The organism is Methylobacterium sp. Leaf361 (assembly GCF_001424445.1).
Lineage (GTDB): Bacteria > Pseudomonadota > Alphaproteobacteria > Rhizobiales > Beijerinckiaceae > Methylobacterium.
Genome location: NZ_LMPY01000001.1, coordinates 447,686 through 503,121, shown reverse-complemented (window position 1 = coordinate 503,121; position 55,436 = coordinate 447,686). Strand labels below are relative to the sequence as shown.

Annotated in this window: 55 protein-coding genes and 2 tRNA genes (2 of these 57 running past the window's edge); 31 read left to right on the top strand and 26 right to left on the bottom strand. The window is 70.5% G+C overall.

Annotation, left to right across the window (positions count from 1 at the left end):
- Both ASG32_RS02385 and ASG32_RS02380 read left to right on the top strand, forming a co-directional pair.
- Positions 1-469, top strand: the 3' portion of a protein-coding gene (locus ASG32_RS02385) for a 4'-phosphopantetheinyl transferase superfamily protein (protein ID WP_056522077.1). Its footprint begins 248 nt before the window's first position; only the last 469 of its 717 coding nucleotides appear in the window; its start codon lies off the left edge, out of view; the stop codon is at positions 467-469.
- An 85-nt stretch (positions 470-554) separates the two neighbouring features.
- A tRNA-Pro gene (locus tag ASG32_RS02380) sits at positions 555-631 on the top strand.
- A gap of 783 nt (positions 632-1,414) precedes the next feature.
- On the opposite strand, the gene ASG32_RS02370 is transcribed toward ASG32_RS02380, so the two are convergent.
- A complete protein-coding gene (locus ASG32_RS02370; RefSeq protein WP_056522074.1) occupies positions 1,415-2,125 on the bottom strand; it encodes a restriction endonuclease in 711 nt (236 codons plus the stop codon).
- Between the two features lie 148 nt (positions 2,126-2,273).
- Complete coding sequence (locus ASG32_RS02365) at positions 2,274-3,026, bottom strand: methyltransferase domain-containing protein (RefSeq protein WP_056522071.1); 753 nt, start codon at positions 3,024-3,026, stop codon at positions 2,274-2,276.
- A gap of 211 nt (positions 3,027-3,237) precedes the next feature.
- Between ASG32_RS02365 and ASG32_RS02360 the strand changes: the two genes are divergently transcribed.
- Complete coding sequence (locus ASG32_RS02360; protein ID WP_056522068.1) at positions 3,238-4,281, top strand: hypothetical protein; 1,044 nt, start codon at positions 3,238-3,240, stop codon at positions 4,279-4,281.
- Between the two features lie 7 nt (positions 4,282-4,288).
- On the opposite strand, the gene tgt is transcribed toward ASG32_RS02360, so the two are convergent.
- Positions 4,289-5,425, bottom strand: a complete 1,137-nt coding sequence (tgt, locus tag ASG32_RS02355) for a tRNA guanosine(34) transglycosylase Tgt (RefSeq protein WP_056522066.1) — start codon at positions 5,423-5,425, stop codon at positions 4,289-4,291.
- On the bottom strand, positions 5,422-6,486 hold the full coding sequence (queA, locus tag ASG32_RS02350) for a tRNA preQ1(34) S-adenosylmethionine ribosyltransferase-isomerase QueA (protein WP_056522062.1): 1,065 nt from the start codon (positions 6,484-6,486) through the stop codon (positions 5,422-5,424). Before queA ends, tgt begins: the two co-directional genes overlap by 4 nt.
- 98 nt (positions 6,487-6,584) lie before the next feature.
- On the opposite strand from queA, the gene ASG32_RS02345 reads away from it, so the two are divergent.
- The 3 genes from ASG32_RS02345 (at position 6,585) to ASG32_RS02335 (ending at position 8,042) form a co-directional block, all read left to right on the top strand.
- Positions 6,585-6,842, top strand: coding sequence for a hypothetical protein (locus tag ASG32_RS02345; RefSeq protein WP_020091400.1), 258 nt, complete (start codon positions 6,585-6,587; stop codon positions 6,840-6,842).
- Positions 6,839-7,057: a hypothetical protein gene (locus ASG32_RS02340; protein WP_056522060.1), complete on the top strand. Its 219-nt coding sequence runs from the start codon at positions 6,839-6,841 to the stop codon at positions 7,055-7,057. The genes ASG32_RS02345 and ASG32_RS02340 overlap by 4 nt, the downstream gene beginning before the upstream one ends.
- 97 nt (positions 7,058-7,154) lie before the next feature.
- Positions 7,155-8,042: a cation diffusion facilitator family transporter gene (locus tag ASG32_RS02335; protein ID WP_056522056.1), complete on the top strand. Its 888-nt coding sequence runs from the start codon at positions 7,155-7,157 to the stop codon at positions 8,040-8,042.
- An 8-nt stretch (positions 8,043-8,050) separates the two neighbouring features.
- Here ASG32_RS02335 and ASG32_RS02330 read toward each other — a convergent pair whose 3' ends face one another.
- The 10 genes from ASG32_RS02330 to coxB all read right to left on the bottom strand — a co-directional run bounded on the left by ASG32_RS02330 (position 8,051) and on the right by coxB (position 17,452).
- A complete protein-coding gene (locus tag ASG32_RS02330; protein WP_056522053.1) occupies positions 8,051-9,307 on the bottom strand; it encodes an SfnB family sulfur acquisition oxidoreductase in 1,257 nt (418 codons plus the stop codon).
- A gap of 42 nt (positions 9,308-9,349) precedes the next feature.
- Positions 9,350-10,465 carry a dimethylsulfone monooxygenase SfnG gene (sfnG, locus tag ASG32_RS02325; RefSeq protein ID WP_056522050.1) on the bottom strand — a complete coding sequence of 372 codons (1,116 nt, stop codon included), beginning with the start codon at positions 10,463-10,465 and terminating at the stop codon, positions 9,350-9,352.
- Positions 10,466-10,677: 212 nt separating this feature from the next.
- Positions 10,678-11,442 carry an SURF1 family protein gene (locus ASG32_RS02320; RefSeq protein WP_056522047.1) on the bottom strand — a complete coding sequence of 255 codons (765 nt, stop codon included), beginning with the start codon at positions 11,440-11,442 and terminating at the stop codon, positions 10,678-10,680.
- A complete protein-coding gene (locus ASG32_RS02315; RefSeq protein ID WP_170855114.1) occupies positions 11,439-11,849 on the bottom strand; it encodes a DUF983 domain-containing protein in 411 nt (136 codons plus the stop codon). The genes ASG32_RS02320 and ASG32_RS02315 overlap by 4 nt, the downstream gene beginning before the upstream one ends.
- Before the next feature lie 115 nt (positions 11,850-11,964).
- Positions 11,965-12,828 carry a cytochrome c oxidase subunit 3 gene (locus ASG32_RS02310; RefSeq protein WP_056522043.1) on the bottom strand — a complete coding sequence of 288 codons (864 nt, stop codon included), beginning with the start codon at positions 12,826-12,828 and terminating at the stop codon, positions 11,965-11,967.
- Positions 12,829-12,975: 147 nt separating this feature from the next.
- Positions 12,976-13,587 (bottom strand): cytochrome c oxidase assembly protein, encoded by a 612-nt coding sequence (locus tag ASG32_RS02305; RefSeq protein ID WP_056522040.1) that lies wholly within the window; start codon positions 13,585-13,587, stop codon positions 12,976-12,978.
- Between the two features lie 10 nt (positions 13,588-13,597).
- The gene (locus tag ASG32_RS34325; RefSeq protein WP_056522038.1) at positions 13,598-13,762 is read right to left on the bottom strand and encodes a hypothetical protein; all 165 of its coding nucleotides are present in this window, start codon (positions 13,760-13,762) and stop codon (positions 13,598-13,600) included.
- A 5-nt stretch (positions 13,763-13,767) separates the two neighbouring features.
- Complete coding sequence (locus tag ASG32_RS02295) at positions 13,768-14,718, bottom strand: heme o synthase (protein ID WP_056522035.1); 951 nt, start codon at positions 14,716-14,718, stop codon at positions 13,768-13,770.
- A 215-nt stretch (positions 14,719-14,933) separates the two neighbouring features.
- Entirely contained in the window at positions 14,934-16,562 is a 1,629-nt protein-coding gene (gene ctaD / locus ASG32_RS02290) for a cytochrome c oxidase subunit I (protein WP_020091411.1), read from the bottom strand.
- 50 nt (positions 16,563-16,612) lie between these two features.
- Positions 16,613-17,452: a cytochrome c oxidase subunit II gene (gene coxB, locus ASG32_RS02285; RefSeq protein WP_056522032.1), complete on the bottom strand. Its 840-nt coding sequence runs from the start codon at positions 17,450-17,452 to the stop codon at positions 16,613-16,615.
- A gap of 370 nt (positions 17,453-17,822) precedes the next feature.
- On the opposite strand from coxB, the gene fdhD reads away from it, so the two are divergent.
- Positions 17,823-18,596, top strand: coding sequence for a formate dehydrogenase accessory sulfurtransferase FdhD (fdhD, locus tag ASG32_RS02280; protein ID WP_244491777.1), 774 nt, complete (start codon positions 17,823-17,825; stop codon positions 18,594-18,596).
- 23 nt (positions 18,597-18,619) lie between these two features.
- On the opposite strand, the gene ASG32_RS02275 is transcribed toward fdhD, so the two are convergent.
- Positions 18,620-19,399, bottom strand: coding sequence for a hypothetical protein (locus tag ASG32_RS02275; protein WP_244491768.1), 780 nt, complete (start codon positions 19,397-19,399; stop codon positions 18,620-18,622).
- 703 nt (positions 19,400-20,102) lie between these two features.
- On the opposite strand from ASG32_RS02275, the gene gltB reads away from it, so the two are divergent.
- Both gltB and ASG32_RS02265 read left to right on the top strand, forming a co-directional pair.
- Positions 20,103-24,746: a glutamate synthase large subunit gene (gltB, locus tag ASG32_RS02270; RefSeq protein ID WP_244491776.1), complete on the top strand. Its 4,644-nt coding sequence runs from the start codon at positions 20,103-20,105 to the stop codon at positions 24,744-24,746.
- Positions 24,747-24,848: 102 nt separating this feature from the next.
- Positions 24,849-26,282 (top strand): glutamate synthase subunit beta, encoded by a 1,434-nt coding sequence (locus ASG32_RS02265; protein ID WP_020091416.1) that lies wholly within the window; start codon positions 24,849-24,851, stop codon positions 26,280-26,282.
- 35 nt (positions 26,283-26,317) lie between these two features.
- Here ASG32_RS02265 and ASG32_RS02260 read toward each other — a convergent pair whose 3' ends face one another.
- The 3 genes from ASG32_RS02260 to galE form a co-directional block, all read right to left on the bottom strand.
- Positions 26,318-27,745 (bottom strand): SGNH family hydrolase, encoded by a 1,428-nt coding sequence (locus tag ASG32_RS02260; RefSeq protein WP_056522288.1) that lies wholly within the window; start codon positions 27,743-27,745, stop codon positions 26,318-26,320.
- Positions 27,746-27,838: 93 nt separating this feature from the next.
- Positions 27,839-29,026: a lytic murein transglycosylase gene (locus ASG32_RS02255; RefSeq protein ID WP_056522023.1), complete on the bottom strand. Its 1,188-nt coding sequence runs from the start codon at positions 29,024-29,026 to the stop codon at positions 27,839-27,841.
- A gap of 4 nt (positions 29,027-29,030) precedes the next feature.
- Positions 29,031-30,023: a UDP-glucose 4-epimerase GalE gene (gene galE / locus ASG32_RS02250; protein ID WP_020091419.1), complete on the bottom strand. Its 993-nt coding sequence runs from the start codon at positions 30,021-30,023 to the stop codon at positions 29,031-29,033.
- A gap of 171 nt (positions 30,024-30,194) precedes the next feature.
- On the opposite strand from galE, the gene galU reads away from it, so the two are divergent.
- Positions 30,195-31,058 (top strand): UTP--glucose-1-phosphate uridylyltransferase GalU, encoded by an 864-nt coding sequence (galU, locus tag ASG32_RS02245; RefSeq protein ID WP_056522020.1) that lies wholly within the window; start codon positions 30,195-30,197, stop codon positions 31,056-31,058.
- A 345-nt stretch (positions 31,059-31,403) separates the two neighbouring features.
- Here galU and ASG32_RS02240 read toward each other — a convergent pair whose 3' ends face one another.
- Positions 31,404-32,306, bottom strand: a complete 903-nt coding sequence (locus ASG32_RS02240) for an N-formylglutamate amidohydrolase (protein WP_056522017.1) — start codon at positions 32,304-32,306, stop codon at positions 31,404-31,406.
- A gap of 206 nt (positions 32,307-32,512) precedes the next feature.
- Here ASG32_RS02240 and ASG32_RS02235 point away from each other — a divergent pair, with 206 nt between their 5' ends.
- The 4 genes from ASG32_RS02235 to ASG32_RS02220 all read left to right on the top strand — a co-directional run bounded on the left by ASG32_RS02235 (position 32,513) and on the right by ASG32_RS02220 (position 34,578).
- Positions 32,513-32,869 (top strand): response regulator, encoded by a 357-nt coding sequence (locus ASG32_RS02235; protein ID WP_003603128.1) that lies wholly within the window; start codon positions 32,513-32,515, stop codon positions 32,867-32,869.
- A 116-nt stretch (positions 32,870-32,985) separates the two neighbouring features.
- Positions 32,986-33,255, top strand: a complete 270-nt coding sequence (gene grxC, locus ASG32_RS02230; RefSeq protein ID WP_056522015.1) for a glutaredoxin 3 — start codon at positions 32,986-32,988, stop codon at positions 33,253-33,255.
- Positions 33,248-34,105, top strand: coding sequence for a carbon-nitrogen hydrolase family protein (locus ASG32_RS02225; protein ID WP_056522012.1), 858 nt, complete (start codon positions 33,248-33,250; stop codon positions 34,103-34,105). The genes grxC and ASG32_RS02225 overlap by 8 nt, the downstream gene beginning before the upstream one ends.
- Positions 34,106-34,125: 20 nt before the next feature.
- Positions 34,126-34,578: a DUF1178 family protein gene (locus tag ASG32_RS02220; RefSeq protein ID WP_056522009.1), complete on the top strand. Its 453-nt coding sequence runs from the start codon at positions 34,126-34,128 to the stop codon at positions 34,576-34,578.
- 23 nt (positions 34,579-34,601) lie between these two features.
- Here the strand turns inward: ASG32_RS02220 and ASG32_RS02215 are convergent, their stop codons facing one another.
- A complete protein-coding gene (locus ASG32_RS02215; protein ID WP_056522006.1) occupies positions 34,602-35,090 on the bottom strand; it encodes a disulfide bond formation protein B in 489 nt (162 codons plus the stop codon).
- 2 nt (positions 35,091-35,092) lie between these two features.
- Positions 35,093-35,674: a YqaA family protein gene (locus ASG32_RS02210; RefSeq protein ID WP_056522002.1), complete on the bottom strand. Its 582-nt coding sequence runs from the start codon at positions 35,672-35,674 to the stop codon at positions 35,093-35,095.
- 124 nt (positions 35,675-35,798) lie between these two features.
- Here ASG32_RS02210 and ASG32_RS02205 point away from each other — a divergent pair.
- From ASG32_RS02205 to ASG32_RS02190, 5 genes are all read left to right on the top strand, one after another.
- Positions 35,799-35,883: transfer RNA gene (locus ASG32_RS02205), tRNA-Leu, on the top strand.
- 171 nt (positions 35,884-36,054) lie between these two features.
- Positions 36,055-36,996: an NAD(P)-binding protein gene (locus ASG32_RS02200; RefSeq protein ID WP_280141544.1), complete on the top strand. Its 942-nt coding sequence runs from the start codon at positions 36,055-36,057 to the stop codon at positions 36,994-36,996.
- Positions 36,996-37,913: a histone deacetylase gene (locus ASG32_RS02195; RefSeq protein ID WP_056522285.1), complete on the top strand. Its 918-nt coding sequence runs from the start codon at positions 36,996-36,998 to the stop codon at positions 37,911-37,913. The genes ASG32_RS02200 and ASG32_RS02195 overlap by 1 nt, the downstream gene beginning before the upstream one ends.
- Before the next feature lie 185 nt (positions 37,914-38,098).
- Entirely contained in the window at positions 38,099-38,272 is a 174-nt protein-coding gene (locus ASG32_RS34320) for a hypothetical protein (RefSeq protein WP_165923050.1), read from the top strand.
- A gap of 143 nt (positions 38,273-38,415) precedes the next feature.
- Positions 38,416-38,658: a hypothetical protein gene (locus ASG32_RS02190; protein ID WP_020091430.1), complete on the top strand. Its 243-nt coding sequence runs from the start codon at positions 38,416-38,418 to the stop codon at positions 38,656-38,658.
- A 210-nt stretch (positions 38,659-38,868) separates the two neighbouring features.
- On the opposite strand, the gene ASG32_RS02185 is transcribed toward ASG32_RS02190, so the two are convergent.
- Entirely contained in the window at positions 38,869-39,504 is a 636-nt protein-coding gene (locus ASG32_RS02185) for a 2-dehydro-3-deoxy-6-phosphogalactonate aldolase (protein ID WP_056521995.1), read from the bottom strand.
- The gene (locus tag ASG32_RS02180) at positions 39,501-40,379 is read right to left on the bottom strand and encodes a 2-dehydro-3-deoxygalactonokinase (protein ID WP_056521991.1); all 879 of its coding nucleotides are present in this window, start codon (positions 40,377-40,379) and stop codon (positions 39,501-39,503) included. Before ASG32_RS02180 ends, ASG32_RS02185 begins: the two co-directional genes overlap by 4 nt.
- Positions 40,380-40,590: 211 nt before the next feature.
- Here ASG32_RS02180 and ASG32_RS02175 point away from each other — a divergent pair, with 211 nt between their 5' ends.
- From ASG32_RS02175 to ASG32_RS02140, 8 genes are all read left to right on the top strand, one after another.
- Positions 40,591-41,349 carry an ABC transporter ATP-binding protein gene (locus ASG32_RS02175; RefSeq protein ID WP_056521988.1) on the top strand — a complete coding sequence of 253 codons (759 nt, stop codon included), beginning with the start codon at positions 40,591-40,593 and terminating at the stop codon, positions 41,347-41,349.
- Complete coding sequence (locus ASG32_RS02170; RefSeq protein WP_042674624.1) at positions 41,342-42,082, top strand: ABC transporter ATP-binding protein; 741 nt, start codon at positions 41,342-41,344, stop codon at positions 42,080-42,082. Before ASG32_RS02175 ends, ASG32_RS02170 begins: the two co-directional genes overlap by 8 nt.
- 94 nt (positions 42,083-42,176) lie before the next feature.
- A complete protein-coding gene (locus ASG32_RS02165; RefSeq protein WP_020091435.1) occupies positions 42,177-43,394 on the top strand; it encodes an ABC transporter substrate-binding protein in 1,218 nt (405 codons plus the stop codon).
- 28 nt (positions 43,395-43,422) lie between these two features.
- A complete protein-coding gene (locus ASG32_RS02160) occupies positions 43,423-44,310 on the top strand; it encodes a branched-chain amino acid ABC transporter permease (RefSeq protein WP_043380394.1) in 888 nt (295 codons plus the stop codon).
- Between the two features lie 20 nt (positions 44,311-44,330).
- Entirely contained in the window at positions 44,331-45,317 is a 987-nt protein-coding gene (locus ASG32_RS02155; protein ID WP_020091437.1) for a branched-chain amino acid ABC transporter permease, read from the top strand.
- Between the two features lie 144 nt (positions 45,318-45,461).
- On the top strand, positions 45,462-45,815 hold the full coding sequence (locus ASG32_RS02150; RefSeq protein ID WP_020091438.1) for a hypothetical protein: 354 nt from the start codon (positions 45,462-45,464) through the stop codon (positions 45,813-45,815).
- A 58-nt stretch (positions 45,816-45,873) separates the two neighbouring features.
- Positions 45,874-47,820 (top strand): DNA mismatch repair endonuclease MutL, encoded by a 1,947-nt coding sequence (gene mutL, locus ASG32_RS02145; protein WP_056521985.1) that lies wholly within the window; start codon positions 45,874-45,876, stop codon positions 47,818-47,820.
- 212 nt (positions 47,821-48,032) lie between these two features.
- Positions 48,033-48,800 carry a glucose 1-dehydrogenase gene (locus ASG32_RS02140; protein WP_056521982.1) on the top strand — a complete coding sequence of 256 codons (768 nt, stop codon included), beginning with the start codon at positions 48,033-48,035 and terminating at the stop codon, positions 48,798-48,800.
- Positions 48,801-48,840: 40 nt separating this feature from the next.
- On the opposite strand, the gene ASG32_RS02135 is transcribed toward ASG32_RS02140, so the two are convergent.
- Positions 48,841-50,493, bottom strand: a complete 1,653-nt coding sequence (locus tag ASG32_RS02135; RefSeq protein ID WP_056521979.1) for an AMP-binding protein — start codon at positions 50,491-50,493, stop codon at positions 48,841-48,843.
- Positions 50,494-50,713: 220 nt separating this feature from the next.
- Here ASG32_RS02135 and ASG32_RS02130 point away from each other — a divergent pair, with 220 nt between their 5' ends.
- From ASG32_RS02130 to ASG32_RS02115, 4 genes are all read left to right on the top strand, one after another.
- Positions 50,714-51,253 (top strand): phasin family protein, encoded by a 540-nt coding sequence (locus ASG32_RS02130; RefSeq protein ID WP_056521976.1) that lies wholly within the window; start codon positions 50,714-50,716, stop codon positions 51,251-51,253.
- Complete coding sequence (locus ASG32_RS02125; protein ID WP_056521972.1) at positions 51,250-52,188, top strand: alpha/beta hydrolase; 939 nt, start codon at positions 51,250-51,252, stop codon at positions 52,186-52,188. Before ASG32_RS02130 ends, ASG32_RS02125 begins: the two co-directional genes overlap by 4 nt.
- 397 nt (positions 52,189-52,585) lie before the next feature.
- On the top strand, positions 52,586-53,026 hold the full coding sequence (locus ASG32_RS02120) for a helix-turn-helix transcriptional regulator (protein WP_056521969.1): 441 nt from the start codon (positions 52,586-52,588) through the stop codon (positions 53,024-53,026).
- Positions 53,027-53,082: 56 nt separating this feature from the next.
- Positions 53,083-53,457, top strand: a complete 375-nt coding sequence (locus ASG32_RS02115) for a cupin domain-containing protein (protein ID WP_056521966.1) — start codon at positions 53,083-53,085, stop codon at positions 53,455-53,457.
- 7 nt (positions 53,458-53,464) lie between these two features.
- Here the strand turns inward: ASG32_RS02115 and rsmD are convergent, their stop codons facing one another.
- Both rsmD and ASG32_RS02105 read right to left on the bottom strand, forming a co-directional pair.
- A complete protein-coding gene (rsmD, locus tag ASG32_RS02110) occupies positions 53,465-54,022 on the bottom strand; it encodes a 16S rRNA (guanine(966)-N(2))-methyltransferase RsmD (RefSeq protein ID WP_056521963.1) in 558 nt (185 codons plus the stop codon).
- Positions 54,019-55,436: the 3' portion of a pseudouridine synthase gene (locus tag ASG32_RS02105; RefSeq protein ID WP_056521960.1), read on the bottom strand. Its footprint extends 412 nt past the window's final position; 1,418 of the gene's 1,830 nt are visible here — the last part of the coding sequence; its start codon lies beyond the right edge, outside the window; it ends in the stop codon at positions 54,019-54,021. The genes rsmD and ASG32_RS02105 overlap by 4 nt, the downstream gene beginning before the upstream one ends.

The following is a 55,436-nucleotide window of genomic DNA, read 5'->3' as shown; positions in this document are numbered from 1 at the left end:
GCGGGGCGCCGCCGACTTCAACCTCTCCCATTCCGGGGGGCGCGCGCTGATCGGGCTCACCCGCGGCGCGGCGATCGGCGTCGATGTCGAGGCTGTGCGGCCGATCGCGGACGCGCTCCGGATCGCGGCGGCCCATTTCGCCGCCGACGAGGTGACGGCCCTGGCCGGGGCCCCGCGAAGCGCGGTCGAACGGCGCTTCTTCGGACTGTGGACCCGCAAGGAGGCGGTGGTGAAGGCTTTGGGCAGCGGCCTGTCTCTGCCCCTCGACCGGTTCAGCGTCAGCGTTCCGCCCGAAGCGCCACGCCTACTCCGGGCCGACGGCGACGCGTCCTGGAACCTGGACGGTCCTTGGAGCTTCGCCGAGGTCGATTGCGGGCGCGATCACGTCGCCACGGTGGCGTCCCGATCCGCGGAGGCGGAGATCACCTGCCACCGTCTCCCGGACGACTGGCCCGATCATCTGGGCTGAAAAGGCGCAACAGCGCGCTTGCGGTGCGGGAAAGGCGCGGCTATACACCCGCTCGCCGGCCCTGGCGGACACGCGGGACGGCCTTCGGAGTGTAGCGCAGTCTGGTAGCGCACCACGTTCGGGACGTGGGGGTCGCAGGTTCAAATCCTGCCACTCCGACCAAAATTCCCGCGATCTCAAGTTCAGCGAGAACGGACGGTCACCCTTCGCAAGGGACCTCGTTGACGGATGACGCGTGGCTTCGCTGGTCAGCGTCCGCGTATTCCCAGACTGTCGCGAATGCGGCCACCTCGACCGGACCGAAGCCGTCGCGCCATCCCGGCTCCGCATCAGGCCGGTCCCTGTCTTGCACCCCGCTGATCACTGCGCGCGGAGGATCCTGAGGCCGCCCCGTCTGGCCCGTCCGAGCCGCGATCCTGGGACGGAGTCTCCCCGGACCCCGCCGTGCCGGGGCTCTCGCCCTGCGGGATCAGGGGCGCCATGGGCACGCTCTCCACGAGCAGCGCGATCATCTCGGACCGTGAGCTCAGGAGAATGGCCGGCGGCTCGCCGGTGATCTGCCGCCATCGCCTGACGAAATCGCCCGCCGGCAACTCGGCGAGAGCGTCCTGTTCGGTCGCGGGGTGGTCCGTTCTGAGGGCTGCGGACTGATCCATGCGCCTCAACGGCTCGGACCACGATTCGGCCTCAGCGTCCGGCCGGGATGGTGAAGCGAGCGTTAGTCCGATCGCGGAAGACGATGCCCGCAACGGCGGACCGGCGGGCGAGCCCCGGGTCGCTCGATGCGTAGAGGAGCACGCGCCTCTCCCTGACGAAAGCGTGCGCGCCGGTCAGTTCATCGGCGGGACAGAGGGAGGCGCGTCGAGGAATGGACCCGGCGCGCGGCCGTGCGGGATGTCGTCGTTCTCATGGGCCCTCATCGCACGACGCGGGGTCCGAGCGCGGTCAGGCGGCGAGCCGGAAACCGGTTCCGCGGGCTATGCGGGGCGCGACCGTCGACTTGTCCCGGGGCAGCAGCAGGTCGATCTGCGAGCAGTGCAGCGCCAGGACGTTCTGCTCCTCCGCCATGGCGCGCGCCGCGCCGCTGAACCGACCATTCGTCATCACGCACGCCGTGGTCGACCCGGCGCGCTCCGCCGCCGCCGCGACGTCCGAGATCGGGAGACACGCGACGTCGCGGTCCGCCCAATGCAGGCAAACGACGACGCGCGTTCGGGCCCGGAGGAGCACGAAGTGGTCCTGATCCTGGTAATCCAGGCGCCAGCCGGCCGCCTTCAGGCACCGCAGCATCAGCGCCTCGTAATGCGCCTGCGAGGCGCTCACGCGGTCGACGAAGGTCCAGGACGCGACCTCGGCCGGCAGGATCGACGCGAATTCCGCGCTGACCAGACGCCTGAAGCCGCGGAACCGGACGACGGCGCGGAGCGGGCGCGAGATATGGGCGCGGTGCAGCCTGACGAGTTCCCGGTCCCAGAGCGCCTCGAACGCGGCCGCTCCGCGCGCGTGGTGCTCCATCCACCGGTTCTCGATGATCAGGCGCTCGATCTGCGGTCGGATCGCGCGGCGACACCGCTCGGTGACCCGCTCCTGCAGATGCAACCAAGAGAGCAGAAGCAGGATGGCTATCACCCACAGGGCGAGGCTCGTCGCGAACATGGCGGCGGGACTTTGCGAAATAAGGCCGATGTCGCCATTTATCCGCCGCAGGAATTAAGCGGACATTGCCGATCACATGCGTACTGAACCGATCAGTGCAAGTCTTTGGAGATGGTGAATTCTAAATTTATGTCCGCCCCGCAGCCGCTCAGGTCCGCATAGCCACGAACATGCTCCGGCCCTGCTGGTGGTAGTAGCCGCTCTCCATCGAGCCGCGGATGTCGTGCCCCAGCATGTCGTACTGCTCGTAGACCATGTCGAAGCCGCACTCCTTGAGAAGCTGGATCAGGGCCGGCTTGGTGGGCCAGAAGGAGCGCTTGTTGCTCCACGAGGTCCATTTGTGCGCCTCGAGCTGGCTCGTGTCGTCGAGATCGTGCTCGTGCATCCAGCGACCCGGCAGACCTTCGTTCTCGGCGGGCGGCGAGAGCTGGAACAGGGCCTCGTTGGTTTCGGTCGCGAAATGCGTGTGCAGGATGACCACGTCGCGGACGCATTCGGCCATGAGGCGGATGAAGGCGGCCGGCCTGTCGAGGTGGTAAAGCAGTCCGCAGCAGAAGGCGGCATCGAAGGGGCCGTGGGCCGCCAGGTTCCACACGTCGTCGTTGACGAAGGCGAGGTCGGGGACGCCCGTCCCATCCTTGACCCGCAGACAGTTCTCGAAGTTGGAGCGGCGCACCTCGACACCGGTGGCGCGCATCCCGGCGCGGGCGAATTCGAGCGTGTAGCCGCCCTCGAGGCAGCCCAGATCGACGATCGACCGGCCGGCCAGCCTGTGCCCGTAGAACAGCCGGAGCGAGCGCAGGGCCGCCTGGGTCCAGGGGCTGTCGGCGATCAGCCAGCCCGCCTCGGGCAAGGTCTCGGACCCGTCCGCGAGGCGGATGTTGTGTGCCGTGAACGTCATGCCGACTCCCCACGCCGCCCACTCGTGCCGGGCAACGCCTTCGTCCGTCTATACGGGCGGCGGCCGATCGGTTCACGCGCTTTGTCGTTTCGCCCGTATCGAACGGTCGACCGGCGGGATGGGTCAGGTCGGCGCGACCGCCGCCTCCACGGTGCGGCCGGGCACGCGATGCCCGCGACGTGGCCCGTCGAACGGCGTATGTAGCCGCCCGATGGATCCGTCCTCTCACCGCCGAGCCGGCCGGCGACCCGCTGGATGGGGCGGCTTCGCGCGCAGCTTCCTCGTCTGCGTCACCCTCATGGGCATGGCGCTGATCGGCTTCGTGGCCGCGGTCGATCCCTACGGACTGCGGGCCGCGCCCGGGCATCCGCCGGGACCGATCATGGATGCCAATCAGCGGCTCTCCTATCCGCAGATCGCCCGCGGGGGGCCGTTCGACGCGGCGGTCTTCGGCACCTCGACGGCGCGACTGCTCGACCCGCAGGCTCTCGACGCGGCCTTCGGTGTCCGGTTCGCCAATCTGGCGGTGAATGCCGCGACGCCCGACGAACAGGGTCGGCTCGCCGCGCTGTTCCTGGCCCGCCGGCCGATCCGCGCGGTCCTGTTCGGCCTCGATGCCCCGTGGTGCGCCGCCGATCCGCCGGCCCGGACCGCCCATGCCTTCCCTGACTGGCTCTACGCGGACCGCGTGCCCGGCGATGTCCTGCGTCAGGTCAGCCTGCGCTCGGTCACGACGGCCGTCCGGGCCGGACTCGCCGATCTCGGGCTGACGCGGGCGCGGATCCGCGGAGACGGCTACGCGGTCTTCACGCCGCCCGAGGCGCGCTACGACCTCGCACGCGCCCAAGCCCATATCCGCGCAGGCCGCGTGGAGTCGGCGGTGGCGGACGCCCCCGAGCTGCCGATGCCGGCCCTCGACCGCCTGGACGATCTCCTCGGTCGCGTGCCCGCCGAGGCCCTGAAGATCGTGGCCTTCATGCCGGTGCACGCGGGGGCGCAGGGTTCACCGGGATCGGCGGCGGGCTTTCGCGAGGAAGCCTGCAAGGCGCGCGCCGCGGCGATCGGGAAGAGTCGGGGCGCGGTCGTGGTGGATTTTCGCCGGATCTCGCCGCTGACGACCCGGGACGCGAATTATTGGGATGCGCTGCATTACCGCCTGCCCGTGGCGGCGCGCGTCGTCTCGGATCTCGCGCGCGCCGTCGCCACCGGCCGCGACGATCCGGATGGAATCTACCGGGTGCTCGCGCACCCGTGACGCCCGGTCAGGCGGCGGCGCGCTCGGCGCTCGCCCAGCCGGCGCGGGTCTCGGCGCAGTACTCCGCGTAGCGGCCGTCCCGGATCGCCGCGCGCGCGCCGGCCATCAGGTCCTGGTAGTAGGCGAGGTTGTTCCAGGTCAGCAGCATCATCCCGAGGATCTCGTTCGAGCGCACGAGGTGATGCAGGTAGGCACGGGAATAGTCCCGCGCGGCCGGACAGGTCGAGGTCTCGTCGAGCGGCGCGGTGTCCTCGGCGTGGCGGGCGTTGCGCAGGTTGACCCGTCCGTGGCGCGTGTAGGCGAGGCCGTGCCGGCCGGCGCGGGTCGGCATCACGCAGTCGAACATGTCGATGCCGCGGGCGACCGCGCCGAGGATGTCGTCCGGCGTGCCGACGCCCATCAGGTAGCGGGGCTTGCCGGCGGGCAGGTGCGGCTCGACCGTCTCGATCATGGCGAACATGACCGCCTGCGGCTCGCCGACGGCGAGGCCGCCCACCGCGTAGCCCTTGAGATCGAGATCCGTCAGCGCGCGGGCGCTCTCGACGCGCAGGGCCGGCACGTCGCCGCCCTGGACGATGCCGAACAGGGCCCGTCCCGGCTGCTCGCCGAACGCGACGCGGCAGCGCTCGGCCCAGCGCAGCGACAGGTGCATGGCCTTCTCGATGGCCCCGTGGTCCGCCGGCAGGCGGACGCACTCGTCGAGCTGCATCTGGATGTCGGAGCCGAGCAGACCCTGGATCTCGATGGAGCGCTCCGGGCTCATGTGATGCGCGGTGCCGTCGATGTGCGAGCGGAAGGTCACACCCTGCTCGTCGATCTTCCGCAGGGCGGAGAGCGACATCACCTGGAAGCCGCCGGAATCGGTCAGGATCGGCCGGTCCCAGTTCATGAAGCGGTGAAGGCCGCCGAGCCGGGCCATGCGCTCGGGGCCGGGCCGCAGCATCAGGTGGTAGGTGTTGCCCAGGACCACGTCGGCGCCGAGATCGCGGACCTGGCCGGGATACATGGCCTTGACGGTCGCGGCCGTGCCCACCGGCATGAAGGCCGGGGTCCGGATCTCGCCGCGCGGCGTCCCGATCACGCCGGTGCGGGCGGTGCCGTCCCGGCCCAGCAGGTCGAAGCGGAAGGGTGCGCTGTCGATCATGGGGTGTCCGCGCCCGGGCCCGGGAAGAGCAGGCTGGCGTCGCCGTAGGAGTAGAACCGGTACCCGGCGGCGATCGCGTGCGCGTAGGCCGCGCGCATCGTCGCGAGACCTGAGAACGCCGAGACCAGCATGAACAGCGTCGAGCGCGGCAGGTGGAAATTGGTCACGAGGGCGTCGACCGCCCGGAACCGGTAGCCCGGCGTGATGAAGATCTCGGTGGGTCCCGAGAAGGGCGCGAGCGTGCCGTCCGGTCGGGCCGCGCTCTCCAGCAGCCGCAGCGCCGTGGTCCCGACCGCGACGATCCGGCCGCCCGCGGCCCGCGCGGCGTTCAGGGCCTCGGCCGTCGCGGCGTCGAGGATGCCGATCTCCGCGTGCATGCGGTGGGCCTCGGTATCCTCGGCCTTGACCGGCAGGAAGGTCCCGGCGCCGACATGCAGCGTGACGTGGTGGCGCCGCAGACCGGCGGCGTCGAGATCGGCCAGCAGCGCGTCGGAGAAGTGCAGGCCGGCCGTGGGAGCCGCGACCGCCCCCGGATTGCGGGCGTAGACCGTCTGGTAATCGGTGGCGTCGCGGTCATCCGTGGCGCGCTTGCCCGCGATGTAGGGGGGCAGCGGCAGGGCACCCTCCGCGGCGATGGCCGCGTCGAGGTCGGGCCCGGCCCGGTCGAAGGCGAGGACGATCTCGCCGGCCTCGGCCTTCTCGAGAACGGTCGCCGCCAGATCGCCGAAGCGCAGCGCGTCGCCCGCCGCGAGCCGCTTGGCCGGACGCGCGAAGGCGCGCCAGCGGTCGGGGGCTTCCCGCAGGTGGAGCATCACCTCGGTGCGCTGGCCGGGAGCACCGGGCCGTGTGCGCACGCCGTTCAGCCGGGCCGGGATCACCCGCGTGTCGTTGAAGACCAGGGCATCGCCGGCCCGGAGGGCGTCGGGCAGGTCGCGCACGGTCCGGTCGGCTAGCGGCGCGCCGGGGCGGACCACGAGCATCCGCCCGGCGTCGCGCGGCTCGGCCGGGCGGAGGGCGATGCTGGTCTCCGGAAGATCGAAATCGAAGAGGTCCACGCGCATCGCCGGCTGCCTGCACCGAACGGCACGCGGTTTCAACCGCGGAACCGCCGGGGAGCGCGTCCGTTTCCAGCGTCACCGAGACGCGAGGCTCCCGATCCATGCCCTGGTACGCCGTTCGCCCCCGTGACGCCGCCGATCCCCGCTGGCCGCTCCCCGGCACGTCCGAGATCGTGCTGAAGGCCGAGGATCCCGACACCGCCCGCGCGAAGTTCGAATCAGCCTACCCGAGCCAGCCCTTCGGCAGCCCCGGAATCCCGGTGCCGAATACCGGCGCCGGCAGCTTCCGCGGCGATCCGGACGCCCTGGTCGTGGCCGAGACGGGCGAGCCGCCGGCGCCGCGGGGGAGCGACGCGTGACGCCCCGCGGTCGCCCCCGGCGGGTCACCCTCGACGGGCAGCTCCTCGGGTACTGGGAGCGCGAGGCCGCCCGGCTGGAGACCCGCGCCGCCGGAGCGCGCTTCGCCTGGCAGCGCCGTCGCTTCCTGCGCAAGGCGGAGGCCGCGCGCGCCAAGGCGGAGCCGAGCCGGCGGCGCGAGGCCGCCCGCGACAACGGCGGCGCGTCGGAGACTTAGCCGCGGCTAACACGTTTTCGGCGGCGTCGAACCTTTGCCGTGGCCTTGGCCGCGGCCGGTGCCGTATGGGCGCGGCGTCACCCCAACGGCGCGAACCATGGACCGCACCCAGAAAGCCGCCCTCTTCAGCGCGGGCATCGGCCTCGCCGTCACGGCGATGAAGTTCTACGCGGCGTGGCTCACCGGCAGCCTCGCCCTGTACTCCGACGCGCTGGAGAGCATCATCAACGTGGTCGCCGCAATCGGCGCCTTCGTGGCCCTGCGGGTCGCCGCGCGCCCGGCGGACGAGGACCATCCCTACGGTCACCACAAGGCCGAGTTCTTCTCGGCGGTGATCGAGGGCGCGCTGATCGTGGTGGCGGCGCTGCTGATCCTGCGCGAATCCTATTTCGGGCTGCTCGCCCCTAAGGCCCTCGACGCGCCCGCGGTCGGCCTCGCGATCAACTTCGCGGCCGGGATCGTCAACGCGGTCTGGGCGGCGGCACTGATGCGCTGGGGAAGGCGGTGGCGGTCGCCGGCCCTGATCGCCGACGCGCGCCACGTCTTCGCCGACGTAATCACGTCCTGCGGCGTCCTGGCCGGCGTCGGCGCCGTGGTGGTGACGGGCTACCCGGTCCTCGACCCCGTGGTGGCCGGGCTGGTCGCCATGAACATCCTGTGGTCCGGCTTCCGCATGGTCCGGGAATCGGTGGACGGCCTCATGGACAGGGCCGCCCCGGCCGAGATGGTGAGCCAGATCCGGTCGCTCATCTCCCAGCACGGCGAGGGCGCGCTGGAGGCGCACGACGTGCGCACGCGCTCCGCCGGTCAGGCGACCTTCATCGACTTCCACCTCGTCGTCCCCGGCGCGATGACCGTCGAGGATTCGCACGCGATCTGCGACCGTCTGGAATCCGCCCTGGAGACGACGATCCCCGGGGCGGTGGTGACCATCCACGTCGAGCCCGGCGAGGAGGCCAAGGCGCGGGGATTGCCGGTGCTGTAGGCCGCCGATCAGCTCCATGCGTGGAGCGGCGGGTTCACGCCGTTGAGGGCGTGGTTGCCGACGATCGCGTATTTCCAGCGGACGGGATCGTGCAGCGTGTGCGTGCGCGCGTTCCGCCAGTGACGGTCGAGATTCTCGGCGGCCAGAGTCGAGCGGGTCCCCGACAGCTCGAACAGCTTGTTCGACGCCGCCAGGGCGACCTCGGTGGTCAGCACCTTCGCCTCGGCGACCGCGATCTGGGCCGCCGCGACCGTCTCGGCGTCCGGCCGCGCGACGGCCGCGTCGAGGGCGAGCCCGGCCCGGTCGAGCAGCGCCTCGGCGGCGTGCTGCCGGATGGTCAGGTCGCCGACCGCCTGGATCGTGTAGGGATCGTCGGACGCCCGCTCCAGCCCGCTGTCGATCCAGGGGCGGGCCTTCTCGCGGACGAAGCCGATGGTGTCGTCGAGGGCCTCGCGGCCGATCCCGGCATCGACCGCGGCCTGGATGATCTGGAACACGGCGCCGTCGGCGGTCGGCGCCGCGTAGCCCTTCCAGGCCGGCACCAGATGGGTCTTGGGCACGCGCACGTCGTCGATCAGCACGGTCCCGCTCGCCGTGCCGCGCTGGCCGAAGCTCGACCAGTCGTCGATTACCGTGAGTCCGGGCGCGTCCCGCTCGGCGATGGCGTACCAGGCGCGTCCCTCGGCATCGAGGGCGACGATCGGGACCAGGTGCGCGAGGAGGGCGCCGGTGGCGTAGAACTTCCGGCCCCGCACTACGACGTGGTCGCCGTGATCGGTGAAGCGCGTGTCGAAATCGGCCGCCCGCTTGGTGCCGCGCTCCGAGAAGGCGTTGCCGAACCGCGTTCCGCGCAGGACCTCGCCGAACAGCAGGTGCTTCTGCGCCTCGTCCGACACCGTCCGGATCGCCGCCAGGATGCCGAGATGGTTCTGGGCGATCTGCGCGATGGCGGGATCGGCGGCCGCCACGATGGCGATGACCCGCGCGAGGGTCCGGTAGGAGACCTCGGGGCCGCCATAGGCGTGCGGCACGTTGATCGACCAGAGGCCGCTCTGCGAGAAGGCGTCGAGCTCCTTGAGCGGCCGCACGGCGTGGCGGTCCCGCTCCGACGCGCCGGCCCGGAACTCGGCCGCGAGCCCGTGAGCCACGGCCAGCGCCTCGGCGTCGTCACGGATCACGTGGGCGGGTGAGGGCGGCCGCGCGGGGCCGGGAGCGCCCGGGCGGTGCTCCGGCTCGAGCGTGCGCGCATCGACGGCGATGTTCATGGCTCACTCCGATCAGTCGGGATACGGTTCGGCGGGCGGCGCTCAGGCGGCCTCGGCGCGCCGGTCGCGGTCGGCCTCGAGGGCGCGGACCCGCGGGATCACGTGCGCGCCGAAATACGCGACGTCCTCCTGGAAATGCAGGAAGGCCAGCAGGGCGAGGTCCGCTCCCACATCCTTCAGCGCCAGGATCCGCTCGGCGATCTGGTCGGGCGTGCCGATCAGGTTGGTCTTGAAGCCGTCGTTGTACTGGACGAGATCCTCGAAGCTCGACTTCGCCCAGTTGCCTTCCCCTTCCGGCGAGGCCTTGCCGGCATTTTTGACCTCGTGACCGAAGGCCTTCACGGCGTCCGGGTCGGCGTTGTCGATGATCTCCTGAAGGACGGCGCGGGCCTCCTCCTCGGTGTCGCGGGCGATGACGAAGGCGTTGACGCCGATCCGGGGATGATTGCCGGTCTCGGCCGACTTGGCGCGGATATCGTCCACCTGGGCGCGGATCGTCTCCGGCGTGCCGCCATTCGTGAAGTACCAGTCCGACACGCGGGTCGCCATGTCGCGCGCGGCGCGCGACGAGCCGCCCTGAAAGATCTCGGGCAGCGGCTGGGCCGGCTTCGGCTTCAGCGTGTAGTCGCTGTAGCGGTAGAAGTCGCCGCGGAAGGTGAAGCTGTCCTGCGTCCAGATCCCGCGCAGGCTCCGTATGAACTCCTCCGACCGGCGGTAGCGCTCGTCGTGGTCGAGCCAGGGCTCGCCGATTGCCCGGAACTCGCCCGAGAACCAGCCGGAGACGATGTTCACCGCGATGCGGCCTTCGGTGAGTTGCGAGATCGTGGCGATCTGCTTGGCGGCGAGAGTCGGATGCCAGGGACCGGGCAGGAGCGCGGCGATCACCTTGAGCTTGGTGGTCGCGGCCAGCAGGGCGTGGCTGAAGGCGACCGATTCGTGCTGGTACTCGGCGCCGTAGCCCGCGGTGAACCGGATCTGCGTCAGCCCGTAATCGAACCCTGCCTCCTCGGCGATCTGCGCCAGCTTCCGATTGTACTCGGCATCCCAGCTCGTGCGCTGGGGGATCTTGCTGATGACAAGCCCCCCGGAGACGTTGGGCACCCAGTAGGCGAAGCGGATCGGCTCGCGCGCCGCCGCGTCGGCGAGATGGCTGGTCATCCGGCGTTACCTCAGTTGCACGGCGGTCGGGCGCCGTGTCGTCTTCGGATGATCGCCGCGAACTGAATACACTATGCAGAACGCGACCGATCGCTCAAGAACACCGAAAGTATTCCGGGGCGATGGCCGTCGGTCAAAGGAACGGGTTGCCGTTTTTCAGCCGATCTCGGCGAGACTCTTCTTCGCCGAGATCCTGCGCGCGCGGCTTTGTCCTAGGCGGCGCGGGCCGCGGGCAAATCGTGCAGGCGGCGCCACGCGAAGACCGAGAACACGCCGATCAGGCAGGCGGCGAGGCCGAACCACGTGAATGCGTATTGCAGGTGGTTGTTCGGCAGGTCGACCCGGAGCTGGCCGCCGCGCGGCCACGTCGTCTGCCCGGGAACGGCGTCGGCCTCGATCAGGTAGGGCTCGACCGTCCCGAGGCCGCGCGCCGCCGCGATGCCGGCGATGTCCCGGTTGAACCACTCCCCGCGGGCGGGATCCGGCTCCGGCACGAACATCGCACGGGGCTCGCTGGCGCGGAGAATGCCGGTGACCGTCGTCGGCCCGTCGATCAGGCCGTCCCGGCGGTCGCCCTGCGCCTTCAGCTCGGTGGGGACGAAGCCCCGGTTGATGATCACCATGCTCCCGTCGTCCCGGCGGAACGGCGTGAGCACGTAGTAGCCCTGCAGGGCGCGGCCCGGCGTCTCGCCGGGCGCCAGCCCGTGCACGAGGGTTTCCCGGTCGTTGAGGAACTGACCGCTGACCCGGACGTGCCGGAACTCGTCGCGCGCCGGATCCCAGGCCGCCGCGGCCGGCGGCGCCACCGGCTCCGCGCGGCTCTGACGCACGATCCGGGCGATCAGGTCTTCCTTCCAGGCCCTGCGCTCGAGCTGCCAAGTTCCCAGCCCCAGCAGGATGGCCAGGGCAACCAGCGAGGCGAGCCCCGGCGCGACCAGGTCGCGCCAGCCAGCGCGGTGCGGTCCGCTCGCGGTCACGGCTCGAAGCGCCCTTGCTCCGCCCGGTTGCTGAACTGCAGGGCGATCAGCAGGCCCTTGAGGGGCCGCACCAGGATCAGGCTGAGCCCGACCGAGAGGGTCAGGGCCACCAGGGCGTGGACCCAGATCGGCGGCTCGTAGGTGATCTCCAGCCAGAGGGCGAGACCGACCACGATCAGGCCGACGATCGACATGACGAAGAAGGCCGGCCCGTCTGCGGAGTCGAAATGCGCGTAGTCGAGCCCGCACGCCTCGCAGGAGGGGCGCAGGCTCAGGAACCCTTTGAACAGGTGACCCTCGCCGCAGCGCGGGCACCGGCCGCGCAGGCCGGTCGGGATCGGCGGCGGCGGCGAGTAGGTTCGGTTGTTCACGGGCACACTCCAGACCTGTTCCGTGCGGGACCCCATCGACCCGCGCGCGGGTCGTTCTCGTCGATACGGGGTTCGCGCGGCGTCGGAAACGCAGAAGGGCGGCCTGAGCCGCCCTTCGCAGATCCGCCATGCGGCGACGGGATGGTTTCGCTCAGTGAGCGCCGCCGCCGTGGAAGACCCCCGAACCCCACACGTAGATGGCGGCGAACAGGAACAGCCACACGACATCGACGAAGTGCCAGTACCAGGCGGCGAACTCGAAGCCGAGGTGCTGACGCGGGGTGAACTGGCCCGCGTAGACGCGGAACAGGCACACCGCCAGGAAGATCGTGCCGATGATGACGTGGGCGCCGTGGAAGCCCGTCGCCATGAAGAAGGTCGACGAGTAGATGCTGCCCGAGAAGCCGAACTCGGCGTGGCTGTACTCGTAGGCTTGGCAGGCGGTGAACAGAACGCCGAGGATGATCGTCAGCCACAGGCCGTACCTCAGGCCCTTGCGGTCGCCCTCGATCAGCGCGTGGTGCGCCCAGGTGACGGTGGTGCCCGATGTCAGCAGGATCAGCGTGTTCAGGAGCGGCAGGTGCCAGGGATCGAACGCCTCGATGCCCTTCGGCGGCCAGACACCGCCGGTGAACTCCACGCGCGAGACCTGGATCGGGTCGGCGGTGTAGAGGGCGGCCTCGAAGTAGGCCCAGAACCACGCGACGAAGAACATCACCTCGGAGGCGATGAACATCATCATGCCGTAGCGGTGGTGAAGCTGGACGACGCGGGTATGGTCGCCGGAATTGGCCTCGTGCGCGACGTCCTTCCACCACGAGTACATGGTGTAGAGAACGCCGATCGTGCCGGCCCCGAAGATGTAGGGACCGGGAGCCAGGGTGCCGATCGTGAGGCTCTTCATCCAGAACACGGCGCCGAACGCCATGAGGAAGCCCGAGAAGGCTCCGATCAACGGCCACGGGCTCGGATTCAGGATGTGGTAGTCGTGATTCTTGGCGTGCGCCTCGGCCATCGTCCCGTCGCTCCTCACCCTCGCGCCCTGCGCCGTTCCCGGCCTTACGCTGTTCGTTGCCTGCCCTCGGCCGGGCGCGGCACGCACCACGCCCAAGCTTGCTGGCAGCTTTAGTCGCTGCGGCCCCGTGTTGTCACGGGTCCGCGATCAGAAATCGCCCTTCGTTCCCGAGGAAGACGATTTCGCCACCGTCGCCTTCACGGGTTCACCGTTCTTGGAGGCGAAGTAGGTGTAGGACAGCGTCATCTCCGAGAGATGCGCGGTGTTCGAGTCGTCCCGAACGGCCGGATCGACGTAGAACACCACCGGCACGTCCAGCGTCTCGCCCGGCTGGAGCGTCTGCTCGTTGAAGCAGAAGCACGCGATCTTGACGAAGTAGCCGCCCATCAGACCCGGCTGGACGTTGAAGGTCGCCACACCCGCGGAGGGCGCGCTGCCGGTGTTCTGCACGCGGAAGAAGACCGTCTTCGTCTCGCCGAGCTTCGCCTCGACGCTGCGCACTTCCGGGATGAACTTCCAGGGCAGCCCCGGCGCGACGTTCGTGTCGAAATGGACGATCATGCTGTCGTCGGTCCGCGCCGCGGAGGCCGAGAGCGCCGGTCCCTGCCGGGGCGTGCCGTCGTAGCCGGTCGCCTTGCAGAAGGCGTCGTAGAGCGGCACCGACGCGAAGGCGAGGCCGATCATGCCCACGGCGAGACCCGCGCAGGCGAGGGCGGTGCGCGTGGCGGCCCGGTTCGATCCTGATGGAGGAACTGTCATCGGGGGCGCCTCAGAGCGGCCGGGTCAGGATCTGAGGGCCGAGCTTGACGATCGTCAGCACGAAGAACAGCAGGACCCAGGCTCCCAGCGCCAGCGCGATCGCGATCGAGCGCTTGCGGCGGCGCGCCTCCTGCTCGGGCGTGAGCGGCGGGTACTGGATCTCGGGATCCGCCATGGCGCTCAACCCAGGACCGGGCGGAACAGGCCGAAGCTCTGCTCGGCCAGGAGCGCCGAGAACAGCGCGAACAGGTAGAGGATCGAGAAGCCGAACATGCCCATGGCGGCGCGCCGCTCGGCATCGCCCTCGCGGTTCCGCAGCACGCGGATGCTGAAGGCCACCATGCCGAGGCCGCCCACGAGGCCGACCACCGCGTAGACGAGGCCGCCGAAGCCCAGGGCCACCGGCACGAGGCCGAGGGGTGCGAGGAGCAGCGAGTACCAGACGATCTGGCGGCGGGTGGAGGCGGGGCCGGCGACGTTCGGCATCATCGGGATGCCGGCGCGGGCGTACTCGTCGGCCTTGATCAGGGCCAGCGCCCAGAAGTGCGGCGGGGTCCAGATGAAGATGATGGCGAACAGGATCAGCGACTCGACGCCGACCGAGCCGGTCACCACCGCCTGCCCGATGACCGGCGGCAGGGCTCCGGCGGCGCCGCCGATGACGATGTTCTGCGCGGTCGCCCGCTTCAGCCACATCGAGTAGACCACCGCGTAGAACACGATGGTGAAGGCGAGGAGCGCGGCGGCCAGGAGATTGGCGGCGAGCCCGAGCACCACCACGGAGGCGACCGAGAGGAACAGTCCGAAGCCCAGTGCCTCCTGGGAGGTGATCCGGCCCGACGGGATCGGCCGGGTTGCGGTCCGACTCATGACCGCGTCGATGTCGGCGTCCCACCACATGTTGAGGCAGCCGGACGCACCGGCGCCGACCGCGATGGCGAGGAGCGAGATCGCGCCGATGGCCGGCTGCACGTGGCCCTGCGAGACCACCATTCCGACCAGTGCGGTGAAGATCACGAGGACCATTACCCGCGGCTTCAGCAGGGCGAAGTAGTCGGGAACGTCGCCGCCGGCGGTCGTGAGGGCCGGGGCCGGAGCGTCCGGTCCGATCGTGTTCGTCAGGCTCGTCATCGCGTCTGCCGCTGCTGTGTCGGCGCCCGGCCGCGCGCGTCACGGCCGAGTCGTGTCTCGAAATCGACGTGTTCCAAGGATCGGCGTGAGCGGAGCCCAGGACTTCTCCCTCGGCCCGTGCGGGTCGCCCTCATCGCTCGCCCTTGCCGGGAGGTCGGCCGACCGGCCTCCGGGGAAGGGCGAGGGCCGCGGACGCGGCCCTCGCGGGGTGTCTATCAGTGCGCGCCCGGCTCGTCGACGATGCGGGGCAGCGTCTCGAACTGGTGGAACGGGGGCGGGGAGGAGAGCGTCCACTCGAGGGTGGTGGCGCCTTCGCCCCACGGGTTGTCCGCGGCCCGCTCCTTCGAGCGGAAGGCGAGGATCACGCCGATCACGAACACGAACATGCCGAGCGCGAAGATGTGGCCGCCGTAGGTCGACACCTTGTGCCACTGGGCGAACGCGTCCGGGTAGTCGGCGTAGCGGCGCGGCATGCCGGCGAGGCCCAGGAAGTGCATCGGGAAGAACAGGACGTTCGCGCCGATGAAGGCCAGCCAGAAGTGCAGCTTGCCGGCCCACTCGGGGATGATGTGACCGGTCATCTTCGGGAACCAGTAGTAGACACCGGCGAAGATGATGAACACGGCCCCGAGGGACAGCACGTAGTGGAAGTGCGCGACCACGTAGTAGGTGTCGTGCAGGTACTTATCGACCGCCGAGTTGGCCAGCACGACGCCGGTGACGCCGCCGACCGTGAACAGGAAGATGAAGCCCACCGCCCAGTGCATGGCGGCGGTGAAGCGGATGGAGCCGCCCCACATGGTAGCGATCCACGAGAAGATCTTCACGCCGGTCGGGACCGCGATCACCATCGTGGCGAACACGAAGTAGGACTGCGTCTGCAGCGACAGGCCGACCGTGTACATGTGGTGCGCCCACACGACGAAGCCGACGACGCCGATCGCCACCATGGCGTAGGCCATCGCGAGGTAGCCGAAGACGGGCTTGCGCGAGAACGTGGCGATGATGTGCGACACGATGCCGAAGGCCGGCAGGATCATGATGTACACTTCGGGGTGACCGAAGAACCAGAACAGGTGCTGGTACAGGATCGGGTCACCGCCGCCGGCCGGGTCGAAGAAGGTCGTGCCGAAGTTGCGGTCGGTCAGCAGCATCGTGATGGCGCCCGCGAGCACCGGCAGCGAGAGCAGCAGCAGGAACGCGGTCACCAGCTCGGCCCAGGCGAAGAGCGGCATCTTGTGCAGCGTCATGCCGGGGGCGCGCATGTTCAGGATCGTGGTGATGAAGTTGATCGCGCCGAGGATGGAGCCCGCGCCCGACAGGTGGAGCGCGAAGATCGCGAAGTCGACGGCCGGGCCGGGATGGCCGGCGGTGGAGAGCGGCGGGTAGACGGTCCAGCCGGTGCCGGCGCCGGACGCGCCGGGCGCGCCCTCGACGAACAGCGAGCAGAGCAGGGAGCAGAAGCCCGCCACCGTCAGCCAGAACGAGATGTTGTTCATGCGCGGGAACGCCATGTCGGGCGCGCCGATCATGAGGGGCACGAACCAGTTGCCGAAGCCGCCGATCAGCGCCGGCATCACCATGAAGAACACCATGATGAGACCGTGACCGGTGACGAACACGTTGTAGGTCGCGGGGTTCGAGAAATACTGCAGGCCGGGCGCCTCCATCTCCATCCGGATGCCGAAGGAGAGGAACGCGCCGATGATCCCGGCGCAGAAGGCGAACAGCAGGTAGAGGGTGCCGATGTCCTTGTGGTTCGTCGACAGGAACCAGCGGGCGAAGAACGACGGCTTGTGGTCGTGGACCTCATGGGCCCCGGCATGGGCTGCGGCTGTAGCCATGGATTCGAATGCCTTGTGGATCTGATGGGGTCTGTTCGATCAGCCGGGGCTCAGCGGGCCTCGGCGAAGCTCGTGCCGTTGTCGATGCGGGCGTACTTGGTCTTCGCCTCCTTCAGCCAGTCGGCGTAGGCCTGCTCGCTGACCACGCGGACCACGATGGGCATGTAGGCGTGGCGCTGGCCGCACAGCTCGGAGCACTGGCCGTGGAAGGTGCCCTCCTTGTCGGCCTTGAACCACATCTGGTTCAGGCGGCCGGGGACGGCGTCGATCTTGAAGCCGAAGGCCGGCATCGCCCAGGAATGCAGCACGTCGGCGGCGGTGACCTGGATCTTCACGATCTTGTTGACCGGAACGACCATCTCGTTGTCGGTCTGGAGCAGGCGCGGCTGCTTGTCCTCGTCGATGTTGGCATCGAACGTGAAGCCGCCGCCGGCCTCGGTCTGCGGGTACTCGTAGGACCAGTACCAGGCGTGGCCGACGACCTTGACGATCATGTCGGCCTTCGGGTCCGAGAGCTGCGTGCGCAGCAGGCGGAAGGACGGGATCGCCACGGCGACCAGGATCAGCACCGGCACGATCGTCCAGGCGACCTCGATGGCGGTGTTGTGCGTGGTTCGGGACGGGGTCGGGTTCCGCTTCTCGCCGAAGCGGTAGACGCACCACAGGATGAGCCCGAGGACGAACACCGAGATGGCGAGGGACAGCCAGTGCAGGCCGATCTCGAAGTTCAGGATGTCGCGCGCGTTCTCGGTGACCGGGATCTGCCGGTCCATCTCCCACGGCACGGGCTGACCGAAGCCCGCGGCCTGCGCGCCGGATATCGGGAAGAGCAGGGCGCCGAGAGCGGCGAGGCTCCAGAGTGACCGGTTGATCGTCCGCACCGTCCGCATCTGCCTCTCGTGGCTCCCCTGAAACTGTCTGGCTGCCGCCGGACCTCCCCGTCTTGAACGCGTGCGGGATTGTACCGACGTGACGGAGTACCGGTTGTGTCACCCGGCATTATCCGACCGGCGCTTCAGACCACAAGGGCCGGCCACGTGCAACCGCACAAGCGTCGCATCGCGCGCTTTCCCGCCAGTTGACGGCGCCTCGTGGCGTCGGCGCACTAGGGCCCGGCGAAATCGTTCCCCGTCGCGTCGCGCCGGGGATGAAGCGTCGCGACGCGTTCGTGCCACGCCTGCGGAGTTCGAGATGTCCACCCAAACCGGCAGCCCCACCTCCGGTCCTCTGCCCTGCGCGGTGCCGGCGCCGATGCAGGTGATGACCTATACGGGCTCGGCGCCGAGGCCGGACACGCGGGCGCTGGCCGTCGAGGCGCCGGTCAACCTCGTCTACGGCAGCGTGCCGCACGCCGTGATGATGGCGACGCCCGCCGACCTCGAGGATTTCGCCTACGGCTTCAGCCTGACGGAGGGCATCGTCGACAGCGCGGAGGAGATCCGCGCGACCCGGGTGGAGACGGCGTCGGACGGTCTGCGCCTCCACATCGAGCTCGCGCCGGGCCGGCTCCGCGAGCATCTGGCGCGCAAGCGCGCCATCAGCGGCCGCACCGGCTGCGGGGTCTGCGGCATCGAGGACTTGGCGCAACTGCCGCAGGCCGGTAAGCGGGCGGATTCCGAGGTCCGGGTCGAGCTGCCGGCCATCGCCCGCGCCCTGTCGAATCTCGACAGCGCCCAGCGCCTCGGCGCGGAGACGCGCGCGGTCCACGCCGCGGCCTGGGCGCGCCTCGACGGCGGCCTCGCGGCGGTGCGCGAGGATGTCGGCCGGCACAACGCTCTCGACAAGCTGATCGGCACCCTGATGCGCACCGGGACGCCCGTGGACTCGGGCTTCCTGGTCATCACCAGCCGCTGCTCGTTCGAGATGGTCGAGAAGGCCGCGCGGCTCGGCGCGGCCGTGATCGTCGCCATCTCGGCGCCGACGTCCCTGGCCCTCGACCGGGCCCGGTCCTACGGCATCACGCTCTGCGCCATCGCGCGGGCCGACACGGTGACGGTGTTCACGGGAGCCGAGCGGCTGACAAACGGCGCGTGACGCGCCGGTCCCGTCCGCCGAATTTACTCGGCTTGGCCCGGGACGATGGTCGCGCCGCCGATCACCCGGACCGGCTTCCGTTCCGTGGGCGGATCCTTCCAATCCTTCGTGGCGGATTTGGCCGTCTCGGCCACGGCGGCGTCGGCCGGCTTCGAAGGCGCGGCGGGTCGCGCAGCGGGGACCGGGGCCGGGGCCTTCTCGATCGCCGCCGCCTTGGTCTCGGGCGCGGGACCGGCGTTCGGATCCGCCTTGGCTGTATCGGCCGGCGGGAGCTTGGGGGCCGGTGCCTCGGGAGACGTGCGGGGCGGCGGCTTCAGCTCCGGCGTCCGGGCGAGCGCTCCGCGCGCGACCCGCTTTGGCGGAGCGTTGGGCGGAGCGGTCCGGCCGACGCTGTCGGGATTTACGCCTTCGGGATTGGCCTCGGGCCGCAGGGCCTCGGTGCCCGGCCGGCGCTGGGGCCGCGCCACCGGACCGTCCTCGGGCGGGACCGGACGCATCGCGCGGCGGGGCACGACCTCGTCCTCGGTCCAGCCGAAGCCCGGTGCGGGTCGCTCCAGCCGAGCGACGGTCTCGGGCGCACCGATCGGCCGGCGGCCCACGATCCCGCCCGTCATGGGATCGACGAACAGCCGGACGGGCGCGCCGGCGGGACCGACGGCGTCGACCACGTAGACCCGCCCGTCGAAGCGCGGGCGGCTCAGGCCGCTGAACCCGCGATCTGCGAGGCGCCAAGCGACGACGCGAGGCGGAAGGACCTCTTCCTCGAAGGCGAATTGCGCGCGCGCGCCGCCCGATGCGCCCAAGAGAGCGAGCGCCGACAGGCACGCGGCGCGAAGCGTCCGGCTCATCGGGCGTGGGAGGCGCGCAGCGGCTCTGCTCGTCATCGTCACTCTTGTGCGTTCTGGGTTTGGAGACCCGGCAGAGTGTCCGGTTCGTGTCCGGTTCCGGCATGGTCCGGGCCGGTAGACCCGGACCTCGACCATGCCGGCGAGGTCGTTGCCCCGCATGCCGCTTGTGCTCGGCACGACCCGTAGAACCCGCGATTCGGGCGAGATTGCGGAGGCGCGGAGGCGGGTCCCGGCCCGTCATCCAGAGCGGCGACACCGTCGCGGCCTGCAGTCTCTTGCTGAAAACATTTCAATCTGGCAGTTTCGCGACTTAGGACAGCACAACTGTCCCATCGGCCGTGCATCCCGGCCGTCGCCGTCTCGCGCGCGGGCGAGAAGTTTCGGCAGACGGACACGGGCGCGCCAGCGCACCGCTCTCCGAGCGGTCCGGGTCCTCGATGAACGCAGGCCGACGGACGTGTCCTCCCGGACCGGCCGGATGGCCTGCGGCAAGAGGCCGGGCGCGTGGCGCCGACGGCTTGCGGGCATGAAACATGCTCGCGGGTTCTTGGCTGCGGACGGGTTCGAGGGAAGGACGAGACGAAGCATGTCACAACGCAGACCCGCCGAAGAGTTTGCTGCGTCCACGGCCCTGGCTGCCGCCCCCCGCGGCGGCGCGATGCCGCTCATCGTGCGCGACCCCGCCTTTCCGAAAGCCCAGGGTTCCTACGATCCGGCCCGCGAGCGCGATGCCTGCGGCGTCGGCTTCATCGCCGACATGCACGACCGCCGGACCCACGCGATCGTCGAGCAGGGCCTGAAGATCCTGGAGAACCTCGATCATCGCGGCGCGGTGGGCGCCGATCCCAAGATGGGCGACGGCTGCGGCATCCTCACGCAGATCCCGCACGGCTTCTTCGCCGAGGAGTGCTCGCGCCTCGGCTTCGAGCTGCCGCCGGCGGGCTCGTACGCCATCGGACAGTTCTTCATGCCGAAGGCGGAGGAGCCGCGGGCGATCATCCAGGAAATCGTCGAATCGTCCCTGGCCGCCGAGGGCCTGCCGCTCCTCGGCTGGCGCGACGTGCCGGTGGACCCGGAGGATCTCGGCGACGCCGTGAAGGCGACCGAGCCGCACCACCGTCAGGTCTTCATCGGCCGGCCCGCCTCGGTCACCGACCAGGACGCGTTCGAGCGCCGGGTCTACGTCGCCCGCAAGGTGATCTCCAACAAGGTCTACGGCCTCGACGACCCGCGGGTGAAGGAGTTCTACCCGGTCTCCGTGTCGACCCGGACCATCGTCTACAAGGGCATGGTGCTGGTCACGCAGCTCGGCGGCTACTTCCTGGACCTGAAGGACGACCGCTTCGTCTCGGCAATCGCCCTCGTCCACCAGCGCTTCGCCACCAATACCTTCCCGACCTGGCGGCTCTCGCACCCCTACCGGATGGTCGCGCATAACGGCGAGATCAACACGCTGCGCGGCAACGTCAACTGGATGGCGGCCCGCCAGGCGAGCGTCGATTCCGACCTGTTCGGCAACGATATCTCGAAGCTGTGGCCGATCTCCTACGAGGGCCAGTCCGACACCGCCTGCTTCGACAACGCCCTCGAGTTCCTCGTGCAGGGCGGCTACCCGCTGGCCCACGCGATGATGATGCTCATCCCGGAGGCCTGGGCCGGCAACCCGCTCATGAGCGAGGAGCGGCGCGCCTTTTACGAGTACCACGCCGCCCTGATGGAGCCGTGGGACGGTCCCGCCGCCGTGGCCTTCACCGACGGCCGCCAGATCGGCGCCACCCTCGACCGCAACGGCCTGCGCCCGGCGCGCTACATCGTCACCGACGACGGCCTCGTGGTGCTCGCCTCCGAGATGGGCACCCTGCCGATCCCGGACGAGAAGATCGTCCAATCCTGGCGCCTGCAGCCGGGCCGCATGCTGCTGATCGACCTGCAGAAGGGCCGCATCGTCTCCGACGAGGAGATCAAGGGCGAGCTCGCCGCCGCGCATCCCTACGCCGACTGGGTGAAGAACACCCAGATCGTCCTGGAGGACCTGCGACCAGTTCAGCCGCGCGAGTCCCGCGGCGACGTGAGCCTGCTCGATCGCCAGCAGGCCTTCGGCTACACGCAGGAGGATCTCAAGCTGCTGATGCAGCCCATGGCCGTCACCGGCCAGGAGGCGGTCGGCTCGATGGGCACCGACACCCCGCTCTCGGCCCTCTCCGAGAAGTCGAAGCTGCTCTACACCTACTTCAAGCAGAACTTCGCGCAGGTGACGAACCCGCCGATCGACCCGATCCGCGAGGAGGCCGTGATGAGCCTCGTCTCGTTCATCGGGCCGCGGCCGAACCTGCTCGACATGGAGGGCGCGTCCCGGCGCAAGCGCCTGGAGGTCCGCCAGCCGATCCTCACCAACGCCGATCTGGAGAAGATCCGCTCGATCGGCCATTTCGAGGATCGGTTCGACACCAAGACCCTCGACATGACCTACCCGGCCGAGACCGGCGCGGCGGCCATGGACGGGGCGCTCGACCGCCTCTGCGACCGCGCCGAGGCGGCGGTGCGCGGCGGCTACAACATCATCGTGCTCACCGACCGGGCGGTCGGGCCGGATCGGATCCCGATCCCGGCGCTGCTCGCCACGGCGTCCGTGCACAATTACCTGATCCGCAAGGGGCTCCGGACCTCGGTCGGCCTCGTGGTCGAGTCGGGCGAGCCGCGCGAGGTGCACCACTTCGCCTGCCTCGCCGGCTACGGCGCCGAGGCAGTGAACCCGTACCTCGCCTTCGAGACGCTGCTCGACATGAAGGACGAGTTCCCGCCGGACCTCACCGACGACGAGATCATCTACCGCTACATCAAGGCGATCGATAAGGGCCTACTGAAGGTGATGTCCAAGATGGGCATCTCCACCTACCAGTCCTATTGCGGCGCGCAGATCTTCGACGCGGTCGGCCTGAACTCGACCTTCGTGGGTCGCGACTTCTTCGGCACGGCGACGACCATCGAGGGCGTCGGCATGGCGGAGATCGCCGAGGAGACCGCGCGCCGACACCGCGACGCCTTCGGCGACGCGCCGGTCTACCGGAACGCCCTGGATGTCGGCGGCGAGTACGCCTACCGCCTGCGCGGCGAGACCCACACCTGGACGCCCGACACGGTGGCGACGCTGCAGCACGCGGTGCGCCTCAACGTGCCGGAACGCTACCGCGAATACGCCGAGCTGGTGAACCGCCAGGAGCACCAGCTGAAGACGCTCCGCGGCCTGTTCCGCATCAAGTCCGCCGCCGAGCTCGGTCGCGCGCCGGTCCCGCTGGACTCGGTCGAGCCGGCCTCAGAGATCGTCAAGCGCTTCGCCACGGGCGCCATGTCGTACGGCTCCATCTCCAAGGAGGCGCACGAGACGCTCGCCATCGCGCTGAACTCGTTCGGCGGGCGATCGAACTCGGGCGAGGGCGGCGAGGAGGTCGAGCGGTTCAAGCCGCTGCCGGACGGGCGCTCGCGCCGGTCCGCGATCAAGCAGGTCGCCTCCGGCCGCTTCGGCGTCACGACGGAGTACCTCGTCAATTCCGACATGATGCAGATCAAGGTCGCGCAGGGCGCCAAGCCCGGCGAGGGCGGCCAGCTGCCCGGCCACAAGGTCGACGCCAAGATCGCCAAGGTCCGCTACGCCACCCCGGGGGTGGGCCTGATCTCGCCGCCGCCGCACCACGACATCTACTCAATCGAGGATCTAGCCCAGCTGATCTTCGACCTGAAGAACGTGAACCCGTCGGCGGACGTGTCGGTGAAGCTCGTCTCCGAGGTCGGCGTCGGCACGGTCGCGGCCGGTGTCGCCAAGGCGCGGGCCGACCACATCACGATCTCGGGCTTCGACGGCGGCACCGGCGCGGCGCCGCTGACCTCGCTCAAGCACGCGGGCGGACCCTGGGAGACCGGGCTGGCCGAGACCCAGCAGACGCTGGTGCTGAACGGTCTGCGCGGCCGCGTCGCCCTTCAGGCCGACGGCGGCATCCGGACCGGGCGCGACGTGATGATCGCGGCGCTGCTCGGCGCCGACCAGATGGGCTTCTCGACGGCCCCGCTGATCGCCGCCGGCTGCATCATGATGCGCAAGTGCCACCTGAACACCTGCCCGGTGGGGGTCGCCACCCAGGATCCGGTGCTGCGCAAGCGCTTCAAGGGCACGCCCGAGCACGTGGTGAACTACTTCTTCTTCGTGGCCGAGGAGGTGCGGGAGATCCTCGCCTCGCTCGGCTTCACGAAGCTGGAGGAGGCGGTCGGCCGCTCCGACGTGCTCGACAAGGTCGAGGCCATTGCCCATTGGAAGGCGCGCGGGCTCGACTTCACCAAGCTGTTCCACCGGCCGAAGGTGGCCGAGGGCACGGCGATCCGCCACGTGGAGGTGCAGCACCACCCGATCGACACGGTGCTCGACCGGCGCCTCATCGAGAAGGCTCAGCACGCGATCGAGACCGGCGAGCCGGTGGTCATCACCGACACCATCCGGAACTCGGACCGGGCGGCGGGCGCGATGCTCTCCGGCATGGTCGCCAAGGCGCACGGCCACGAGGGCCTGCCCGACGACACGATCGTGGTGAAGCTCGCCGGCACGGCGGGCCAGAGCTTCGGCGCCTGGGTGGCGGCCGGCGTGACCGTCGAGCTGACCGGCCACGGCAACGACTACGTCGGCAAGGGCCTGTCGGGCGGCAAGCTGATCATCCGGCCGAGCGACGCGCTGAAGTCGCCGCAGGACCGGACGATCATGGTCGGCAACACCGTGCTGTACGGGGCGATCGCGGGCGAGTGCTACATCCGCGGCTCCGCGGGCGAGCGCTTCGCGGTCAGGAACTCCGGCGCGATCACGGTGGTCGAGGGCATGGGCGACCATGGCTGCGAGTACATGACCGGCGGCGTGGTCGTGTCGATCGGCGAGACCGGGCGCAACTTCGCGGCCGGCATGTCGGGCGGCATCGCCTACGTGCTCGATGAGGACGGCTCCTTCTCGGCGCGTTGTAACCTGTCGATGGTCGACCTGGAGCCGGTCGAGGAGGAGGACGACCTGATGCGTCGCTTCCACCAAGACGGCGACCTGGAGACCAAGGGGCGGGTCGACATCCTGGCCGACATGTCCGGGCACGACGAGGAGCGGCTCACGCAGCTCATCACCAACCATCTCAAGTACACGGGCAGCCCCCGCGCCAAGGCGATCCTCGACGACTGGAGCGGCTACCGCACCAAGTTCGTGAAGGTGATGCCGGTGGAGTACCGCCGGGCGCTGCGCGAGATGGAGATGGCGCGGATGCCGGTGGCCGCCGAGTAGGCGGCTTCCTGAGACCGGGCGGGCTCCCGCCCGGTCACGCACCCACACGAGACGACGACGCGGGCAGCGCAGTCAGAGACTGGCCGGCCCAGGGGCTGACCAATGGGCAAGATCACAGGCTTCCTCGAGTTCGACCGGCAGGAGCAGAAGTACCAACTCGCCGCCGACCGGGTCCGGCACTTCCGCGAGTTCACGCTCCCGCTCGACGAGCACGACCTGACGAAACAGGCCGCGCGCTGCATGGATTGCGGCATCCCGTTCTGCCACGGGCCGACGGGCTGCCCGGTCCACAACCAGATCCCGGACTGGAACGACCTCGTCTTCCAGTCGGATTGGGAGGAGGCGTCCCGCAACCTCCACTCCACGAACAACTTCCCGGAGTTTACCGGCCGCGTCTGCCCCGCGCCCTGCGAGGAGGCGTGCACGCTGAACCTCGAGAACCAGCCGGTCGCCATCAAGACGATCGAGCAGGCGATCGCCGACCGCGCCTGGAACATGGGCTGGGTGAAGCCCGAGCCGGCGCAGACCCGCACCGGCAAGCGCGTCGCGATCGTGGGCTCCGGACCGGCCGGTATGGCGGCGGCCCAGCAGCTCGCCCGCGTCGGGCACGACGTCCACGTGTTCGAGCGCGAGCCGAAGGCGGGTGGCCTTCTCCGCTACGGCATCCCGGACTTCAAGATGGAGAAGCGCCACATCGACCGGCGCGTGCGCCAGATGGAGGCCGAAGGCGTCGTCTTCCACTACAACCAGAACATCGGTGTGACGAAGTCGGTCGACGAGCTCAAGGCTGAGTTCGACGCCGTGATGTTCTGCGGTGGCGCCGAGGATCCGCGCAACCCGCAGCTTCCCGGCCAGGACCTCGAGGGCGTCCACTACGCGATGCCCTACCTCGTCCAGTCGAACCGGCGCGTGAGCGCCGAGCCGATGCGCGGCAACGGCGAGCAACCGATCCTGGCCGCGGGCAAGAACGTGGTGGTCATCGGCGGCGGCGACACCGCCTCCGACTGCGTCGGCACCGCGTTCCGCCAGGGGGCCCTGTCGGTGACGCAGCTCGACATCCGCCCGCGCCCGCCGGAGCGGGAGGACAAGCTCACCGTGTGGCCCTACTGGCCGACTAAGATGCGGACCTCGTCCAGCCAGGCGGAAGGCGCGGAGCGCGAGTTCCAGGCCGCGACCCTGCGGCTCGAGGGGAACAAGAAGGGCCAGCTCACGGGCGTGGTCTGCGCCCGCGTCGATGCCAAGCGCCAGCCGATCGCCGGCACCGAGTTCGTGCTGCCGGCCGACCTCGTCTTCATGGCGATCGGCTTCGCGGGCTCGGTCCAGAAGGGTCTTCTCGAGCAGTCCGGGGTCGGCGTCGACAAGCGCGGCAATGTCGAGGCGAACGAGGACGACTACCGCACGTCGGACGCGAAGATCTGGGCCGCCGGCGATATGCGGCGCGGCCAGTCCCTGGTGGTCTGGGCGATCCGCGAAGGACGTCAGGCGGCGCGCGCCATCGACGAGATGCTGATGGGCGCCAGCGTCCTGCCGCGCTGACGGCCTGCTGAGAGCGCGCGAAGGGTCCGCCCGGCTCAGCCGGGCGGCCAGCGGAAATCGTCGGCTCGGCCGGGCTGCGGCATCGGCGCGTTGCCGCGCAGCAGCGTCCGCTCCACGGTCCCGGAATTGTCCGGATCGCGCGGACGGCCATTCAGCAGCGCGCCGCCGGGCGACACCTCGCTCCGGCTCAACGGTACCACGGGGCCGGCCGCGGGCTTCACCGGGAGCGCCGGCACGCCGGGCGGCTCCGGCAGGCTCGGCAGCATCGCGGTGATCTGACGATCGATCGCCGCGGTATCGGTGGCCGTTGCGGTACCGTCGAGGCTCGGCCCGGGTGTCGCGGGCGGTGCGGTCGGCGCCACTGTCGCGGTCAGCGACGGCTCGGCCGTGCCCGGCACCGCGCCCATCAGCCGCTTCAGCTCGACATCGGCGAAGTGGGCCAGCTTCCGATCGCCCGCCTTGGTGAAATGGACACCGTCCGCGGTACGGAGCTTGGCGATCTGGCCTTCCGGATCCGGGCCCGACGCCGCGTACCGGTCTCGGTCGTCGACGAAGCCCGGCCAGATATCGACGTAGGTCCCGCCGGCCTTGGTAACGGTGTCCCGGACGATGTCGTTCAGGGAAGCGAGGTCCCGGCTCAGGGACTCGCTCTGGACCGGCGGCAGCCCGACCCAGATCAGCGGGATCTTGCGGTCGGTGAAGACTTTCGCCAGCGCCTCCACCCGGGCGCGGTAGAGGGCGCGCCAGCGGTCCGTGAGGGGATCGGCCGTCTCGTCGCCCTCGCGGATCGGCTGCCGATCGTTGGCGCCCAACATCACCAGGGCGTAGCGCACCTTCGCGTTGCTCTGGAGGTAGTCCTGCGCGACCTTCGGCCAGTCGACCACGTCCTTGCGCACCAGACCGCTGTCGCCCTTCGCGCGGTCGATCACGGCGACGTCGGTATTGTCCTCGAACACGTCGTCGAGGCCCTTGGCGAGATGGTCGGCGAGGGAATCGCCGAAGACGGCGATCTGGACGTTCGGCTCGGTCTTGGCGACCGCGGGCTTCGGCGGTGTCGGCGCCCGGGCCGGACGGACCCGCCGCTTCACGGAGGGGGGCGGACGCTGCGCCTCTCCGGTCGCGTAGGGATTGGTTCGCTGGCGCGGGGCCCGGTAGGTGCGCTCCGGCTGCGGCGCCACCGGCTGCGGCCTGTCCTCCCAGGGCCAGTAGAACTGGCGCGGCGCCTCCTGCTGCGGCGCGTAGCGGGGCTGGCGCCCGGACGTCCCGTCGTCGCGGTAATAGGCGTCCCGCGGCCGCCGGCGCGGCGGCGCCTGGTAATAGGTGCCGCCCTGCTGCTGGTAGCTGTCGCCCCACTGCGCGCGGGCCGGACCGCCCCCGAAGGTCGACACCTCCGCGAGCCCCAACAGGACCGAGAGCCCGAGGATGAGGGGGCGTTCCGAAGGACGCCGACGAGCGAGGACCATGCGCATCCCGTACGCTTTACGCCGAACCGGGCCCGTTCGGACCGCGGCCATTATAGGTGGAAGCCGCGCGCGGGTCTAAACCTCTCGCCGGGCTCAGCGTCGCGGCGCTGCCTTCCCGGCCACGCGGGTGAGCAGGGCGGGCGTCGCGTACCCGTCGGCCGGCAATCCGACGCTGATCTGATAGCGCCGCACCGCCTCGCGCAGCTTCGGGCCCGCGCGCCCATCCGTCGGCCCGTCGTAGAAGCCGGAAGCCGCGAGGCCGGTCTGCAGGGCGCGGAGGCCCGGCCCGTCGAGGCGGGCTCCGGCGGGCCACGGCGCGGCCAGCGGCGGACCGCCGGCGAGGCGGTCGGCAAGGTGACCCACTGCCAGCGCGTAGGAATCCGAGGTGTTGTAGCCCCGGACCACCTCGAAATTGTCGGTGATCAGGAAGACCGGCGCGCCGAGGCCTCCGGGCAGGAACAGGCTGGCGCGCCCGGCCCCCGGCAGCGGCTGCCCGTCGGTGCGGCGAACGCCGCGCTCGGCGAAGCTCGCGAGATCGCCCGCGTAGCGGCTCAGGTCGAACTCCTTCGGCAGGCGCACCTCGTAGCCCCAGGAGAAGGTCGGATTCCAGCCGAGATCCTTGAGATAGGCGGCGATCGAGGCCAGCGAATCCGCCGCGCTGGTCCAGATGTCGCGCCGGCCGTCGCCATCGAAGTCGACCGCGTGGGCCAGGTAGGTGGAGGGCAGGAATTGCACCTGACCCATCGCGCCAGCCCAGCTGCCGCTCATCCGGTCGGGCGCGATGTCGCCGCGCTGCAGGATCGTGAGGGCGGCGAGGAGCTCGTCGCGGAACATGCTGCCGCGGTGCCGCGCCTCGGCGAGCGTCGCCAGCGCCCGGACGGTCGGGACACTGCCCGCACTCGTTCCGAAATCCGACTCGACGCCCCAGAACGCCATCACCACCGGACCCGGAACGCCGTAGCGGGCCTCGATCGCCGTCAGGGTCGACGCGAGGGTGGCGGCGCGGTCGCGGCCGCGCGCGATGCGGCCGGCCGAGACCGCACCGACGAGGTACTCCCAGACAGGCCGGCTGAACTCGCTCTGGCGGCGGGTTCGCGCCAGGATGCCGGGATCGGGTCCTGTGATCCCGCGGAACGCCGCGTCGAAGGTCGCGGCGGAGACGCCCCGCGCCGCCGCGTCCGGACGCAGGGCCTCGACGAACGCCCGGAAGGCGTCCTCGGCGCGGGCCGGGCCGGTCGCGAGGCAAGCCGCCGCGGCCAGGATCCATCGACGGGAATGCATCCGGTCAGATCCGATTGCGCTTCTCCAGGCGTTCTTCCCAGGCGAGGGCTTGGCCGACGATGGCGTCGAGGTCGTCGTGCCGGGGCTGCCAGCCCAGGCGATCGCGGATGCGCGCCGCCTCGGCGACGATTTGGGCCGGATCGCCGGGCCGGCGCGGGCACAGCCGCACTTCGAAGTCGCGGCCCGAGATCCGCTTCACGACCTCGACGACCTCGAGGACCGAGTAACCGCGCCCGTAGCCGCAGTTCAGCGTCAGGCTCTCGCCACCGGAGCGCAGATGGTCGAGGGCGAGGCGATGCGCCTCCGCGAGGTCCGAGACCTGGATGTAGTCGCGCAGGCACGACCCGTCCGGGGTCGGGTAGTCGGTCCCGAAGACGTCGAGCCGGGCGCGCTGGCCGAGCGCCGCCTGCGTGGCCACCTTGATCAGGTGCGTGGCGTTGGGCGTCGACTGGCCGGACCGTCCCTCCGGATCCGCGCCGGCGACGTTGAAGTAGCGCAGGACCACGTAGGAGAAGCCGTGCGCCGCGGCGGCGTCGGCGATCATCCACTCGCTCATCAGCTTCGAGCGGCCGTAGGGATTGATCGGTTTCAGCGGCAGGTCCTCGGGAACCGGCGAGGCCTCAGGCTCACCGTAGACGGCCGCGGTCGAGGAGAAGATGACATTCTTGACGCCGGCACGCACCGACGCCTCGATCAGCGCGCGGGTCTTCACCGTGTTGGCGAGGTAGTAGCCCAGGGGGTCGGCTACGGATTCGGGCACGACGATCTTGGCGGCAAAGTGGGCCAGGGCATCGATGCGGTGCTGCAGGATAGTCTGTGTCACGAGGGCCTGGTCGGCCACGTCGCCGACGACGAGCTTCACACCCTCTGGGACCGCCCAGTCGAAGCCGGTGGAGAGATCGTCGAGGACGACGACCTCCTCATGGCCGGCGTCGAGGAGCGCCAGCACCATGTGGCTGCCGATGTAGCCGGCACCCCCCGTCACCAGAACCGCCATCTCGCCCTCACTGCCGCCATCCCGGCAACTGCTTACGCCTTTGCAGACGGGAAATTTACGCCCCGCCGCCTCATACTAACGATGTACATGCTTGCGACGGCTCGCGTTAAGCTATCTCACTGACCGCACAGCTGACCACGTCGTTCCATCCAGTTCCGGGGTTACCGCTCGATGAAACCGATCCGCAAGGCCGTCCTCCCCGTCGCGGGCCTCGGCACGCGCTTCCTGCCCGCCACGAAGGCGGTCCCGAAGGAGATGCTCACGGTCGTCGACCGGCCAGTGGTGCAGCACGTGGTCGACGAGGCGCGCGCGGCCGGGATCGAGCACTTCATCTTCGTCACCGGCCGCGGGAAGGCGGTGATCGAGGACCATTTCGACATCGCGTTCGAGCTCGACCACACCCTTCAGGAGCGCGGGAAGACGGCCGCCTATGAAGAGCTGAAGAAGGACCTGCCGAAGGCCGGCCAGACCAGCTTTACCCGCCAGCAGGCGCCACTCGGCCTCGGCCACGCGGTGTGGTGCGCCCGCGAGATCGTCGGCGACGAGCCGTTCGCGGTGCTGCTCCCCGACATGCTGAGCCGCGGCTGTATGCAGCAGATGCTGGCCGCCTACGATCGCCACGGCGGTAACATCATCGCCGTCGAGGAGGTGGCGCCCGAGGAGACGCACCAGTACGGCATCGTCAGCGTGGGCGAGACCTACGGCCAGTCCTTCCAGATCACCGGGATGGTCGAGAAGCCCAAGCAGGGCACGGCGCCTTCGAACTTCATCATCTCCGGGCGCTACATCCTCCAGCCCGAGATCTTCGGGATCCTCGAGCACGGCAAGAAGGGCGCGGGCGGCGAGATCCAGCTCACGGACGCCATGATCGACCTGATGGAGAAGCAGGCGTTCTACGGCATGCGCTACGAGGGCCGGACCTACGATACCGGCTCGAAGCTCGGCTTCCTCGCGGCGAATCTCGCCTACGCCCTGGAGCGGAACGATCTCGCAGGACCCCTGCGGGCCGAGATCGAGAAGCTGCTCAAGAGCTAGGGCTGAACGGCGCTGCGGGCGCGGATCCGATCACCGCGCCCCGCTAGGCGACACATTCGACCGCATAGGTTCCCGCTCTCGTTCGAGCTAAGCCTGCACGCGGCGACGCGCGGCGGCCAGCGAACGCGCTTCAGGTATGCGCGCAGAGCGGCCGCGGCGGGCGAATTGCGCTTGCTTCTTGTGCGGCGCACTTTAGTTTGTGCGTTGCGAGATCGCGATGGCGTCGCGGTCTCGCTGCCCTTCTTGGGCGTTTCCTCCCTAGACTTCGGGCCGCTCCTTCGGGAGTGGCCTTTTTTCTTTCCGGTATACCGCCGCTCTTCTTCGTGAACGGTCGGGGCGGCGCCCCTATTCCGCGGCCATCCGGCGGGGGACGAGATCGTCGAGGTCCTTGGCGACATCGGCGACGACGCCGCGCAGCGCCTCGACCAATGCCGGGAAGCCCGCCGTCATCGCGAGGCTGGCCTCGTTCATGTAGAGGCCCCGATTCAGCTCGATCTGGAGCGCGTGGCGGTCAAGGTTCGGCTCGCCGTAATGCTCCGTGATGAAGCCGCCGGCGTAGGGCTTGTTGCGGACCACGCGGAAACCCCGGGCCCGGAACGCGGCCTCGAATCCGTCGATCAGGACGGGTGCGCACGCCGTGCCGTAGCGGTCGCCCAGCACCACGTCGGCTTTCATGTCCGGATCGCGGCCGAGGCTCGAGGACGGCATCGAGTGGCAATCGACGAGCATGCAGTGGCCGTGGGTGCGCGCCGTGCGCTGGACCAGTCCGCGCAGCGCGCGGTGATACGGCTTGTACAGGCTCTCGATCCGGGCGGTCGCCTCGGCGACCGGCAGGCGCCGGGCGTAGATCTCCTGGCCGTCGGCGACGACCCGGGGCACGGTCCCGAGACCGCCCGCGACGCGCATCGACCGGGTGTTGGCGAAGGGCGGCAGGCGCCCCTCGAACATGCGCGGGTCGAGTTCGTAGGGCTCCCGGTTCACGTCGAGGAAGGCGCGGGGGAAGTTGGCCCGCAGGAGCGGCGCGCCCAGTCCGACGACCGATCCGAACAGGCGGTCGACGTGGGCATCCTCGGAGCGGCGCAGGGTCAGCGCGTCGAGCCGCGAGGCCGCGATGAAGTCGGGGGGGTAGACGGCCCCGGAATGACCGGTATTGAAGACGAAAGGCAGGGTGTGCGCCGCGGGCTCGTCGACCGCGAAGGCCGGGGCAAATCCGAAGGCGTCTGGCTGTACCGGTTCGGTTGCAGTCATCGGCTGGTGGACACCCCGGCGGTTGAACGAGGACGGCAGGCGCTCACTGTGGTGTGCGATCGATCGCCTGTCCACTCTGCACCGGCGGCCGACGCAGTCGCCCGGGAGACACGCGGCGGCGGCTGCGCGCTCCATCCTAACACCTTGTTTACCATCGCCTCCCTTTATGGGATCAACTTCTCGACTCGAAGGCTCGGATCCGGCCGATGAAAATCCTGCTGGCGGAAGACGACAACGACATGCGCCGGTTTCTGGCCAAGGCGCTGCAGAACGCGGGCTACGATGTCCTGTCCTTCGACAACGGCCTCTCCGCCTACAACCGGCTGCGCGAGGAGCCGTTCGAGCTGCTGCTGACCGACATCGTGATGCCCGAGATGGACGGCATCGAGCTGGCCCGCCGCGCCACCGAGCTCGATCCCGACATCAAGGTGATGTTCATCACCGGCTTCGCGGCGGTCGCCCTCAACCCGGATTCGAAGGCCCCGAAGGACGCCAAGGTCCTGTCGAAGCCCTTCCACCTCCGCGACCTCGTCAACGAGGTCGAGAAGCTCCTGGCCGCCTGATCCTGCCGGTGCTTCGTCGACGGCGCGCGCGCGTTGCCCTGTGACCACACGGGCATAGGCAAGGCGCGCCCCGCGCTCCTATATGTCCCGAGTTCACGCGCGGGACGACGATCGCGATGCAGCCGGTCACAATCTACACCACGGCCTGGTGTCCCTACTGCTCGGCGGCCAAAAGCCTGCTGAAGGAGAAGGGCGCCGCCTTCCAGGAGATCGACGTCGAGCGCGTGCAGGGCGCCCGGTCCACCATGGTCGAGCGCGCCGGCGGCCGCACCAGCGTTCCCCAGATCTTCGTCGGCGCCACGCATGTCGGCGGCTGCGACGACCTGTACGCCCTCGATCGCGCCGGCAAGCTCGACCCGCTGCTCAAGGACACGGCCGATGCCTGAGCCCCGCTTCACGGCTGCCTGCGTGCAGATGCGGTCGGGGCGCGACCCTGCCGCCAATCGCGACGCGGCCGTGGTGGGCGTGCGCGAGGCGTCGGCGCGGGGCGCGGCCTACGTGCAGACTCCCGAGATGACGTCCCTGGTGGAGCGGAGCCGCGAGCGTCTGTTCGCCCACGTCACCACCGAGGAGCAGGACCCGACCCTGGCGGCGCTCCGCGAGGCCGCACGTCAGACCGGAACGGTCGTCCAGATCGGCTCGATCGCGGTCAGGGCCGGCGACAAGATCGCCAACCGCGCCTACCTGATCGGCACCGACGGGGAGATCCTGGCCGCCTACGACAAGCTGCATCTCTTCGACGTCGACCTGCCGAGCGGCGAGCGCTGGCGGGAATCTGCGACCTATTCTGGTGGCGCCTGCGCGGTGCTGGCCGAGACGCCGTGGGCCACGCTCGGCCTGACGATCTGCTACGACATCCGCTTCCCCGCGCTGTACCGCGCCCTCGCCGAGGCGGGCGCGGACGTGCTGACGGCCCCCGCCTGCTTCACCCGGCAGACCGGCGAGGCCCACTGGCACGTCCTGCAACGGGCCCGGGCCATCGAGACCGGCGCCTTCGTGATCTCGGCGGCGCAGGGCGGTCGGCACGAGGACGGGCGCGAGACTTACGGCCACTCGCTGATCGTCGATCCCTGGGGCCGGGTCCTGGCCGATGCCGGAGGGGACGAGCCGGGGATCATCCTGGCGGAGATCGACCTCGCGCAGGTCGCGGAGGCCCGGGCCCGCATCCCCTCGCTGCAGCACGGCCGGCCCTTCACCGTCGAGTGCGTCGGTCCGCGGACTCGGGCCGCGCAGTAGTCACCACAGCAAGCAACAGAATGATCCGGTACAGTCTGGTCTGCGATGCCGGGCACGGCTTCGAGAGCTGGTTCCCGTCCTCCGATTCCTACGACACGCAGGTCACGCGCGGCCTCGTGACGTGCCCGGTCTGCGACAGCGCCAAGGTGAGCAAGGCCCTGATGGTGCCGAGCGTCGCCCGCACGGATCGGGAGCGCGCGCCGCCGCCGATCCCGAAGGCGGAGGCGCCGGTGACCATGATCGCCGAGCCGGAACGTCAGGTGCGGGCGATGCTGCGCGCGCTCCGGGAGCACGTCGTGGCGAATGCCGAGCATGTCGGGGCGCGCTTCCCCGAGGAGGCGCGCAAGATCCACTACGGCGAGGCGGAAGGGCGTTCGATCTACGGTGAGGCGAGCCCCGCGGAGGCGCGAGCCCTGATCGACGAGGGCATCGAGGTGGCGGCGATTCCGGTCCTGCCCGACGACCGGAACTGATCGGCCTCGCCGGTCCGCGCGCGTCAGGGACGCAGCGCGGCGGTCCCCGCGAAGGAGGCCAGCACGGCCGAGATCGCGGAACTCCAGCCGGCGAGCGACACGCCCAGCACTCGGAGCGCGGCCACCGAGCAGTCGACCACCTTCGTGGTCTGCAGGCTGTTGAGGAAGTCGACGACCTGGCCCGGATTGGCGCCGGTGCCGCCGCCGCAATCGGCGGGTCCCGGCCAGAAGCCCCATTCCGCGCCGGCGTGGTAGACCCCGATTCCGGCCCCGTAGAGCAGGCCGAGGGCTGCGAGCCCGAGGGCGATCCGCGCCAAGCGCTCCGGCAGGAACAGGGCCAGCAGACCCAGCGGCACGGCGGCGTAGTAGGGCAGCCGCTCGGTCAGGCAGAGCTTGCACGGCGCGTAGCCGTATCCGTACTGGAGGACGAGCGCGGCCCCGACGGTGAGGGCGGAGGCGATCGCGAGCCAGAGGCCAGCGGTCTTGAGGCGCAGGGCAGCCGCCGTGTTCATCGCTACAGGATCACCTTGAAGAGCAGGAAGCCGAGGACGATGACGGCGACGGAGATCGCCGCGACCGCGTTCAGGTGCCGGTCGAGCACGCCGCGGATCTGGACACCGTAGCGGCCGAGCAGTCCGGCGAGAATGAAGAAGCGGGCGCCGCGGGTCACGATCGACAGGATCGTGAACCAGAACAGGCTGTAATGCGCGAAACCCGACGTGATCGTCACGAGCTTGTAGGGGATCGGCGTGAGCCCCTTCAGCAGGATCACCCAGTGGCCGTAGCGCGCGTAGGAGTCCTGGAAGGTGGCGGCCGAGTTCTGCAAGCCGTAGAGGCGGATGAGCCACTCACCGACGGAGTCGAACAGCAGGGCTCCGATGGCGTAGCCGACCAGACCGCCGAGGACCGAGGCGACCGTCGTGATCGTGGCGTAGAACCAGACCCGATCCGGCCGGGCGACCGCCATTGGGACGAGCATCACGTCCGGTGGAACCGGAAAGAAGGAGCTTTCGGCGAAGGCCACGGCACCGAGCGCGTAGGGCGCGGACGGCCGGTCACTGAGGGCCAGGATCCACGCGTAGAGCCGGCGGAGCATTCAAGGTCCCGGATTATGAGATCGGCCGCCCTTTGAGCATAGGCGCCCCGCCTTGGCCAGATCGCCGACCGACGCAAAACAACACTTGGCCGGAGCCGCCGACCTATGCGAAGAGCGCTGGCACGCGGGTATGGCGGAATTGGTAGACGCGGGCGACTCAAAATCGCCAGCCGCAAGGCGTGGGGGTTCGATTCCCTCTACCCGCACCACGGCGCCACCGATCGCCGCGGGACTTCGCCGGACAGCCGGACCGTATCCGCGTCGCGTACACCGATTCCGTCCATGACAAGCGCGATTCCGTCGCTCTGACGCCGCGTGGCTCGGCCCCTATCTTCGCCCTCACGCGGCGGCGGGGCCGGTCGTTCAGACGGGGCAGGGGCGTGAACGAGCACGGAATTGTCGCGGTCCTCGGAGCCGGCATGGCAGGCGCGGCCGCCGCGCGCCGGCTGGCCGAGGCGGGCTTCCGCGTCCGGGTCTTCGACAAGGGGCGCGGGGTCGGGGGACGCATGGCGACCCGGCGGGTCGGTGAGATGCAGTTCGACCACGGCGCGCAATTCATGCGTGCGCGCGGGCCCGCCTTCGCGGCCGAGCTCGGCCGGTGGACGCGGCTGGGCATCGTCGCGCCCTGGGCCGGCTCCGATCGCCATGTCGGCGTGCCGGGCATGACGGAGCCCGTCCGCGCCCTGCTCTCGGACCTTCCGGTATCGAGCGCGACGACCGTCGTGCGGCTTCGACGGCAGGGAGCGCGCTGGCACCTCGAGGACGCGGCCGGCACCGTGCACGGCCCGTTCGACGCCGTCGCGATCACCTTCCCGGCCCCTCAGGTCACGACGCTGCTCGAGGCATCGGGCGTCGCGTTGCCCGGTGTCCGGCGCGCCACCTATGCGCCGTGCTGGTCGCTCATGGTGGCGACGGAGACGCGACCGCGGGATGTCCTCGTCCAGCCTCGGACCGATCCGATCGGCCTGATCGCACACGATTCCGCGAAGCCCGGGAGGCCTGCCGGCTCGCGGCTCACGGTGCACGCGACGCCCGCCTGGTCCCGCGGACATCTCGAGGCCCCGCGCGAGGCGGTCATCGCCGCGCTTCTCGGAGCGGCCGAGGACGTCCTCGGCGCCACGCTCCGGCCGTCCCACGCGGAGGCACATCGCTGGCGCTACGCCCAGGTCGAGACCGCCCTGGAGCAACCCTGCCTGTACGATCCGGACCTGCGTCTCGGGGCAGGCGGGGATTGGTGCCTCGGCGCCCGGATCGAGGCGGCCTACGACAGCGGTCAGGCACTGGCCCGGTGCCTCCTGGCCGATCTGGGCCGGCCCGCGTGATCCCGCCGATTGCCTTCCATCCGGCCTACGAGGCGCCGCTCCCGTCAGGCCACCGGTTCCCGATGCGCAAGTACGGCCTGCTCGCCGAGACCTTATTCGCCAAGGGTCTGGCGCCCCTGGGCTTCGTCACGCCGGAGCCCGCCAGTGCCGAGATCCTGCTACGCGCCCACGATCCGGCCTACGTGGACGCGGTGCTCGCCTGCGATGTCGGCCGGGACATCGAGCGGGCGATCGGCTTGCCGGTCGACGCCGCCCTTGTCCGCCGCTCCCGCGCCTCGGTGGGCGGCACCCTCTTGGCCGGGCGCCTCGCCCTCGCGGAAGGCCTCGCGGGCAGCGCCGCCGGCGGCAGCCACCACGCGCGGCGCCGGCAGGGCGCCGGTTTCTGCGTGCTGAACGATGTCGCGGTGGCGGCCCGCACCCTCCAGGCCGAAGGTCTGGTCCGGCGCGTCCTCGTGGTCGACCTCGACGTACATCAGGGCGACGGGACCGCGGACTGCCTCGCCCTCAGTCCCGACCTGTTCACGCTCTCGATCCATTGCGAGAACAACTACCCGGCCCAGAAGATCGCCGGCGACCTCGACATCGGTCTGCCAGACCGTCTCGATGATGCCGGTTATCTCGATGTCCTGCGCGCCCGCCTGCCGACGCTCCTCGACGCGTTCGCGCCGGATCTCGTCTTCTATAACGCGGGCGTCGATCCCCATCGGGACGACCGTCTCGGCCGTCTCTGCCTCACCGATGACGGACTGCTCGCCCGCGATCGCTACGTCGTGGCGCAGGCCCGCGCCCGTGGGATCGCGCTCGCCGCGGTGATCGGCGGCGGGTACACGCACGATGTAGAGGCCCTGGCGCGCCGTCACGCCCTGGTCTTCGACGCGCTGGCCGCCGAGGCGGCCGCGGGATCGACGCTCGCGTGAGATGCTGCGCGGGAAATCTGCGCGAGTTCTCGGGGTGAGACCGGATTGCATCACGTGACGGTCGATATGCAGTCCTCGGGTTCACGGGAAAGGTTTTGGGAAGGGCTCCGGTCGAGGGTGCGGGGCAGGCGGATTGATGAGGCGGATCCGCTGCTCGCACTCGATGACGCCGTTGGGGATCGACCATGCTCGCGCGGGTCTGGGACGTGGTGAAGGCGACGCTGGCGGTGTCGGCCCTGATCGCCGCCGCCCTCGTCTCGGCGGACAAGCTCGATCGCCAGAGATCACAACCGGTCGCCGGCGCGGCTCTGGTCGAGCCTGCGACGACCGGTGCGATCGCACCGGCGATACGTCCGTGACGTCAGCGGCCTTTCACTCCGCGGCCGCGAACCTGCGTCAGATTGAAACAAGCACGACGGGATATCTTTTCCGGCCTCGGCGTTCTCGCCGGACGCCGAGGCTTGGCCGCTCGCGGCCCCGATCCGCTCAGGAGACATCCTTGATGAAGTCCGCCACTTTCGCCCTCCTCGCGGTTCTCGTCGGCACGGCGCCCGCGCTCGCGGAGACCGGCGCGGACCGGGCAGCCTGCACGCCGGACGTGATGCGCCTGTGCGCTGCCCAGATCCCGAACGCGGGGGCAATCACACTCTGCCTCCGCGAGAAGCGGGTGTCGCTGAGCGGCGCGTGCCGGACGGTGGTCGACCGATCCGACCGGCCGGCCCGCGAGATCGCGAACCGCCGATAGCGCGACACCCCGCCAGCCTGCGACCCGCGGCCGGGCCTCGCCGGTGAAGTGGCCGACCGCGACGACGCGGCGGCGATCGCGCTGTGAACCGGTCGCAAAGGCGCGGTCAGGCCGCCTGCGGAGGCGCGCATCGAGCGAAGGTCAGGGGGCGCGGCCGACACGCTCTGCCGTGTCTGCTCGGCCCGACCGGACGGCCCGCCGTCGGTTTCTTCAGGCGGAGCGCTCGAACGCCGCCACGTAGGCCGCGGCGTCGCGGGCGACGTCGGCCGCCGCCTTCCCGGGCCGGTAAAGATTGGACCCGAGGCCGAAGCCGTCGGCGCCCGCCTGCCGCCAGCCCGCGATGGTCTCGGGCAAGACTCCGCCGACGGCCAGAACCCGCGTGTCCGGCGGCAGAACCGCGCGATGCGCCCGGAGCGCCAGGGGCGTCGCGACATCCGCAGGGAACAGCTTCAGCGCGGTTGCTCCCGCCGCCAGGCACACGAAAGCCTCCGTGGGCGTCTGATAGCCCGGAAGGGAGACAAGGCCCGCCGCGACGGTGGCGCCGATGACGGCCGGATCGGCGTTTGGCGATACCACGAGGGTTCCGCCGGCGCTGGCGACCTCGCCGACCTGAGTCGGCGTCAGGACCGTGCCGGCCCCGACCAGCGCCCGCCCGGCGAGGCGCTCGGCGAGCGTCGCGATGCTCCGGAGCGGGTCCGGCGAGTTGAGGGGCACCTCGACGAGGGTGAACCCGGCTCCGACCAGCGCCTCCCCCACGGCGGGTGCCTCGTCCGGCGTGAGCCCCCGCAGGATGGCGACGAGGGGGCAGGCCGCGAAGGCCGCCTCGAACCGGTCGAGGATGGTCATGCCCGCAGACTCCAGATGGCGTGGATACCGGCCGTGGTTGAACCGTCCGGCACGATCACCGGATCCCCGCCCGCTTCGGTGATGGCGGCGGCGTAGAGTGCTCCGAGGCGGCCGCCGCCGAGGAGATGGACCGGGCGCCGCCGGAGGTCGTCCCGGGTGCCGATATCGGCGCCGATCAGAATGCCGCTGGCATGGGCCGCCGCGTCCTCGGGGGCGAGCCGGTCGAGCAGGAGACCGGAGCGAACCTCGAACAGGGTGGCGGCGAGATTGCGGGACGCGAGGCCGCGCCGGACACCCGCGCGGAAGGGGGCCCCATCCCCGACCGTGCCGTCGAGCGTCCCGGCCAGGATCCCGTGTGCCCGCAGGAGGGCGAAGAATTCTCCGGTCATCACGGTGGTGAAATCCGTGATGGCCCCGTCGACGGTCTCGATCCACTTGTTGTGCGTGCCGGGCTGGCAGAACAGGGCCGTCGCCGGCACCGCGCCCGCTCCGATCGCCCCGAAGACCTGGATCTCCTCGCCCCGCATCACGTCGGGGCGACCACCGCCCCGCAGAGCGACGCCGGGGACGATCCGGATACCCGGGGCGGGCTCGAGGCAGGCTTCGGCCAGGGCGGTGAGGGTGGCCGGCGCGGCCACGTAGGGCGCCGCCTGCCAGCCCCGGTTGGAGCCGATCATGCCGACGGCGATGATGGGGTGGGCGCCCAGTCGCGCGCGCAGGGCCGCGATCTCCGCCGGATAGGCGTCGGGCTTCAGGGCGAGGACGCCACGCTCGTCGTCCAAGCTGTCGAGAATGACGCCCGCTTCCGAGACGGCGAAGGCCCGCCGGTTCGTCGTGCCCCAGTCGACGGCGATGTAGGCCGGGCGATCGCCCATGCCGAAACCTCTCAGAAGAGCCACGCGAAGAATTGTCTGAGTTAAGTGCGGCGCTCGGCGCGGTCAAGTTCTGTCCGGCGGCCGTCGTGACAGGGAGGGCGACTGATATCACTCCCGGGGGATTGTCGCGCCGCCACGAGCGTTTGCGATGGACTGCGCGGCTGCGGATCGGCGATATGGCGACAAGAAATCGAACCCGGGAGGGACACGCTTGGCACGGGATGTAATCCTGGCGACCGATGGCCTGACGATGGAATTCCGCGGATTCCGGGCCGTCAACGGCGTGGCGTTGCAGGTCGAGCGCGGCACCATCCACGCCCTCATTGGGCCGAACGGAGCCGGCAAGACCACCTGCTTCAACCTCCTGACGAAGTTCCTGATCCCGACCGCGGGGACGATCCGCTACAAGGACCGCGACATCACCGGCTTGAAGGCGGCGGACGTCGCCCGCCTCGGGCTCGTGCGCTCGTTCCAGATCTCGGCCGTGTTCCCGCACCTCACGGTGATGGAGAATGTCCGCATCGCCCTCCAGCGGCGGCGGCGCGGCGATTCCTTCGACTTCTGGCGGGCCGAGCGGGTCCTGCGCGCGCTGAACGGCGAGGCGCTCGCCCTCGTCGAGGCGGTGGGCCTCTCCGACTTCGCCGACGTGCTCGCGGTCGAGCTGTCCTACGGGCGCAAGCGCGCGCTCGAGATCGCCACGACCCTCGCCCTCGATCCGGAGATGCTGCTCCTCGACGAGCCGATGGCCGGCATGGGCCACGAGGATGTCGAGCGCACGGCGCAACTCATCCGCCGGGTCTCGAAGGACCGCACCATCCTGATGGTGGAGCACAACCTCTCCGTGGTCGCCTCCCTGTCGGACCGGATCACCGTGCTGGCCCGCGGGCAGGTGCTGGCCGAGGGCGACTACGCCACGGTCTCGAAGGATCCGCGCGTGGTAGAAGCGTATATCGGGGCGGGACATGCCTGAGGCGGCTCTGAAGACACCTCCGGCGGCCGCGACCGACGCGCTGCTGACCGTCCGCGGCCTCGAGGGCTGGTACGGCGAGAGCCACGTCCTCCACGGCATCGACATCGACGTGCGCGCGGGCGAGGTGATCACGCTGCTCGGCCGCAACGGCGCGGGCAAGACCACGACCCTCCGGGCGATCATCGGGATCCTCGGCAAGCGGTCGGGCTCGATCGTCTACGACGGCGTCGAGACGGTCCGGATGGCCTCGCGCAACATCGCCCGGCTCGGGATCGGCTACGTGCCGGAGGAGCGCGGCATCTTCGCGAGCCTGACGGTCCACGAGAACCTGATGCTGCCGCCGCGGGTGAAGCCCGGCGGCATGTCGGTGGCTGACATCCACACGCTGTTCCCGAACCTCAAGGAACGCGCCGGCAGCCAGGGCACCAAGCTCTCGGGCGGCGAGCAGCAGATGCTGGCGATCGGGCGCATCCTGCGCACCGGCGCCAAGCTGATCCTGCTCGACGAGCCCACGGAAGGTCTCGCGCCGGTCATCGTCCAGCAGATCGGCCGGACGATACAGCAATTGAAGACTCAGGGCTACACTATCGTCCTGGTGGAGCAGAATTTCCGCTTCGCCCAGACTTTGGCGGACCGGCACTTCGTGATCGAGCAGGGGCGGGTGGTCGACATGATCCCCAATGCCGAGCTTGACGCCAATATCGACAAGCTGCACGCCTATCTCGGCGTCTGAATCTCGCACGCGAAAACCGTAGAAGCGCCAGAAAACGGCGACCCGATACTCGGCCGGCGGAGATCCGCCGCGCCGCTGGAGGATGGAAACGAAAATGCTCGGACGCATCGCCCGGCCCGTGACCCTCGCCGCCCTCGCCGGCGCCCTGATGATGGGCACCGCAGCCGCGCAGACGAACGTGAAGATCGGCATCCTGGGCGACCGCTCGGGCGCCTACTCGGACATCAGTGGCGAGGGCTCGGTCGTGGCCGCGAAGCTCGCGGTCGAGGATTTCAAGCCCGAGCAGCACGGGCTGAAGGTCGAGATCGTCTCGGCCGACCACCAGAACAAGCCGGATGTCGGCGCGGCCATCGCCCGGCAATGGTACGACCGCGACGCCGTCGACATGATCACGGACGGCGTGACGTCCTCGGTGGCGCTGGCGATCAGCCAGGTCACCAAGGAGAAGAACAAGGTCTTCATCGATACCGGCGCCGGCACCGCCGACCTCACCGGCCCGCAATGCACGCCGAATACCATCCACTGGGTCTACGACACGGTGGCGCTTGCCAACGGCACCGGCGGCGCGATGGTCAAGCGCGGCGGCAACACGTGGTTCTTCCTCACCGCCGACTACGTCTTCGGCCAGACCCTCCAGCGCGACACCAGCACGGTCATCACCAAGAACGGCGGCAAGGTCGTCGGCTCGGTGAAGACGCCGTTCCCGACCTCGGACTTCTCGTCCTTCCTGCTGCAGGCACAGGGCTCGGGCGCCAAGGTGATCGGGCTGGCCAATGCCGGCACCGACACGATCAACGCGATCAAGCAGGCGGGCGAATTCGGCATCACCGAGGGCGGCCAGGCGCTCGCCGGCCTCCTGGTCTTCTCCTCGGACGTGCACTCGCTGGGCACCAAGGTGGCGCAGGGGCTGGTGCTCACCGAGCCGTTCTACTGGGACCTGAACGACCAGACCCGCGCCTTCTCGGACCGGTTCGCCAAGCAGATGAAGAACGGCTCGAAGCCGACCGCGAACCATGCGGGCGTCTACTCGGACGTGCTCCACTACCTGAAGGCTGTGGCCGAGACGAAGTCGACCGCCGACGGCGCCGCCACGGTCGCCAAGATGAAGGCGATGCCGACGGACGACCCGCTGTTCGGCAAAGGCGTGATCCGCGCGGACGGCCGCAAGATCCACGACATGTACCTGTTCGAGGTCAAGAAGCCCGCCGAATCGAAGGGCGAGTGGGATCTCTACAAGAAGCTCGAGACCATCCCGGGCGACCAGGTCTTCCGGCCGCTCAACGAGGGCAACTGCCCCCTGGTGAAGGGCTGACGGTGGGTTCGGGGCGCGGAGACCGGCCATGACCACGATCTTCGGTGTGCCGACGCAGGCCCTGTTCGGTCAGCTTCTGCTCGGCCTGATCAACGGCTCGTTCTACGCGATCCTGTCGCTCGGGCTCGCGATCATCTTCGGGCTCCTGAACATCATCAACTTCGCCCACGGCGCGCTCTACATGATGGGCGCGTTCGTGGCCTGGATGCTGCTCACCTACGTCGGTCTCGGCTACTGGTGGGCGCTGGGGCTCGCACCGCTCGTGGTGGGCGCCTTCGGCATCGTTCTGGAGCGGGTGCTCATCGCCCGGCTCTACAAGCTCGACCACCTCTACGGCCTGCTGCTGACCTTCGGTCTCGCGCTGATCATCCAGGGCCTGTTCCGCAACCAGTACGGCGTGTCGGGTCTGCCCTACGCGATCCCGGCCGAGCTGTCCGGCGGCCAGCGCCTGCCCTTCATGTTCCTGCCGAACTACCGCGCCTGGGTGGTGGTCGCCTCGCTGACCGTCTGCATCGCGACGTGGCTCGTGATCGAGAAGACCAAGCTCGGCGCCTATCTGCGCGCCGCAACCGAGAACCCGACCCTGGTCCAGGCGTTCGGGGTCAACGTGCCGCTGTTCCTGACGCTGACCTACGGGTTCGGCGTCGCGCTCGCGGGTTTCGCCGGGGTGCTCGCTGCGCCGATCTACTCGGTCAATCCCAACATGGGCGCCGACATCATCATCGTGGTCTTCGCTGTGGTGGTGATCGGCGGCATGGGCTCGATCATCGGCTCGGTGATCACGGGCTTCGCCCTGGGCCTCGTCGAGGGATTGACCAAGGTGTTCTATCCGGAGGCGTCCGCCACCGTGATCTTCGTGATCATGGTGCTGGTGCTGCTCGTCAAACCCGCCGGCCTGTTCGGGCGCACGGCCTGATCGCGATCTGAGGCACCCCCATGGCCGACACCGCCGCCCTCGACGCCGCCCCGATCGCCGCCGCCGTGCCGACGAGTCGGGACGACAAGGCGCTCCACCGCCTCATCTTCGTGGGCATAGCGGTGCTGCTCGTCGTGGCACCGCTCGTCCTGTACCCCGTCTACCTGATGAAGGTGCTGTGCTTCGCGCTGTTCGCGCTCGCCTTCAACCTCCTGCTCGGCTACGGCGGCCTGCTCTCCTTCGGCCACGCCGCCTATTTCGGCATGGCGAGCTACCTCTGCGCGTACACGGCCAAGAGCCTGGGCTTCACGCCCGAGCTCGCGATCCTCGCCGGCACGGTCACGGCCGCCCTGCTGGGTCTGGTCTTCGGCGCCCTGGCGATCCGCCGGCAGGGCATCTACTTCTCGATGATCACCCTGGCGCTCGCCCAGATGGTGTTCTTCTTCTCCCTGCAGGCGAAGTTCACCGGCGGCGAGGACGGCATCCAGGCGGTGCCCCGCGGGAACCTGTTCGGCGCGATCAGCCTCGCCGACGACCGGGTCATGTACGCGGTGGTGGCCGTGGTCTTCATGGCCGGGATGCTGCTGATCTACCGGATCATCCACTCGCCCTTCGGGCAGGTGCTGAAGGCGATCCGCGACAACGAGCCGAGGGCGATCTCGCTCGGCTACCGCGCCAGCCAGTACAAGCTCGCGGTGTTCGTGCTTTCGGCGACGCTCGCCGGGCTCGCGGGCTCCACCAAGGCGATCGTGTTCCAGCTCGCCTCGCTCACCGACGTGCACTGGTCGATGTCCGGCGAAGTGGTGCTGATGACGCTCGTCGGCGGCATGGGGACGGTGTTCGGGCCGATCGTCGGCGCGCTGGTGATCGTCACGATGGAGACCTACCTGGCGCAGTTCGGTGCCTGGGTGACGATCATCCAGGGCTGCGTCTTCGTGCTCTGCGTGCTGCTGTTCCGCGAGGGCATCGTCGGCCTGATCGCCCGGCTGATCCGACGGCCGCTCTAGGACGCGGGATCAGGGGGGGGTGGCGGTTGCATCGCGGCAACGCCCCCGTCGCGACCTGCAATGGCGGATCGGGGCTGCGAGTTGTGGTGAGCTTTCGTTAACCAAGACTGCCCACGCTGACGGCTCCACGCTGTCAGGGCCACCATGACCCAGGACCGAACGCTCAGCATCGACGACCCGGCCCTCGACTGCCCGGTCGCACCGGACGTGGTCGGCCGCCTGATCAAGGCCGACCCGGACGGGGCCGCGCTTCTGCTCGACGGGATCCCGGAGGCGACGCGCGCCCGGCTCGCCGTCTGGCTCTACGGCCGCAGTCACACCCACGCGATCGGCGTCCGCGTCGCGGCGACCTGCGAGGGCCCGACCCTCCGGCGGACCGCGGGCCTCGTCGGGAACGTCCTCTACGACCTGTCCCGCCGTCCCGTGGCGGCGGCGAGCCACGGACCGCGCGGGGGCGCCGGCCGCATCTCCCTGGGCGGGTCGAAGCGCCGCGCCTGACGGGTCGGCACGACCGGCCGATTGGATCGCCGCCGCGCAGGGACTATCCTGCGCGCCGATGTCCTCCCTGTCCGCGCCGTCCGTCCGCCGCCTCGACCCCGTCCTCGTCGATCGCATCGCCGCGGGCGAGGTGGTCGAGCGCCCGGCCTCGGCCGTGAAGGAGCTGGTCGAGAACGCGATCGATGCCGGGGCCCGAGCGATCGAGGTCACCGTCGAGGCCGGGGGGCGCCGACTGATCCGGGTCGTCGACGACGGCCGCGGCATGACGCCGGACGATCTCGACCTCGCGGTCGAGCGGCACGCCACCTCCAAGCTCCCGGGCGGCGATCTCACGGCAATCGACACCCTGGGATTCCGCGGCGAGGCCCTGCCGTCGATCGGCGCGGTGTCGCGGCTCGCCATCGTCACCCGCACGCCGGAGGCCGAGGCGGGGGCGAGCCTCACCGTCGACGCGGGGATGAAGGGGCAGGTCCGTCCGGCCCCGGCCCAGCGCGGCACCCGGATCGAGGTGACCGAGCTCTTCGCCGCCACGCCGGCGCGGCTCAAGTTCCTGAAGTCGGACCGGGCCGAGAACGCCGCGATCGCCGAGACGCTGCGCCGCCTCGCCGCGACGCAGCCCGGGATCCGCTTCACCCTGAGAGCCGATGCCGGGCAGCCCCTGGTCCTGCCGGCCGAGACCGGGGCCGAGGCGGAGCTGCGCCGGCTCGCGGCGGTGCTGGGGCAGGACTTCCTCGCCAACGCCCTGCCGGTCTCCCTGGCCCGGGAGGGCTTCGCGGTGGCCGGTCATGTCGGCCTGCCGACCTACCATCGCGGTGCGGCGACCCATATCCACCTCGCGGTCAACGGCCGCCCCGTGCGCGACCGGCTCCTGCTCGGGGCGATCCGCGGCGCCTACGCCGACACGCTGGCCTCCGACCGGCACCCGGTGCTCGGCCTCGCCGTCGCGTGCGACCCCGGCCTCGTCGACGTCAACGTTCACCCGGCCAAGACCGAGGTGCGCTTCCGCGAGCCGGGCCTCGTGCGGGCGCTGATCGTGAGCGCGATCCACGACGCCCTGCGCCGCGGCGGCGCCCGCTCGGCCACCACCGGCGCCGCGCGGACCCTCGACGCCCTGCGCCCGGCCGGGGCGCCGCTCGCCACCCACAGCGGCGCCACCGCGCCGAGCCTGTTCCGGCCGACGCGGCCGGGCCCCTTCCCGAGCGGTGCACCCTCGGTGGCAGCGCCGCCCGGCTACCGTTCCTCGGCGACGTGGAGGCCGGCACCGCAGCCGGCGCGGGTCGAGCCGACCGGCTTCGGCGAGGCCGCTCAGGCCGTCTGGGCCGGGCCCGAGCCCGAAGCCGTGGCGGCCCCGCCCCAGGCCGACACCCGCGTTGCCGCCGACGCCGTGGAGGCGCTCGATCATCCGCTGGGGGCCGCCCGCGCGCAGATCCACGAGACCTACATCCTCGCCCAGACCCGCGACGGCCTCGTGATCGTCGACCAGCACGCCGCCCACGAGCGCCTCGTCTACGAGCGGATGAAGGCCGAGCGGGAGGCAGGCGGCATCGCCCGCCAGGGACTCCTGATTCCTGACGTCGTCGAGATGAGCCCCGAGGAGGCCGACCGGCTGGTCGCGGCCGCCCCGGACCTCGACCGGCTGGGACTGTCCATCGAGGCGTTCGGGCCGGGGGCGGTGCTCGTGCGCGAGGTGCCGGCCGCGCTGATCGGCGCCTCGACGCGCAAGCTCGTCACCGACATCCTCGACGCCCTGGAGGCCAGCGGCGACGAGGAGGGCGGGGCTCCGGCCGCGGAGGGCGGCCCGCTGGGGCGCCGTCTCGACGCCGTCCTGTCGCGCATGAGCTGTCACGGCTCGATCCGCGCCGGGCGGCGGCTGAGGGCGGAGGAGATGAACGCCCTCCTGCGCGAGATGGAGGCGACGCCGAATTCCGGACAGTGCAACCACGGACGCCCGACCTCGATCGAGCTGAAGCTCGCCGACATCGAGCGGCTGTTCGGCCGCCGATGAGGCGCCGCGCCGTCGATCCGGCTGGCGGCACGCGCGGGGCCGGTCCACAACGGCGTGTGACGCCGCGGCTCGAAAACCGGGGCGCCAGCCGTCCCGAACCGACAGTGCGCATGGGAGGCGCGGAGCCATGACCGATCTCGACAACTTCGGCGCGCGCCGCGCCGCCGCGCGGCCGACGTGCCCGGCACCCGCCGCCGCGTCGGTACGCTGAGATGGCGGGCCCGTTCGACCTCGCCGGCCGCCACGTCCTGGTGACCGGGGCCTCCAGCGGTCTCGGCCGCCATTTCGCCGGGACCCTGGCCCACACCGGCGCGCGCCTGTCGCTCGGCGCCCGCCGGGCCGACGCCCTCGCCGAGACCGTCGATCGCGTCGCGGCGGCGGGCGGTGAGGCCCACGCCGTCGTCATGGACGTCACCGACGCCGCGAGCGTTGAGCGGGCGCTCGACGCCGCCGAAGAGCGCTTCGGACCGGTGGCGGTGCTGGTGAACAATGCCGGCGTGACGGCGACGAAGCCGGCCCTCGACCTCGCGGAATCCGACTGGGACGCGGTGCTCGACACGAATCTCAAAGGCGTCTGGCAGGTCGCCCAGGCCACCGGCCGGCGCATGGTCCGGCACGGGGCGGGCGGCAGCATCGTCAACATCGCGTCGATCCTCGGGCTGCGGGTCACCGGCGGGCTCGCGCCCTACGCCACCTCGAAGGCGGCGGTCGTCCAGCTCACCAAGAGCCTCGCGCTCGAGTGGGCCCGCTACGGGATCCGGGTGAACGCCCTCGCGCCGGGCTACATCAAGACCGAGCTCAACGACGCCTTCTTCGAGTCCGATGCCGGCCGGGCGCTGATCAGGCGCATTCCGCAGCGCCGGCTGGGCGAGGCCGCCGAACTCGACGGGCCGCTCCTGCTCCTGGCCTCGGAGGCCGGCGCCTACATGACCGGCAGCGTCCTGGCGGTCGACGGCGGCCACCTCGTCTCCGGCCTGTAGTGGTCGCCCGAAACGGCTCCCGTCACGGGACCGGCGCGGGTCAGAGGGTCCGCGCCTGCTCGCGCAGGACGAATTTCTGAATCTTGCCGGTCGAGGTCTTCGGCAGCGGCCCGAACACCACCGTCCTCGGCACCTTGAACCGCGCCATGTGCTCGCGACAGAACGCGATCAACTCCTGGTCGCTCGGCACCGCCGCGCCGGGCTTCACCTCCAGGAACGCGCAGGGGCTCTCGCCCCAGGTCGGATCTGGCCGCGCCACGACGGCCGCCAGCATCACGGCGGGATGGCGCATCAGCACCTCCTCCACCTCCAGGCTGGAGATGTTCTCGCCGCCCGAGATGATGATGTCCTTCGCCCGGTCCTTGATCTCCACCGACCCGTCGGGATGCCAGACCGCGAGGTCGCCGGTCCGGTACCAGCCGCCGGCGAGGGCCTCCTCGGTCGCGCCCGGGTTGCCGAGGTAGCCCTTCATCACCGTGTTGCCACGCAGGCGGATCTCGCCGACCGTCGTGCCGTCCCGCGGCACCGGCGCGTCGCTCGCGACGTCGGCGACGCTCACCGCCTCGAGCGTGGCCAGCGGCACGCCCTGGCGGGCCATGCGGGCGTGTCGCTCGGTGTCGGGGAGATCGGTCCAGTCCGGCTGCGCCAGACAGACCGTCGCGGGGCCGTAGCTCTCGGTGGCGCCGTAGAGGTGCGTCACCTGGAAGCCGAGCTCCTCCATGGTGCGGATGATCGTCGAGGACGGCGCCGCGCCGCCGACCGCGCAGCGCACGCGCTGGGGGAACGGCACACGGTCCTGCGCCGGCGCGTGCGCGATCATCGAGAGGACGATCGGGGCGCCGCACAGATGCGTCACCCCGTGCTCGGCGATCAGCCTGAAGATCGCCGCCGGCTCGACCTTGCGCAGGCAGACCTGCGTGGCGCAGGCGGCGACGCTCGCCCATGGGTAGGACCAGCCGCTGCAATGGAACATCGGCAGCGTCCAGAGATACACGCTCTCGCCGGTCAGGCCGAACGTGACGGCGTTGCCGAGCGCCTGGAGATAGCCGCCGCGATGGCTGTAGACGGCGCCTTTGGGATCGCCGGTCGTCCCCGACGTGTAGAGCAGGCAGAGCGACTGCCACTCGTCCTCCGGGCCGTGCCAGGCGTAGTCGGGATCGCCCTCGGCCAGCAGATCCTCGTAGGGCAGGGCGCCGTCGATCCCGCTCGCGCCGATCGCCACGACGAGGACCGGCTCGGCGAGTTCCGCGAGCGCCCGCGCCGCCAGCGCGGCGTACTCGGCCTCGACGAGGAGCGCGCGGGCGCCCCCGTGCCGCAGCGAGAACGCGATCGTCGCCGCGTCGAGGCGCGTGTTGAGCGGGTTGAGCACCGCGCCGAGCATGGGCACGGCGAAATGCGCCTCGATCATCTCCGGAACGTTCGGCGCCAGGATCGCCACGGTGTCGAGCGGCCCGATCCCCCGGGACGCGAGGCCCGCGGCGAGGCGCCTGCAGCGCGCGTAGAGGTCCGCGTAGGTGAGGCGGCGGTGGCCGTCGATCACGGCGATCCGCCCGCCCGCCGCGGCAGCGGCCCGCGCCAGCAGGCTGACGGGGGTCAGCGGGACGTAGTTGGCCGGCCGGCGCGCGAGCCCGGCCTCGAACGGATGAGAGCCCGTCTCGCGGACCTCGGTCTGGGTCGGACGGGTGTCCGTCATCGTGCAGCCTTCTGATCGGGCGGCGGGCGTGGCGTGCGCTCCGCGCGACGAAGATTTCGCCGCCGTCGTGCCTGTCAATCGCGGCCACCGTGACAATGTGGGCCGCGCGCGGATTCTGTTACAGGGCCCTGTTGACGCGAGATCGCCCCTGGCGGATGCCCGTATTCCAGCGACGCGCCGTCGGGACCGCGTGCGACCGGCCCATCTGCGGGAGACGATTGTGGGGAACGACAACCTGCCGGCGATCTCCGGGGAGACCGGCCGCGCCGCGGTGGAGGGCGGCGTCGCCCGGGCGCGCGAGGCGTACGAGCGCTTCGCCGAGGCGGGCGAGATGGCGCTGAACGCCTTCGAGGCCTCGATGGCGCAGAGCTTCGAGGGCTGGCGCGCGGTGATGGGCTCCAGCCGCGAGACCGCCCACCAGCTCACCGACAGCAACGTGGCCGGCGCCCGCCGGGTGCGCGAGCAGTGGGACGCCGCCGGCGCCCGGCTCTACAACGCGTTCGAGGACAACGCCGTCCACGCCATGGCGGCGATGCGCGAGATCGGCCACCGGATGCTCGTGGCCTCCGACACCAATGTCCGCGCGAGCCTCGACTTCGCGGACCGCGTCGCCAAGGCGGCAGATGCCCGCGAGGTCGCGGCGCTGAACATCGCGTTCCTGCAGGAGCAGGCGCGCCGGCTGACCGACCAGATGGTCGACCTCCACCAGACGACCGGCCGTCTCGCCCGCGAGGCCGCCGCGCGTACGGAGACCCCGTGACGGCCGGCACCGCGGCGCCCGCTCCCGGACCTGAGGCGACGCCGCGGCTCGACGACCTGAGCCGCGCCGACGTGCCGTTCCGGACCGGCCATTTCCAGGCCTACGCGCCCCACGACTTCCACCGCATCGCCTACGTGGAATGGGGTGACCCGGACAGCCCGCACGTCGTCGTCTGCGTCCACGGTCTCAGCCGCCAGGGCCGCGATTTCGACGCCCTCGGCTATCGCCTCGCGAAGCTCGGGTACCGGGTGATATGCCCGGACCTGCCCGGGCGCGGCCTCAGCGGATGGCTGAAGGACCCGGAACTCTACGGCCTGCCGCAATACGCCGCCGACATGGCCGCGCTCATCGCCCATCTCCGGGTCCCCGGGAAGATCGACTGGGTGGGCACGTCCCTCGGCGGCCTGACCGGCATGGTCCTGGCCGCGGCCGCCCGCACCCCGATCCGCCGGATGGTGATCAACGATATCGGCCCGTTCCTGCCCTGGGCGCCCATCCGCGAGATCGGGTCGCGCCTGCGGGACGCGCCCCGGCTGCACCATAACCTCGCCTCGGGCGAATCGCGTCTGCGAACGGTGCTGGGCGCGTTCGGGCCGCTCACCGACGAGCAGTGGCGCCACATCGCCAAGCACAGCTTCTTCCAGGAGCCCAACGGCGGCTGGCGGCCCCACTACGATCCCGGCATCGGAGACGCCTTCCGACCGGGCCGCGTCTACAGCGTGAGCATGTGGCGCGACTGGGACGCGATCACCTGTCCGGTCCTGCTGCTCCGCGGCGAGCACTCGGAACTCCTTCTCGCCTCGACGGCCGACGAGATGACGCGCCGGGGACCGCCGACGCGCCGCGTCGAGATTCCCGATTGCGGCCACGCGCCCGCGTTGCTCGACGACGACCAGTTGCGAATCGTCCTCGATTGGCTCGGCCCGGCGGCGTGATTCCGTCGCCGGCGCGCGCCATCGAGCGCTGAGTCGACCGTTTGCTGTCGTACGGATTTCGCTGGGATCGGCCCGGCGGGCCCAACGCGGCGCAGGCAACCCGATATCGCCCGGCAGTGTTCGAGAGTGAATTTTTAGCTGATTTCGCTCACTTATATTTGATCGGGCCCGGTATTTGAGTTGTTCTCGCGGCGGGCACTGGAGGGTCCAAATTGCGGTCTTCCGGACCTAAGATTTCGAGAGCGTAACCATTCGTTGCACGCGCGGCTGACCTGTGGCACTAACAGATGTCAGGTCTGGATCTTGGCCGCGCAATGTTGCACCTGTCGGTTGTGATTGGCGCCCTGGATCCGGGCGAGCAAGCCTGCAGACAGCAAGAACATCCGGACTACCCACTATGGCGAACCCAACCCCCAAGCCGAAGCAGACCACAGCCATCGATCACGGGGTCGGCAGCCGCATCGCGTTCCTTCGGGCGGCGAATGGACTGAGCCAGTCCGCGCTGGCCAGCGCGCTGGGCGTCAGCTTCCAGCAGGTCCAGAAGTACGAGACCGGCAAGAACCGTGTCGGTGCCGGCCGCCTGCAGGCGATCGCCGAGCGGCTCGGCGTTCCGGTCTCGAGCTTCTTCGAGCCCGAGCCCGAGGCGACGACGGATAGCGGTCCCGCGCTGCTGCGCGTCGCCGGCGCCGTCGAACTGCTCCGGGCCTACAATCAGATCGCCGACGATCAGATGCGCCGCGACGTGCTCTCCCTCGTCAAATCCGCGGCGCGGATCGGTCAGACCAAGACGTCGGACGGCGCGGCACCGCAGGCGGGCGGCGCTCCGCGCAACTCCTGACATCCGGGCCTTGCCCGGCGCCGATCCGGCGCCTTGCGGTCCCTGCAGGCGGGATCATGGACTCTCTCCCGACGCGTGTGACCCACCTGCTCGCCGACCTGCCGCTCCGGGCGGACGACGAGATCGTGTCGGTCCTGGTCTCCGAGCCGGGCCTGCGGGTGGAGCGCATCGTCTCGACCGGTCAGGCGAGCCCGCCGGGATTCTACTACGACCAGCCGGATACCGAGTGGGTCGCCGTCCTGACGGGCGCGGCCGACCTTCGGTTCGCCGACGAGGCGGAGGCCCGTCGCCTCGTCGCGGGTGACGCCGTGCTGATCGCGCCGCATCGTCGGCACCGGGTGGAGTGGACCGACTCACCCACCGTTTGGCTGGCGATCCATTTCGGGTCTCAAGTTGGCGCTACGGATCCGGCTTCGCGCGATCGGGACTAAGCACGATTCAGGCGGCGAATCGGGCGATCGCCACGGCCGTATCCCCGTAGACGCGCCGCTCCAGCTCCGCGAAGCCGGCCGGCCAGACGACCTGCGCGGCCTCGACCTCCTCGACGACGATGAGAGCCCCGGGCGCCAGCCAGGCGCCCTCGGCGGCGCTTTTCAGGGCGCACGGCGCGAGATCACGGCCGTAGGGCGGATCGCAGAAGACCAGCGAGAAGGTGCCCGCCGTGGAGGCCGGGCCGAGACGGGTCGCGTCCCGCCGAAACAGGCGCGTCACGCCTTCGGCACCCAGGGCCTCGATGTTCTCGCGGATCACCGCGCGCGCCTCGGCGCCCTCGTCGACGAGGAGGGCGTAGGCGGCGCCCCGCGAGAGCGCCTCGAAGCCGAGGGCACCCGTACCGGCGAACAGGTCGAGGACCCGGGCGCCGGCGACGGCGTCGTCGTAGGCGTGGGCGAGCACGTTGAACAACGATTCCCGCAGGCGGTCCGATGTCGGCCGAATGGCGTCGGTGCGCGGCGTGGCGAGCCTGCGGCCCCGCCACGCGCCGCCGACGATCCTCACCGCGTCCCGCGCGGCGGCCGGCCGCCGCCGGGCTTGGCGCCCCCGCGCGGCGCACCGGGACGAGCACCAGGACGACCGCCCGTGTCCGACCCGCGCGCGGGTCCGTTGCGCCGACCCTGGCCAGCCCCCTTGCCGGCGAAACCGCCGGGCTTGCCACCGGGGCGGCTTCCGCCGGGACGCGCACCCCCGGTCTTCGGGCCACCGAACGCGGGCTTGCTCCCGGCAGCAGCGGGCTTCTGGCCGCGGAAGCCGCCTGGCTTCCGCGACGCGCCCTCCGCCGGCCCGGCGTCGAACGGTCGGTCGCGCCGGCCCCCGGGCTTGCCCCCGCGCTCGTCGAATCGCCGCTCGTCCCGCGGAGCCTCGCTCCGCGCGCTCTCGCGGCGCGGGCGCTCATCGCCGCGGCGCTCATCGCGCCGACCGGCGGGGCGCTCCTGCCGCTCCGGCATCCCCCGGTCGGCGAAGCGGCGCTTCGGCTTGGCGACGGGCTCGGGCTCCGCCGGCGTTGCGGACAGGCGCTCGACGACGACCCGGCGGTCGCCGGCCCGGATCGAGCCGACGCGCTCGCGGCCGCGTTCTGCCGCGGCCGCCTGCGCGGCCCGGGGATCCGCGCCGCGCCGGGGAATGCGCGTCCCCCGCGGCTTGGCCGCGTCCTCGTCGCGCCACGCGGAGTTGCGCGGTCCGGGACCGGTGCCCCCGGTCGAGACGCGCGGCGCCGGCGCGGGACGCGCGGCATTGCGCCGGGAAGATGCCGGCTGCGACGATTGGGCGTCCCGATCCGCCGGGCGGGTGCCACCGAACGGCGAGATCGGCTCGCGGACCGGACTGTCGAAATCCACGCCGGCCTGCTCGGCGAGGCTCTTGCCGAGCTGATCCTTGAGGACGCGGGTCCGCACCTCCTCGACCAGGCCAACCTCCAGGTCGCCGAGCTGGAAGGGCCCGAAGGAGAGCCGGATCAGCCGGTTCACCGACAGTCCGAGATGCTCGAGGATGCGCTTGACCTCGCGATTCTTGCCCTCGCGCAGGCCGAGCGTCAGCCAGACGTTGTCGCCCTGGACGCGGTCGAGGGTCGCCTCGACGGGGCCGTACTCCATCCCGTCGATGGTGACGCCCTTGGACAGCCGGTCGAGTTGCGCCTGATCGGTGTCGCCGTGGGCGCGGACTCGGTAGCGGCGCAGCCAGCCCGTGTCGGGATGCGCGATCACCTTGGCGAGCCCGCCGTCATTGGTGAGCAGCAGCAGCCCCTCGGTGTTGATGTCGAGCCGTCCGACCGCCACGACCCGGGGCAGATCCTCCGGGAGCACGTCGAACACCGTCTGGCGGCCCTCCGGGTCCCGGGCGGTCGTCACTACGCCCCGCGGCTTGTGGAAGATCCACAGGCGGCTGCGCTCCCGCGACGGCATCGGCTCGCCGTCGA

Excerpts from the sequence above, each read along its gene's own strand:
- ASG32_RS02370 (WP_056522074.1), bottom strand. The coding sequence starts at position 2,125 with ATGTTCGCGACGAGCCTCGCCCTGTGGGTGATAGCCATCCTGCTTCTG.
- ASG32_RS02365 (WP_056522071.1), bottom strand. The coding sequence starts at position 3,026 with ATGACGTTCACGGCACACAACATCCGCCTCGCGGACGGGTCCGAGACC.
- ASG32_RS02360 (WP_056522068.1), top strand. The coding sequence starts at position 3,238 with ATGGATCCGTCCTCTCACCGCCGAGCCGGCCGGCGACCCGCTGGATGG.
- tgt (WP_056522066.1), bottom strand. The coding sequence starts at position 5,425 with ATGATCGACAGCGCACCCTTCCGCTTCGACCTGCTGGGCCGGGACGGC.
- queA (WP_056522062.1), bottom strand. The coding sequence starts at position 6,486 with ATGCGCGTGGACCTCTTCGATTTCGATCTTCCGGAGACCAGCATCGCC.
- ASG32_RS02345 (WP_020091400.1), top strand. The coding sequence starts at position 6,585 with ATGCCCTGGTACGCCGTTCGCCCCCGTGACGCCGCCGATCCCCGCTGG.
- ASG32_RS02335 (WP_056522056.1), top strand. The coding sequence starts at position 7,155 with ATGGACCGCACCCAGAAAGCCGCCCTCTTCAGCGCGGGCATCGGCCTC.
- ASG32_RS02330 (WP_056522053.1), bottom strand. The coding sequence starts at position 9,307 with ATGAACATCGCCGTCGATGCGCGCACGCTCGAGCCGGAGCACCGCCCG.
- sfnG (WP_056522050.1), bottom strand. The coding sequence starts at position 10,465 with ATGACCAGCCATCTCGCCGACGCGGCGGCGCGCGAGCCGATCCGCTTC.
- ASG32_RS02315 (WP_170855114.1), bottom strand. The coding sequence starts at position 11,849 with ATGGGGTCCCGCACGGAACAGGTCTGGAGTGTGCCCGTGAACAACCGA.
- ASG32_RS02310 (WP_056522043.1), bottom strand. The coding sequence starts at position 12,828 with ATGGCCGAGGCGCACGCCAAGAATCACGACTACCACATCCTGAATCCG.
- ASG32_RS02305 (WP_056522040.1), bottom strand. The coding sequence starts at position 13,587 with ATGACAGTTCCTCCATCAGGATCGAACCGGGCCGCCACGCGCACCGCC.
- ASG32_RS34325 (WP_056522038.1), bottom strand. The coding sequence starts at position 13,762 with ATGGCGGATCCCGAGATCCAGTACCCGCCGCTCACGCCCGAGCAGGAG.
- ASG32_RS02295 (WP_056522035.1), bottom strand. The coding sequence starts at position 14,718 with ATGACGAGCCTGACGAACACGATCGGACCGGACGCTCCGGCCCCGGCC.
- ctaD (WP_020091411.1), bottom strand. The coding sequence starts at position 16,562 with ATGGCTACAGCCGCAGCCCATGCCGGGGCCCATGAGGTCCACGACCAC.
- coxB (WP_056522032.1), bottom strand. The coding sequence starts at position 17,452 with ATGCGGACGGTGCGGACGATCAACCGGTCACTCTGGAGCCTCGCCGCT.
- fdhD (WP_244491777.1), top strand. The coding sequence starts at position 17,823 with ATGACCTATACGGGCTCGGCGCCGAGGCCGGACACGCGGGCGCTGGCC.
- gltB (WP_244491776.1), top strand. The coding sequence starts at position 20,103 with ATGCCGCTCATCGTGCGCGACCCCGCCTTTCCGAAAGCCCAGGGTTCC.
- ASG32_RS02265 (WP_020091416.1), top strand. The coding sequence starts at position 24,849 with ATGGGCAAGATCACAGGCTTCCTCGAGTTCGACCGGCAGGAGCAGAAG.
- ASG32_RS02260 (WP_056522288.1), bottom strand. The coding sequence starts at position 27,745 with ATGGTCCTCGCTCGTCGGCGTCCTTCGGAACGCCCCCTCATCCTCGGG.
- ASG32_RS02255 (WP_056522023.1), bottom strand. The coding sequence starts at position 29,026 with ATGCATTCCCGTCGATGGATCCTGGCCGCGGCGGCTTGCCTCGCGACC.
- galE (WP_020091419.1), bottom strand. The coding sequence starts at position 30,023 with ATGGCGGTTCTGGTGACGGGGGGTGCCGGCTACATCGGCAGCCACATG.
- galU (WP_056522020.1), top strand. The coding sequence starts at position 30,195 with ATGAAACCGATCCGCAAGGCCGTCCTCCCCGTCGCGGGCCTCGGCACG.
- ASG32_RS02240 (WP_056522017.1), bottom strand. The coding sequence starts at position 32,306 with ATGACTGCAACCGAACCGGTACAGCCAGACGCCTTCGGATTTGCCCCG.
- ASG32_RS02235 (WP_003603128.1), top strand. The coding sequence starts at position 32,513 with ATGAAAATCCTGCTGGCGGAAGACGACAACGACATGCGCCGGTTTCTG.
- grxC (WP_056522015.1), top strand. The coding sequence starts at position 32,986 with ATGCAGCCGGTCACAATCTACACCACGGCCTGGTGTCCCTACTGCTCG.
- ASG32_RS02225 (WP_056522012.1), top strand. The coding sequence starts at position 33,248 with ATGCCTGAGCCCCGCTTCACGGCTGCCTGCGTGCAGATGCGGTCGGGG.
- ASG32_RS02220 (WP_056522009.1), top strand. The coding sequence starts at position 34,126 with ATGATCCGGTACAGTCTGGTCTGCGATGCCGGGCACGGCTTCGAGAGC.
- ASG32_RS02215 (WP_056522006.1), bottom strand. The coding sequence starts at position 35,090 with ATGAACACGGCGGCTGCCCTGCGCCTCAAGACCGCTGGCCTCTGGCTC.
- ASG32_RS02210 (WP_056522002.1), bottom strand. The coding sequence starts at position 35,674 with ATGCTCCGCCGGCTCTACGCGTGGATCCTGGCCCTCAGTGACCGGCCG.
- ASG32_RS34320 (WP_165923050.1), top strand. The coding sequence starts at position 38,099 with ATGCTCGCGCGGGTCTGGGACGTGGTGAAGGCGACGCTGGCGGTGTCG.
- ASG32_RS02190 (WP_020091430.1), top strand. The coding sequence starts at position 38,416 with ATGAAGTCCGCCACTTTCGCCCTCCTCGCGGTTCTCGTCGGCACGGCG.
- ASG32_RS02185 (WP_056521995.1), bottom strand. The coding sequence starts at position 39,504 with ATGACCATCCTCGACCGGTTCGAGGCGGCCTTCGCGGCCTGCCCCCTC.
- ASG32_RS02180 (WP_056521991.1), bottom strand. The coding sequence starts at position 40,379 with ATGGGCGATCGCCCGGCCTACATCGCCGTCGACTGGGGCACGACGAAC.
- ASG32_RS02170 (WP_042674624.1), top strand. The coding sequence starts at position 41,342 with ATGCCTGAGGCGGCTCTGAAGACACCTCCGGCGGCCGCGACCGACGCG.
- ASG32_RS02165 (WP_020091435.1), top strand. The coding sequence starts at position 42,177 with ATGCTCGGACGCATCGCCCGGCCCGTGACCCTCGCCGCCCTCGCCGGC.
- ASG32_RS02160 (WP_043380394.1), top strand. The coding sequence starts at position 43,423 with ATGACCACGATCTTCGGTGTGCCGACGCAGGCCCTGTTCGGTCAGCTT.
- ASG32_RS02155 (WP_020091437.1), top strand. The coding sequence starts at position 44,331 with ATGGCCGACACCGCCGCCCTCGACGCCGCCCCGATCGCCGCCGCCGTG.
- ASG32_RS02150 (WP_020091438.1), top strand. The coding sequence starts at position 45,462 with ATGACCCAGGACCGAACGCTCAGCATCGACGACCCGGCCCTCGACTGC.
- mutL (WP_056521985.1), top strand. The coding sequence starts at position 45,874 with ATGTCCTCCCTGTCCGCGCCGTCCGTCCGCCGCCTCGACCCCGTCCTC.
- ASG32_RS02140 (WP_056521982.1), top strand. The coding sequence starts at position 48,033 with ATGGCGGGCCCGTTCGACCTCGCCGGCCGCCACGTCCTGGTGACCGGG.
- ASG32_RS02135 (WP_056521979.1), bottom strand. The coding sequence starts at position 50,493 with ATGACGGACACCCGTCCGACCCAGACCGAGGTCCGCGAGACGGGCTCT.
- ASG32_RS02120 (WP_056521969.1), top strand. The coding sequence starts at position 52,586 with ATGGCGAACCCAACCCCCAAGCCGAAGCAGACCACAGCCATCGATCAC.
- ASG32_RS02115 (WP_056521966.1), top strand. The coding sequence starts at position 53,083 with ATGGACTCTCTCCCGACGCGTGTGACCCACCTGCTCGCCGACCTGCCG.